A 56,306-nucleotide genomic window follows, 5' to 3' on the forward strand; every position below is an offset into this window, starting at 1 on the left:
GACGGTCAGGTCATCGGCGAAATGCCGGTCACCGGTGGCATCGGGCACGTACTTCACACAGACAACGATCCTCAAGCTCACGCCGGCTCTCCTACCTGACTGGTTCCGCTGGTAGCGCATGCTCCGCACCGCGAGAATATGGCACTCAGTTCCCGCAGTAAAGGTACTCAGTGCCAAATATGCGATCCGGTGTTAGGTTCCCCGCATGACTGAGGTGCGCAAACAAGGTGGCGGCGCCACCGGACCCGCGGCCGCGGGCTCCCGGCCCAAAACCCCCATGCGGGACGTGCTCGCCGAGGCGGCCTTCCAGCTGTTCCTGGAGCGCGGGTTCGAACAGACCACGGTGGACGACATCGTGGCGCGCGCGGGAGTCGGCCGCCGGTCGTTCTTCCGTTACTTCCCCTCCAAGGAGGACGCGGTCTTCCCGGATCACGAGCGCTGCCTGGCCGACATGACCGAGTTCCTGGCCGCCGCGGCGGACGCGGACGACCCGGTGGCCAAGGTCTGCGACGCCGCCCGGCTGGTGCTGCGCATGTACGCCGCCGATCCGGAGTTCTCCGTGCAGCGCTACCGGCTGACCCGAGAGGTGCCCGGACTGCGCACCTATGAACTGTCGGTGGTGCGCCGCTACGAACGCACCCTGGCCGGCTATCTGCACGACCGTTGCGGCGGTGATCCGGACGGCGCCCTGAGGGCCGATGTGATCGCCGCCGCGGTGGTCGCCGCCCACAACAACGCACTGCGGTCGTGGCTCCGCTCAGGTGGCCGGGGTGATGCCGAGGCCGCCGTGGACCACGCGCTCGGTCTCGTACTGGATGTGTGGGGAGTGTCCGCGGCCTCCGGGGGCGATCCCGGAGGTGGGCCGGCTGTCCGTCCGGCCGGTGCCGGCCCCGATGCGGGGGACGACGTCGTCGTGCTGGTCACCCGGCGGGGGACTCCGATATGGCGTGTGGTCCAGCAGGTCGAGGCGGCCCTCGGCTCCCGCTGAGAAAGTTTGTGGCACTCAGTATCTTTACTCGGCGGCACTCAGTGCCATACGGTGCCCTCGCGCCGGTCCTACGGCGTGGCACATTCCGGCCGAGCGCAGGGAGTCGAGACGTGTTGAAGGAAGGATCCGGTACCGCGACGGCGGTGCGCCAGGAGACCGCTCTGACGTACCAGCGGTGCCGCTGGTGCAATACGGCCGCCTTCAGGAGGCTGCTGTGCCCGGTGTGCGCTTCCAGCGACCTGGACGCCGAACAGAGCGAAGGCACAGGCGTCGTCGTCCGTACGACCGTCGTGCACCGCAACACCGCCGTGGCGCGCAACGAGTCGCTGATCCGCTTCCCCGAGGGATTCATGTTCCGCTGCCGTGTGATCGGCGTGGACCCGCATCTCGTATGGGTGGGCGCCCGTGTGCGGCCCGCGGCCGGCTGGGACATGGAGGCCGGGGAGGCCGTCTTCGAGGTCTGCGAAACGGGCGGCCGCGGGGACCGCTACTGAGTCCCGGCGCGCTGCCGCGCCGGCTCGGCCACCGTGCCCCGGTCCCCGCCCGGTCCCCGCCCGGTCCCCGCCCGGTCCCCGCGCGGCCGAACCAGCAGCCGTACCGGCCCCCGGCCGCGGGCTCCGGCAGCCGCAGACCTCGGTGGCCCGGTGTGATCGAGCCGAGGATGCGGGCACAGTACGCGGGGACATCGATGTTCCCGGTCCGCTTGATCGTTTCAGTGCTGACGAGCCCCGCGCAGCCGGAGAAGACCGCGTTGGAGAGCGAGTACGCCAGACCGAGACCGGCGTAGCGCACACCGCGGTCTTCACGGGACCTCCAGGTACGCCTCCACCGGGCCACCGGAGAGCCGCTTCCGGGAGCCGGCCCGCTTTCCGGGAGCCGGCCCCCGGCGAAAGTCCCTACGGGGCCCCGGGGAGGTCCCCGGACATCGCCGCCGCCATCCGCAGATGCGGCGTGGCCTCGGCCGCCCGGCCCTGCCGCTCCAGGGTGCGGCCCAGCATCAGCCGGGCGTAGTGCTCCACCGGGTCGTGCTCCAGGACCGCGCGCAGCTCGGCCTCTGCCCTCCTGAGCTGCGCGGAGTGGTAGTACGCCCTGGCCAGCAGCAGCCGCGGCGCCACCTGCTCCGGGGCCTCCTCGACCAGCCCGCCGAGGATCCGCGCCGCCGTGAGGTATTCCTTGGCGTCGAAGAACATCCGGGCCCGGTCCCAGCGGTCCGCGGGCGTCCCGAACTCGTAGTAGCTCTCGCTCACTTGTGCTCCTCCTTCGCGGCATCTGCGACGATGCAGGGGCCGCCTGCTCCCGTGCCCGGCAATCCCGCCAACCGACAGAAGTGGTTGAATATTCCACATCTGCGTGCTCCGGCGCGCCGCACCCGTACAGGACTAGGTTGAGCCCATGAGCAATCTTGATCGACAGGCTGCGCTCTCCGTATGCGGCGGCCGCGGCTTCGTCGTCGCCGAGCCGGTGCGTGAGCTCCTCAGCCCCCGGCGTGTCCCGCTCGGCGAGTCCACCGAAGTCCGCCGGCTGCTCCCGAACCTCGGCCGGCGCATGGTCGGCGCCTGGTGCTTCGTCGACCACTACGGTCCGGACGACATCGCGGACGAGCCCGGCATGCAGGTCCCGCCCCACCCGCACATGGGCCTGCAGACCGTCAGCTGGCTGCACGCGGGTGAGGTGCTCCACCGCGACAGCGTCGGCAGTCTCCAGACGGTCCGGCCTCGCGAACTCGGGCTCATGACCTCGGGCGGCGCGATCAGCCACTCCGAGGAGAGTCCCAAGCCGCACGCCCGCTTTCTGCACGGCGCCCAGCTGTGGGTGGCGCTGCCCGAGGCCCACCGGCACGTGCAGCCCCACTTCGAGCACCACCCGGAGCTCCCGCAGGTCACCGCCCCCGGTCTGACCGCCACCCTCATCCTGGGCGAACTCGACGGCGCCGCCTCACCCGGCACGACGTACACCCCGATCGTCGGCGCGGATCTGGCCCTGGCCCGCGGCACCACGACCAGCCTGCCCCTCGAGCCCGACTTCGAGTACGCAGTCCTCTCCATGTCCGGCGAGGCGCACGTGGACGGCGTGCCCGTACTCCCCGGATCGATGCTCTACCTGGGCTGCGGCCGCACCGAACTGCCGCTGCGCGCCGAGTCCGACGCCGGTCTGATGCTCCTCGGCGGCGAGCCGTTCGAGGAGGAGATCATCATGTGGTGGAACTTCATCGGGCGCAGCAACGAGGAGATCACGCAGGCCCGTTCGGACTGGATGACCGGCTCCCGCTTCGGCGAGGTGAAGGGCTACGACGGGGGCCCGCTGGCCGCTCCCGACCTGCCGCCGGTGCCCCTGAAACCGCGCGGAAGAGTACGTTGACCTGGGGTCAGGCCCGTCCCGCAATGATCTTCTGAGGGTCCCGAGCACCGCTGGTTGATGATGCGGTCGGCCGCGGACTTCGAGATGCCGACCAGCTGGGCGAGCTGGCGCAGCGTCAAGTTCGTGCGCCAGTACGCCGCGACCAGCAGCACCCGGTCCTCCAGCGGCAGGCTCCACGGTCGGCCCCGGCGGACCGCGTCCGCGCCTTCACGCCGCAGCATCGTCACCAACTTGCCGAGACAGCGGGGGCTCAGCCCGGTGAACGGGGCTATCCAGCGGCTGCGACGCCGTGATCACACCAGCCACGGCCAAGATCGTCCCATGGCACGTTCATCTGCCCGATCTGGAGGTGTGGTCACGACTCTGCCACCGCGAGATCACCCGAACTGCCGCCCGGGGTACGGTCTGCACGTGATCTACCTGATAGGCGGCCCGCCACGGGTGGGCAAGAGCACCCTCGCGTGGATGCTGCTGGAACGGGACGGCATCCCGGGATGCCCGACCGACGCTCTGGTTTCGATGCTGCAGCGCGCCGCGCCCCAGCACGGCGTGCGCCACGGCACGCACCCGGACAAGGCCGTACCGGCGCAGCCCTTCCTCATCGAGTTCATCCGTGCCACCGCGGAGAGCCTCGACGACTCCGATCCCCTGGACGGCTATGTGGTCGAGGGCGACATCGTCACGCCGGCGGCGGCCACCGCCGCCGCTGGTCTCGGGATGCCACTGAGCTGCGTCTTCCTTGGGAACGCGGAGCTGACCACCGAACACTTGAGGGCCGCCCCGGACTGGCTCGACGGAGCCGATGACACCACGTATCGGGAGATCGCCGTGTGGGTCAGGGAACAAAGCACTGCCCTGCGTGAAGCCTGTGCGGCCAGCGGGCACGTCTACGTCGAGTTGGGGGCCGGCTACGCCCAGGGTCTTGAGAGGGCCTACTCGACACTGATGGAGAGGTGCTGACCGCCCACCGTCAGCATCCTCGAAGGCCCGCAAAGAATTGTGGGGCAAGCCTTACAGGCCGTTGTAGATGCGGTCGATCTCGTGGTGCGCCATCTCGTCGGCCATGGCCTGCGGGCCCACGACGATGTCCGGGCCTCGGTGCAGGCGGGCGATCAGGCCGCGGATGCGGTGCTCGAGGTCGCCTCCTTCTCACGTCTCCGGGACCGTCACGCGCTCTGTCGCGGTCGCCGGCTGCTCCTGCGGCCTCGCACCCACCGGGCGAGGTGCAGCAGTGCGGCCAGGACGGCCACCGCAGTGAGGGCGAGCGCCCAGTTGCGCGGATAGTCCAGCGGCAGTACGGAGGGGTTGTTCGGCGAGCCCGGTCGCAGGAGTACGGGTAGCGCGACCATGGTCAGGGATCCGGCGACGATCAGTGCGCCGCGCACCGTCCTGCTCGCGCGGACGCCCGCCAGGAGCAGCCCGGCGCCCAGGACCAGCGGGGCGATGACTCCGTCGTGCAGCGCGACGGCACCGGCCAGCCAGATCGCCACCTCGACGTACTGCCCACCGTCGAAGAGAAGCACCACGCCATAGCCCAGGAGAACGACGCCAAGGGCGCCGACGGCCGTTCGCATCACAGCACCTCCAGCCGATGAACCCACTTGGTCTGCAGCACGCCCGGCCGGTTGGGCGCGATGACGCGTGCCGGGAAGCCGTGATCCGGCGACAGCACCTCGCCGTTGAGTCGCAGGGCGAGAAGGGTGAGCTCGTCCCGGGCATAGGTGTGGCCCATCTCCGATACCGCGTACCCGCCCTTCTGCTCCATGGAGACCACCCGCAGCCGGGCTTCGGGGGGAGCCCCCGCCCGGTCGAGCAGATCCCGGATCCGCACCCCGCTCCAGTGAGCGGACTTGCTCCAGCCCTCCACGCACGCGATCGGGAGCGTCGCGTCGTACTGCCTCATACCTCGGAGTTCGTCGAGAGTCAGTTCGTACGGACGGGGGCCGGCAACGGTCAGCCGCCAGTCCTCGACGGACACCGTGGCGACCCCGGCGGCCACGGCGGTGCGATTGACCGGTAGGCCCTGCTGTCCGTGGTCGGGGTGCCTGGGGGCCAGCAGGTCGAACCGCCCCAGCGGGGTGAAGGACTGGCCGACCGTCGCAAGGGTTACGGCGCCGACCGCGGCGGCGACTCCCGTGAGCAGAGCCCGCCGGTCAGGTCCGTCCTCGGCCGGCAGCGCAAGCGTGCCGGCCGACCTCCGGCTCCAATGTGCCTTGATCTCAGGGGCTTTGACGGCGATGTGCAGCAGCAGCGCGCCGACGAACACCCAGGCCAGTGCGTAGTGCACCGGGACGAAGGAGAACGGCCACGGATACCACTGCACGGTGTTGAGCAGCCCGGAGAACACCTCCAGGACGGCGGACGCGACGAGCAGGGCCACCGACAGCCGTTCCAGGGCATGGCGCACCGATCGCACGGGCGGCCACGCGAACAGTCGCGGGTAGACCGTCCACAGCTTCGCCAGCAGCAGCGGGATGGCGGCGATACCGCTCGCCACGTGGAGTCCCTGGGTCAGCCGGTAGCCCCACGAGGGACGGCTGGGCAGGTCTCCGGCGAGCCAGCCGGGGGGATGCTGAAGACAGTGACTGATCACGCCGGTGACGAAGCACACCGCGACAGCCGCGGCCAGCCAGCGGCCGATGGCCGTCGCGGTGCGGGCATCGTGGAGCCGCCCGGAGAACCTCGGTGGAAGGACACGCAGTTTCATGCATCCATGACACCTGCCGGGGAGTCCCCGCGGGGACGTGAGCGCCTTACGAATCCCTGACGGCACCCCCGGGCGTGGCCACGGCAGGAGCCTCCATGTCCACCTGGCGAGGCCGCTACGGCATCCTCGGCAGCGACAGCTTCACTGCCTGGGCACCGGCCCTGGGAAGGGTCACCTCGAAGCGGCAGCCGTCGGCCACATTGTGCACGCTGGCGCGGCCCGCGTGGGCCTCGACAATGCCCCGGACGATCGCCAGGCCGAGGCCCGCACCGCCCGGGGGCGTGCGTGCCTCGGTGCCGCGCCAGCCGGTGTCGAAGACCCGGGGCAGGTCCTGCTCGCGGATGCCGCCGCAGCCGTCGGTCACCGAGAACACCACCGTGTCGTCCGTCCCGGGTTCCACGGCGATCGCGACCGTCCCGTCCGCCGGCGTCCGATGCAGGGCGTTGGTGAGCAGGTTGCACAGGACGCGCGTCATCTCCTTGCCGTCGACCTCGATCGGCACCGGCGCTCCGACGAGCCGGACTCCGAGCTTCTGCGCGAGTGCGTCGACGCCGGCCAGCGCGTCGCCCACCAAGTCGTACGTCGAGATCCGGGTCGGCATCAGCGGCAGTGCTCCCGCATGGATACGGGAGAGTTCGAAAAGATCGCCGACCAGGGTGTTCAGTCGCTCCGCCTCCGTCCGGATCTGGCGGAAGTACCGGTCGGGGTCGGCGGCCACGCCGTCCTCCAGGGCTTCTGCCATGGCCCGCACGCCGGCCAGCGGAGTCCGCAGGTCGTGCGAGATCCATGCGACGAGTTCCCGCCGAGAGGTCTCCAACGCCCGCTCACGTTCGCGTGACTCGTTCAACTTCGCACTGGTGGCGGCCAGTTCTCTGCTCAGTGCCTCCAGCTCCGCGGTTCCGGCCTCGTCCGGCGGGGCGAAGGAGCCGCCGTCACCGAAAGAACGGGCCGCCATGGTCAGAGCCGCGCTTCGTGCGACCACCCATCGACCCAGTACGAGTGCCACCGCGAAGGAGACGACAGCCGCCATGGCGACGACCGTGGTGACCACGGTCAGGTCGTGTCGCGACAGGAACATCGCCCAGGCGACGGTGAGCGTCCCGGCGAGCATCGCCATCACGGAGACGGCTGCGACGACCGCCAGCGACACCGCCGTCGAGCGGTGTCGTACCGCACGGAGGACCACGGCCCCGAGCGCACCGGCCGCCGCCGCACCACTCAGGGCGTACAGGGCGATGAGCACCATGTCCTGCTCCCGCATCATGGTCAGCCCCTCTCTTCGGAGGAGTAGAAGCGGTAACCCACACCCCAGACGGTCTGGAGCAGTCCGGGGCTCGCCGGGTCCTCCTCGATCTTGGTTCGAAGCCGTCGCGCATGGACGGTCACGGTCGACAGGTCACCGAACTCCCAGCCCCATACTTCTTGCAGGAGCTTCTCCCGGGTGATGGCCCGTCCCGGATTGCGCATGAGGTACACGAGCAGATCGAACTCCCGCATTGTGAGGGCGAGGTCGTCCCCTCCTTTGACGGCTCGGCGAGCCGCCGGGTCGACCACCAGGTCCGCGGCTTTCAGGAGGGTGCCGGCTCCGGTCTCGACCGCGACGGCGGCACGGCGGCGCAGCACGGACCCCACCCTCAGAACGAGTTCGCGCGGGCTGAAGGGCTTGGTGACGTAGTCGTCAGCACCGACTTCCAGGCCGAGCACCCGGTCTTCCTCCTCGCCTCGCGCCGTGAGCATGATGATCGCGGGCGCTGGTGAGTTCTGGCGCATGGTGCGGCACACATCGATGCCGTCCATTCCAGGAAGCATCAGGTCCAGGACGACGAGATCGGGGCGGCCACTCGCGGCGCACGCCAGGGCCTCGTGTCCGTCGGCGGCAGTGTCGACGACGAAGCCGGCGTTCTTCAGGTAGCTGGTGACGACTTCGGTGACCGTCGGGTCGTCATCGACGACAAGAATCCGACGTGGTGGTTCGGGGTGCATGGCGTCAGCCTCGCACGCAGCTCCCGGCGACGTCGACGTGCCCATGATCCGTCGGCAGGGAACGGACGGTGTCCCGGCGGGATGCCCTCGCCTCGTGCCGGGACACGCTCACGCAGGCTCCTTCGAGCTGGATGACCGGCTCCCCCTTCGGCGAGGCGAAGGGCTACGACGACGGCGGCCCGCCGGCCGCTCCCGAACTGCCGCCGACGCCCCTGAAACCGCGCGGAAGAACACGTCGACCTGGGGTTATGGACACTGGCTTGTCGTGATGCGGACGCGGGCCGAGACAGTCGCTGCGGGTGCGCGACGGTGAGGACCCTGGTCGTCGGCGGCGTGTCGTGGTCACCGCATCAGTGCTCGGCCTCGTACATGTGGATGCGCTCGGCCAGCGGGAGAGGTGTCTCGTCGAATCCGGTGACGGACCCGCTCGCCATGCGCGCGCACACCCCCGCGCAGGCGAGGAGTTGTTTGTCGCCATGGTGCGCGACCACCGCCGCGTCCGTGTCCGGTGCGGCCCGGTAGTCGGTGCGGCAGACGATGCAGACCAGCCCGGCAATCATCTCCTCGGACGGTTCTGTACGGCCGGAACGGCGGTTTGAGATCGCGTCAGGCGAATACATACAGGGCATTCCCTCTTGCTCATGGCGTGACAGCGGGACCGGAGCGATTCTTGGCGCGGGTGCCAGGCGTCTTCTTGTGCTGTCGTGGTGCCCGGCGGTCGGGTCGACGAATCGTTGCACGTCGTTGCACGTCGTTGCGTGCCACGTGATGACCGGCGAGTCCTAACCTCTCCCGGGGCCGATGCGCCCGCCGTGCCGTCCCCGGAGTCGTCCGTCGCAACGAGGACGGCACCCCAGGTGCGCGGGGCATCGCCCCGCCGTATCGCCACCGTACTCTCGTCCGCGCTCCGAGTGGAACAGCCCGCCTCCAGCAGCCGGGGGAACGCTCTCTTTGCGCGCAGGGAGTCGGTGGCACGGCCAGGCGCGGTCCGAGCCGGCGGCTGAGGTGCCACCGCCGCCCAGGGCGACTCACAACACGCTGCGGGCCCACCGGCGCGGAGAGCGCGTGTACGCCGGTCCAGAGGCGGACCGCGTCGGCGGTCCCGGCGAGGCCGGTACGACACCGTCCGAACGCCTGGAAGCGAAACGGCCGAACGTCACGGGCGTCGCCCGCCCCCGGTGAACCCCGAGGGCCATCCCTCCAACGGCCCAGCCCCTGGATCGTGCCTGTGCCGAATTCGGCCTGCCCTGCGCGCAGACGGGCCTGCTGGACGCGTACCGACAGGCACTGCGCCGTCTTCACTCGGTCGCAGCACCCCTGCGAGCCGAACTGCCGGCATGACCCCGCTCCGCACAGCGTCGACCCGCGGGCCGGGCCCTTACGACGTAGGAGGCGGCCGGCGACGCTTCTCCGTCCGTCCGCCGCTACGCCCCGGCGAGTTCGCGCACCACCGCCATATCGCTGAAAGGGAGTAGTTCCTCACCGACGATCTGGTACGGCTCGCTGCCCTTCCCGGCGACCAGGACGATGTCGTCCGGTCCCGCGGCGGACAGGGCGAAGCCGATCGCCCGACGGCGGTCGGCGAACCGCTCGAACGGTGTGCCGGTCGCCGTAAGGCCGGGGGTGATCTGGTCCATGATCGTCCCCGGGTCTTCGGTGCGGGGGTTGTCCGAGGTGAGGACGCACAGGTCGGAGTGGGTCCCGGCGATTTCCCCCATCTCTGCGCGTTTGGTGGTGTCCCGGTCCCCGCCGCAGCCGAAGACGGTGATGACCCGGCCGGTCGCGAAACCCCGGATGGTGGCCAGGACCTTCTTCAGGGAGTCCGGGGAGTGGGCGTAGTCCACGATCACCGACGTGCCGCGCGGGGTCTCGAAGCGTTCGAACCGGCCGGGGATCGGAGGCATCCGGTCGAGCGCGGCGACCAGCCCCGCCAGGTCGTGCCCCAGGATGTGGCAGGCCGCCACAGCGGCCAGTGCGTTGGCCACGGAGAACCGGCCTGGGACGGGGATCGCCGCCGGGTACTTACGGCCGTCATGGTGCAGGGCGAAACGCGTGCCGGAGGCGTCCACGAAGAGTTCCGTCGCCCGGTAGTCCGCCTCGGCGTCCAGGGCGTACGTGGTCACCGCGCCGGGCATCATGGCCCGGATTCCGGCGCCCACGGGGTCGTCGGCGTTGACCACCGCGCGTCGGCACAGACCCTGGAACAGGCGCATCTTGGCGTCCCGGTAATTCTCCATCGTTCCGTGGTCGTCCAGATGGTCCTGCGTCAGGTTGGTGAAGACGCCGACGTCGATGAAGGAACGGTCGACCCGGTGTGTCAGCAGGCCCATCGACGTGGCCTCCAGCACGACGCTCCCCACCCCGCGGTCGCGCATGCACGCCAGCAGGTACTGGAGGTCCGGCGACTCCGGCGTGGTCAGTACCGACCTCGGCATCGGGATCAGTTCGTCCCCGATCCGGCTGCCGGCCGTCCCGATGACCCCCACCTCGGCGCCCTCCGCGATCCGCAGTACGGACTCCACCATGTACGACACCGACGTCTTTCCGTTGGTGCCGGTGATCGCCACCATGTCCATCTGCCGCCCCGGCTCGCCGTGGTAGCGAGAGGCAACGACCGCGGCCGCGGTCCGCGCGTCCGGTACGCGCACGGCGCACACGTCCGCGGTCGGGGCCCACATCGACACCGGAGGATCAGGCGCTCCTCCCTCGAGGAGCACGGCCGCCGCGCCGCGTGCGAGGGCCGGCCCGACGGACTCGGGGCCGCCCCCGCGGTGGCCGGGGACCGCGATGAACAGGGAACCCGGCGACACCCGGTGGGCGTCGAAGCACACTCCCGAGGTGATTCGTGCCTCCGGACTGCCTTGAAGAACCTCGTGGTTGTGTCCGGCCAGGAGCTCGCTCAGCTTCATATGATCCCTTCAAAGGTGGCGTGACCGGTCGCGCGGCCGTTGCCGAGCGGCAGCGGCGCCCAGTGCCTACGGTGTGCCGGTAACTGCGGAAAGTGAGCCACGGGGCGGGGCGGTGTGCCGGGCAGGGCGCGGCTGGTCGGGGCCGCCGGGGCCGGGCCCGGGCCCGTGCTGGTACAGGGACCCGGCGGTGACCGGGATCGGAGGGCCGGGAGAGCGGGGGCCGGTGAGAGGCCGCTGAGAATCGCTAGCCGTGGCCGTGCAGCGCCGTGCGGCCGGTCTGCGGCGCCTCGGCCTCAGCCGCACGTGAAGGGGCGACGGCTGCCGCGTTCGCGGCAGCCGGGCACAGCGTGCAGGATGCCTGCCGCAGGCACTCCCTCATCACGTATGTGCAACCCATGGGGCGAGTGTACGGCCGGGAAAGCGGCTCGAATCCCAGCCGCGGCCGGGCTGCCCGGACGGAACGTACGGAGCCGGGACCGTCGGAACTCAACCGCCGAAGGGCGGGACGCGGCGCACGGCGCCAGGTGATCGTGAGGGCTGTGACGAGGAGTGGGCGTGTGCGGCGACGGTCAGAACGCCGAGGGCGTAGCCGCCGTCGTCGACCACCGGGCACGCGCGGAGGTCCCGCGCCCGCATGACGTCGATTGCCGAGGAGAGGGACACCCCGGGGCGGGTGAAGGGGCCGCGTTCGTGGACGATGGCGCTGACGGCGGTGCGTTCGGTGTACCAGGACCGTGCTCGGTACGGGCCGAACTGCGCTCGCGTGACGAGGCCGACGCAGAGACCGTCATGTCCGTGCAGGACGAGGAAGTCGGCGTCGGCGACGTCGAGGATGTCCAAAGCTGCGTCGACGATGGTGTCGTCGGCGATCTGCGGGTCGGCGGGGCCCATGGCGTCGGCCACCGTGACCGAACCCCATCTGTCCCTCGGCGAGTGAAGCTTGTCGATGGTCATGCTCATGTCGTTGACCCGCCCCTGGGCAACGTCTGCACGTGCCCACTGTTGTTGCTCGCCGAGAACGACATCAGCCTGGGAGCCGATACACGAAGGGTCCTCGGTGGGCCCACCGTACACCGGCCGCAGGCCGACACCGTGGGCGTGGCGGTGGTTCCGGCGCTCCCGGCCGAGGGGGTGGCGGCGGCTTTCTGACTGCCGACGCTGGAGATCACCGAGCCGCGGCTGTGCGGCGGGGTCGCTCTGACCTGGCGGACGGAGGGTCGGTCCCTCCAGCCTCGATGCCACCGGCTTCCTGGACCTGTTGCGTACGCGCTCCACCGCGCCAGGGGACGACTGACCGTTTGGGCCGAACAGCGGGCAACAACAGGACGCCGTGACGGCAGACGGCGATAACGGTCTTTCAGTCCTCAGTCCTCAGTCCTCAGTCCTGTCGTCGTCATTCGTCGAGTTCGCCCGGTCCGGGTCGCGCAATGGCCGCAGGTCGCCGCCCGCCAGGGCGGAGGGGGTGAAGCGTCCAGGTCCGGCCAGAATCTTGCGATCGAAAAGTCCACATCATCCACGAAGATCTGAACTTTTCTGCAGCTTGGGGTGGAGCGCTATTTTGCTTAGGCTTGGATTCAAGTGCTATTCGGTGGAGATCCGGGTGCCGACGGGATCACGGCCTGCCGGAGAGGATGAATCCGCTCCGAGCTGCAATATTGCCCGTCTGCACACGAGCCTGGCCTCTCGCGACTTCCGAGCGCCTCCCGCCGGGCCGCTTCGCACCCACGCACGAGGAGGCAGAACATGGCACTGGCACGAGTCGGACTCGTCGTCCACGAAGGACGCCCTGAAGCTGTCGATGCGGCCCGGGTGGTCCGTGCCTGGTGCGACAGCCGTGGCGTCCGCTGCACGGACATCGACGTGTGGCGCGAAGGCGAACAGCGGCACAGCGCCCGAGAGGACCTTCATGCCGCAGGCAACCCTGACCTCATCGTCACCTTGGGAGGAGACGGCACATTCCTGCGCGGCGCCCGCCTGGCCGCAGAGAACGACGCCCTCATGCTCGGTGTCGACATCGGACGCGTGGGCTTCCTGACCGAGGTGCCCGTCCAGGACATACGACTGGCATTGGACGCCGTCCGTGAGGAACGCATCAGCATTGAAAGCCGCATGCTCCTCGCCATGCGCGCCTCGTGCCCCCTGGAACTGCCCGAAGGCATGGAAGCCCTGCTGCGCTACGACCACGGCCCGCTTCTGCCGCCACCCCCTGTACGCGCAGAATGCGAAAAGGGCGGCGGCTGGGGTATCGCCTTGAACGTGACCGCGCTCAACGACGTCGTCCTGGAGAAGCTGTCGCGAGATCATCAGGTATCGGTGGGCGTGTATCTCGCCGGGAGACTGCTGGCCTCGTACTCTGCCGACGCGCTCATGGTCGCCACACCAACCGGCTCGACCGCCTACAGTTTCGCCGCCGGTGGGCCGGTCATCTCCCCACGTGCCCGGGCCCTGGTCTTCACTCCCGTCGCTCCGCACATGGCCTTCAACCGCTCCGTCATCGCCGCCCCGGACGAGCCCATCGCACTACGCCTCCTCGAACGTTCAGGCTCCGCAGCGGTCAGCATCGACGGCCAGCTGCGCGGCGTACTCCGACCCGGAGAGTGGATCGGCGTCTATGCCGCACCGCGCCCCCTTCGTGCCGTGAGGCTCGGGCCCACCGACTTCTACGGACGTCTGCGTGAGCGAATGAGACTGACCGACGCCCCGGCCGCGGCGGCCGACGGGGAAGCCGCGCCGCTGTGGCCGCTGACGACTCCGGCACCCCCCGACCTGGCGCACTTGAGCCTGCCGCCCGTCCAGACCGCTGCCTACCCACTCCAGTGACCGATACAGCGGTGCCGGCGGCGGAAGACGGGGGCGGACATCCCGCACCGACACCTGTCGGCGTGGTCAGGGGCGGGGCACTGCGATGCTCAACACCCCACATAGGCAGGAGCGGTGGATCCCGGCCACGAGGCAGATGCCCTGGACAACGGGCATCGGTGTCGTCCCCGCAACGGTTGAGGCGGTGAAGACCGGCCGGGACGCAGGAGACACGGACCGGGCATGCGGCAGGAGCGGCCCCTGTGTGTCGCCGTGCACGCTCACCGTGTCCGGTCGGCCTGTTTTCCTCCGTCCCGGTGCCTCCGGCCCGCCCCATCGACGCCGGGGAGCACAGTGACGTGCGGTGTCCCGGTGCGGGGGTGAGTGCTCACGTCCGCCTCGACGCGGTAGACCTCTGCCAGCAACGTGGTGGTGAGGACCTCCTCGGGTGTTCCGGTGGCGATCTCACGGCCACGGTCCAGCACGCAGATACGGTCGCAGAACGCCGCGGCGAGGTTGAGGTCGTGCAGCGCGATGACGGCGGTGATGCCGAGCCTGCGGACGATCTTGAGCGCGTCGAGCTGATGGCGCAGGTCGAGGTGGTTGGTGGGCTCGTCGAGCACCATGGTCCCGGTGCACTGGGCGAGGGCACGGGCGATGAGCACGCGTTGCTTCTCACCTCCTGAGAGGCGGTCGAAGGGTGCGTGCGCCAGGGCGGCGACGTCCAGTTCCTCCAGCGAACCCATGATGATGTCGCGGTCGTCGGCGTCGTCGCCCTCGAAGGCCCGCTTGTGCGGACTGCGGCCCATGGCCACGACGTCGTGGACGGTGAGTTCGAAATCCCCGGCGGTCTCCTGCAGCACGGCGGCCAGCCGCTGCGCCAGCCGCTTGCCGGGCATCAGCCATACGTTCTCGCCGTCCAGCAGCACGCGGCCCGACGTGGGGCGCAGCGCCCGGTAGAACGTGCGCAACAGGGTCGATTTCCCGGCGCCGTTGGGGCCGACGAGACCCACGACCTCGCCGGGGGCCACCCGCAAGGTGACCTGGTGCACCAGGGGCCGGCCGTTCACGACGACCGACACGTCCTCGGCGGCGAGGGCGGCGGGCTTCGCGGTTGTCCTGTGCTTCATCGCGCTGCCTTTCGCCGCATCAGCCAGAGGAAGAAGGGGCCACCGACGAGGGCGGTGAGGATGCCGACGGGTATCTCCTCGGGGCTCATGAGCGTGCGCGCGGCCAGGTCGGTGGAGATGAGGAAGGCCGCGCCGAGCAGAGCGGCTGCGGGCAGGGCCCGGCGGTGGTCGGGGCCGACCAGGAGCCGCACCACGTGCGGCATGATCAGACCGACGAATCCGATCTGGCCGCTGACCGCGACGATCGTTCCGATCATGAGCGCGACCAGTGTGAACAGTGCGGCGCGGAAGCGGTGTACGTCGAGGCCGAGGGCCACGGCGGCCTCCTCCCCGGCCAGCAGGAGGTTGAGCGGACGGCAGACGCCGAGCAGGACCGCCGTCCCGAGCAGAACCGCGCCGACGGGGATCCATACCGTCGTCCAGGTGGTGCCGGCCAGCCCGCCGAGCATCCAGCGCAGTGCCGACTGCGTCTTGTGCGGGTCGTTGGAGGTGACGACGAGGAAACTGGCCAGCGCCGAGAGCACCTCGGCCGTGGCAACGCCGGCCAGCACCAGCCGCACCGTCGTCATCCGCCCGCCGGACCGGGCCAGGAAGTAGACGGCGACCAGGGCGGCCAGGGCGCCGAGGAACGCCGCCACGGGCAGGGAGAACATACCGAACACCGTCACGTGGAACACCAGGACCAGCACCGCGCCGACCGAGGCGCCCGACGACACCCCCAGCAGCATCGGGTCGGCCAGGGGGTTGCGCACGAGGGCCTGCAGGGCCGTCCCGGACACCGACAGGCCCGCCCCCACCGCGGCGGCCAGCAACACCCGGGGCAGCCGGACGTCGACGACGATCGTCTCGCGTACCGGGGTCCATGTCGGCTCGGCCAGCGCGGGATGCACCCGGTGGAGCAGAATGCCCCAGACCTGGTCGGCCGGGACGCTGATGGAACCGACCGCGATCCCGGCCGTCGCCGCACCGGCCAGCAGAAGACCGAGCAGTGCCAGGACCAGTGCGTAGCGAATTCCGGGGCGGCGGGCCGTGGTCGACCCGGTTCGCACGCGCGCGCCGACTGTGTCGGCCGGCCCGGCCGCTTCCTTCACATCGGTCACCGGAAGCGTTCCGGGTGGATCTGGCGGGCCAGTGACTCGACGCCGGAGGGCACCCGGACGCCCAGGACCGTGGACGACAGCGGCAGTACCGCGAAGCGCTTGTTCCTGATCGCGGGCACGTCCTTCAGTGCCGGGTTCGCCAGCAGGAACTTCTTCTTGTCCTCGACGGGCTGGTCGCCGTAGTCGTAGATGACGATGACCTCGGGGGCCCGCTGGGCCACCTGCTCGAACGATACGTCGCCGAACGCCTTGTCCACGTCGGCGAAGAGATTGACTCCGCCGGCCTGCTTGATCATCTCGTTGCCTATGCCCGTACCGCCTGCAGTGAATGCGGTCTTGTCGCCGCTGTCGTACACGAAGAGCTTGGTGGGGGTGACGCCGGACAGCTTCTCCTCGACGGCGTCCAGCGTGCCGTGCAGCTTCTTGACCTGCTGCTCCGCCCGGCCCGCGACGCCGAAGATCTTGCCGAGGGCCCGGATCTCCTCGTCCATCTTGTCCATCGTCACGGGCCCGGAGGAGCATTCCTCGATGTTGAGGTGGGTGTTGATCCCGGCCTTGGTGAACGCGGCGCGGCTGCGACCCTCCTTCTCGTCGAAGGTGCTGGCGAACCCGCCGTAGACGAAGTCCGGTTCGGCGGTCAGGAGTGCCTCGAAGGACGGGTACTCCTTGGACAGAACCTTGAGTCCGTCGTAGGCGGCCCGGTACTCCGGCAGGATCTTGTCGTCGAGGTAGCCGGTGCCCACCATCGACTTCTCCAGCCCGAGCGCGAGCATCACCTCGGTCGCGTGCTGGTTCAGCGACACCGCTCGCTGTGGCGCGCGCTGATAGGTGGTCTTCACACCGCAGTTGGACACCGTGACCGGAAAGCCCTTGGCGGCCGAATCCGTCGATGGGGCGTCTTGCGGGGCGGCGCTCCCGCAGCCCGCCACCAACAGAGCCGTGGCCGGGGCCAGCAGCAAGGACAGCCGGAGCCTGTTCTTCATTCCGTGGTTCCTCTCACCGCGGTGGGCCGGTGGCCGGCGCACGTCGCGGAGCGGGCGAGCCGTGTCGGGGACACGAACCCGCACTCGTTCGTCGCATCTCGCGAACCCTATGCAACTACGAATAATGGGCAATAGTCTCGGTCGGGACCCGAAGGGGGCTCACCGAGGCACGACGGTTGTGCTCGTGACCGACTCCCGCCGCTCCCGCTACCTGGGCCGTGGCTCGCCTGACGAAAGGCGGCGTGCCGGGTGGAAGCGCCCGCGCGGGGGTTCCGGAACCAACGGCTTCGACCACGCCCGAAGGCGGAGCAACGAGCCACGTCCCGTGCGTGCGGGCGCGATTCCGGACGGGGCGGAGGCGCGGCCGCCCCGTGCGGAGTCACGGTAGGGACGGACGGCTCAGGGTCCGTCGGCGACCGCGGTATCGAGTGCCGGAACGCTACGCGGTCTGCCGTCGGTGTCGATCGCGACGAACGTCAGCCGCCCGGTGGCCACTTCGGCGACGGGGCCTGAGGCGTTCCACCGCTCGGGGGTCACCCGGACCGCAACGGTCATGGACGTCCGCCCGGCGCGCTCCAGTTCGGCATGCACGCTCAGAAGATCACCTGCCCGGACCGGGGAGATGAACGTCAGCCGGTCGACCGAGACGGTCACGGCGGGCCCGTCGGCGTGACGCCCGGCAGCGGCCGCGGCTGCGTCGTCGATCAGCTTCATCACCATGCCGCCATGGATGGTGCCGTACAGATTGGTGTCGTGCTCGCTCATGATGTGTGCGAGGGTCACCCGGGAATCGGCCGGGGCCTTGCGGGTGGCAGGCGCGGGCAGGGTGGCGGTTCGGTCGGCCACGTCAACTCTCCTTCGCGAGTCGCGGCAAGCGGCACCGCACGCACCAGTGGCGTACGGGCAGCGGCAGGTCTTCGGACTCGCGGGCACGCCCCTGTCCATAAGGACGAGGCACCTACTGGCCGTCGCTTCCCGGACCCATCCGGGTCCAGTGCGTATGACGGCGGTCGTTCCCGCTCACCGCTGCGGGGCAGTCCCGGATTCCCACCGGGTTCCCTCTTACGACGCATCCCGCCTGGCTGACGGGCGCGAACCAGCTGCAGCGCCAGGGTATCCGCTCCCGCGACGAGCCCGACCAGCCCGACCGGCGAAGCCGGACCGGCTGCCTTCCTTCCCCGCCCTCTCCGCCCCGCACGGCTCGCCTCTTGGGGCGCAGGAGTCAACCACCGACTCACCCCGCCGTCCGGCACGGCCGGGTCCCGGCTCTCTCGTCCGCCGGACCCCTCTCACCGATCCGGCCCGATCCGGACGAAAGACCCTAGGGTCGGAGGATGCGCATCGTTTCGCTGCTCCCTGCAGCCACCGACATCGTGGCCGAGCTCGGTCTGATCGGCGACCTGGTGGGCCGCACGCACGAATGCGACTGGCCGCCCCGCGATGTGGAGGCCGTCCCCGTGGTCACCGCCGCGCAGTTCTCGGCGGACGCGCTCAGCAGCCGGGAGATCTCCGACGCGGTGGGCGGGGCGGCGCACTCGGGTTCCTCGCTCTACACCCTGGACACCGCCGCCCTCACGGAGCTCGCCCCCGACGTGGTCCTCACCCAGGACGTGTGCGACGTGTGCGCGGTGTCGTACAGCGGGGTGTCCCGGGCCGTACGGGTGCTGGACGGCGGGCCCGGGCCCAGGGTGCTGAGCCTGGAGCCCCGGACCCTGGGCGATGTGCTGGACTGCCTGGTCCGGGTGGGTGCGCTGCTGGGCGTACCCGAGCGGGCCGAACAGCGGCGATCGGAACTGCGTGAGCGACTGGCGAAGGTGGAACGGCTGACCGCCGGGCTGCCGCGGCCCCGCGTGGTGGCCGTCGAATGGCTCGATCCGCTCTGGCCTGCCGGCCACTGGGTTCCCGAGCAGATCGCCTGCGCCGGCGGGCAGCCGCTGCTGGCGTCGCCGGGCGAACACACCAAGCCCATGGAGTGGGACGCGGTACGTGCCGCACGTCCGGACGTCGTCCTCGTCATGCCGTGCGGGTTCGCCCCCGAGCGCACACTGCAAGAGAGCGATCTGCTCACGTCGCTTCCGGGCTGGGACGATCTGCCGGCCGTACGCAGGGGCGAGGCGTGGATCCTCGACGGTCCGGCCTACTTCAACCGGCCGGGTCCCAGGGTGGTCAGAGGGGCGGAGGTCCTGGCCCATGTCCTGCACTCCGTCCGGGCGGGAGAGCCCGTGACCCCGCAGGAGGCCCGACGGCTGCGCGCGTAACGGCGGCGGAACGTGCCGCGGCGCCGGGTGCTCAGTTCTGCGTGTCCGCGACGGGATAGGGAACGAAGGTGCTGCTGTTCTCGTCGATGGTCAGCGGCCGGCCCAGGGGCGGTACGGCGCGTTGCGGGCAGTCGAGGCGTTCGCAGACCCGGCAGCCCATCCCGATCGGGGTGGCCGCGGAGGTGTTGTCGAGGTCCAGCCCGTCGGAGTAGACGAGCCGGGAGGCGTGGCGGACCTCGCAGCCGAGGCGACGCGGCGCCGGGCACGCGAGCCCGGCAGGATCCCGTTGTGCCCCTTCGTCCTGATGCTGCCCTTGAAGAGGGTTCCGTCGGGGCCCTGCACGGTGAGGCCCACTTTGATCGGGGCGTTGGGGCGTGCCGGCTTCGCGTGGGCCAGGCTCGAGGCTCCACGCTGCAGACCATGACAGTCGCGTACGCATTCGGTTGTCGCTCCGGATCGGGATGGGAGCAGACGAATCGTATGCACGACTGCACTGCTCCATCAGCGAATTGGGCCTACGAGACTGGACGGTGGCTCCCGCTTCGGCGAGGCGCACGGATACGCCGGTGGCCGGCTGCCAGCTCCCGGACTGCCGTCAGCGGCGCTGAGGCCACGGGGGCGGGTGCGTCGACATGGGGTCATGGGAAGTGGTCTCGTCGGTGGGGGGCGCGGCTGCCGGGCCTCCTTCGTCTGCCGTGCGGCACACGCTGCCGGCGCCTCCGGGCGGCTCACTCCGGCCCTGTTCGCTGCCGTCGCACCGACCGTGCGCAACGGCCCCGGCGTTTACACACCGGGGCCGCCCTTCCGGGTCGGTTGCACGTGAGAGTGCACCGGCCCACTCACCATCGTATGTCCGAGGTGCGTTTCTGGCATAAGCGATCTTTTTGGGTCGCTCAGGTCCCTGACCGGGTGAGGCCGCGCCGTGTCAGCCGCGTCCTTCCTCTTCGGCCTCCATGAGCAGGATTCCCTGGTGTGTCAGTGTGACCATCGTGGGTGTGTTTCCCCGGGCCCAGTCGACGGTGACGAGTCCTTCGCCCTCCAGGTATGCGCAGGCGGCGGCCAGATCCTGCTCAGGGACCTCGAGGTCGTCGCGCAGCTTCGTCCCGGTGACACCGAGGAGGCGATTGCCTTCCGTGGTCTCGTACAGAGCCTTCATGATGGCTTCGCGGTAGGTCTTCCGCTCGTGGAGTGTTGCCATGACTGCCGCCCGCTCGTGCCGGGCACCGACGAGGAGTGTTCCTGGGCCCGGGGGCGGCGGTGCCCGGCCGCGCCCGTCCGTTGAGGGATCCGTTCAGACTTCGTCCGACTGCGTGTGGTCCTGCACGGAGGACTGGCTGGTGGCCAGCCAGGACCGTGCCGGCTCTGCCGCGTGAGTGGTGTCCACGGTCAGGTGGAGGCGGGTTCCGCCGTCGCTGCCGGCGGGGTAACTCCGCTGTTCGGTGCCGGCGAAGCAACGACGGAGAACCTCTGCCACCTGACGGGCGGCTTCTGGAGACGCGGCCACGACCCGCACCTCTACGCGCCCGGCCGAGGGCGGTTCCGGTGGCTTCATGGTGACCTCGCTCATCAGGACGACGTGTCGGTGGGCGGGCGCCGTCGCACCACACCCACCGCCCCCGGCCAGGAGAAGGTCTGTGTCACCCGTGACCCCCGTCGGGGCGCTCACGGGGTGGGGTGACGACGGGCGAGCCGGCCGGCCTTCCCGGCCGTCGGCTCTTCCGGTTCCGTCGGCCGATTCCCGGCATGGCATCGCCGTAGTGGAACGCTGCGATCCGTTCGTCGTGCTGGCCATTGAGCAGATGGATCAGCAGCATCCCTATGATGATCATGGCGATGATCACGGAAACGGTGATGGCGGTCTCCATGTCCTCACCTCCCTCGGGCGGAGCTCAAGGAGGCGATCGGATTCGGGTTCCCGTCCGCCGTCGAGGCGTGCCCACCTTCGGACTCCCACTCCTCTTCCCGGTCCAGCGTCTCCTTCGTCTCACGGGTGTTGTCCTCGCCGGCCATCAGACCGCTTGCAGTGAGGAGCCCGCCAGGGGTGGCTGCTGCGGACATCAGCCGGGCGGCGGCGGCCTCACCGGTCTCCGGCGGGATCACCAGCAGGTCCCAGCGGCCCGCGGTGTAGGAAAGCAGAAGCAGCTTGTGGGGGTCCTGCTCGTCCCTGAACCAGCCCACGTGCACCGTGCGCCCTGCCACGGGCACCTTGCGCGGGATCACGGGCCAGTGCGAGGGGTTCACCGTGATACGTGTGATCCGGCCCCAGCGCGCGTCCAGCACGTCCAGCAGGGCGGGAATCTCACGCAAGAGATCACGGGAGCGGGGCCACCATGCGCCGTCCAGGAGGCCCGGGGCCGACCTCGCGGGGGTCAGGGACAGGCGGGCCGGTGGTGAGGGCGCGCCCTCGCTGATGGTCGTACGTTCGATGGTCGCGGTCATGGCGCGGACCTGTCCCCAGGCGCATCTTGGATGTCCCGGTCTTGTTGCTCGCCGAGAACGACACCGGCGTGGTGGCCGGCGTGCGAAGTACTCCCGGTGCTGTCAGCCTACTCCGTCGACGCTGCCTGAGATGTACGCGTGACCAGGCATTTCAGATCCGGGACCGTCGGCGCGGGGCGCTTCGCGGGTCCGGTACGCGGAGTACGGTGAAAGACGAGGTCAACCATTGCGGCGGACCTGCCCTCGCAGACGGGCGAACACACCATGGCCGACTCCGACAGCCCCGATACGCCCAGGCTTCTGCCGGATGCGATCCACCGGTCCGTGAGACCGGGGACGGCGCTGCTGAGGCTGGAGACGACACATGCCCGCGAGGGGATCCTGGACGGCGCGTGGTGGCCGCGTTCCCGGAACATCGGTGCTGAGCTCCCCTCGCTGATCAGCGCGTTGACCGAGCATCTCGGACCTGTCACCCGCGTCGGTTTGGACGCCAGTGCCTGGAAGGGACTGCCGACACGGCTGACCGTCGACGACCAGGTCGTGCATGTCGACTCCTTTCCGGTCGGTGACGACACCGTCCTGATCACCCGTGGCGATCGGGACTACTTCACGCTGCTGCTGGTCCCGCCGGACACGACTCCTGACGCAGCACGCGCCGCCATGGCCGAGGCCGTCCGGGCCGACAACGTCAGCGAGGCCCAGCAGATCCTCGTCGCGATCAGCACCGACCAGACACGTCCCCCGGGTGCCATCCGCCGGCGGGCGCCCGAACCCGGGACGTGAGTGACGCTCCGGGGCCCAGGACGCCGGATACGGGTGCAATCGGCTCTGTACCGCGAACTCCTGGGTCATGCAGCTCTGGCCGTGGGCTGTCCTGCTCCGTCTGACCGGCCGCGGGCCTGCGGGCCGTCGGCTCCGTCATCGACGCTGCGGCTGTCGGATCAGTCCAGGACGGCGAGGTGATCGGCGGCACCCCCGCGCCACTCGATCAGGAAGAGAGTCGCGTCGTCGCTGGTCCTCCCGCCCCGTTCCTGCTTCAGGGCGTGGGAGAGCGAGCGCACCACCGCCCGCACCCCCTGCTCCTCGTGCTCGATGCGGTTGACCCAGTGGATGAGTTGCTCCTCGCCGAACTGCTCCTCGCCGGCTTCGTGCTCCTCGATCAGGCCGTCGGTGAAGCACAGCACCCGGTCGCCGCGTTGCAGCATCCGCTCGCTGACCTGGGGCTCCTCACCACCGAAGCCGACCGGGAAGGTGGTCGGGCCCTCAAGTTGCCGCAGAACCCGGTGGTCGCGGATCAGCAGCGGTGCGGGGTGGCCCGCGTTGACCCACTGCAGGTGGCCCGTTGCGGTGTTCAGGCGCATCATCTGCGCGGTGACAAAGTGTTCGGGCCCGAACTGCTCGGCGATGGCCCGGTCCATGAACGCGTAGATCTCGGACAGGCCGATCTCGGCACGTCTGGCGTGCCGGTAGGCACCGACGGCGACAGTCGCCATCGTGGCGGCGTCCAGGCCGTGGCCCATCGCATCGATCACAGCCACGTGCAGGATGTCGTCGTTGAGGGCGTAGTCGAAGCTGTCGCCGGCGACGTTGTAGGCGGGCTCCAGGATTCCTGCCACCGCGGCCTGCGGGACGGACATCGCCAGCGGCGGCAGCAGGGACCACTGGATCTCCGCGGCCACGCTCATGGGTTCGCGGCGCCGGGCGAGAAAGAACTGGTCGGTGTAGCTGTGCTTGGTGACCAGCATGTCGGCGATCAGGCCGGCGAGCCTGCGCAGCAGGCGCCGGTCGTCGTCATCGACGGACTCCAGGGTGAGGGCCAGCACTCCGACCTGGTCGCTGCCGTCCAGCAACGGCAGATACATCCGGACGCCGTCGGCCTGCGGTACCTCGACGGGGGTCGCATGCAGGAAGGCCGTACCGGCGTGGGAGTCACCGATCGGCTCGGGCTCGCCGACGGTCAGCCGCCTGCCCGGCAGCGGCACCAGCAGTAGCTGTCCGTAGTCCTGCAGGAGGATCGAGACGTCCCAGCCACCGACCCTGGCCACTTCTTCCGCGATCAGCGGGGCGATCAGCTGCGGCGGCATCTCGTGTGCCCGGTCCAGCAGAACCCCAAGCAGCCGCTCGCCGAACCCCTCCGACCGGTCCACCGCGCGCTCGTCGCGCTGCCGATCGCGCTCCGCCACAGCTGTGTCCCTTCACCCCGCGTGCCTGCATTCCGCCTTCGGCTGCCCCTGCCATGACCGTGATCAACGCGCACAGCGTGACCCGGCGGACCGGGCCGGGGACACGATTGCGCCGATAGCAGCATGTCGGCCTCCGTCATGTGTGGCTGCCCATGCCGGACGATCGTCCGTCCGACGCCCGGCCGGTCGCCGGCAACACGGGCGTGGGCCGTCCCGGCCGACGAGTGCCGCCGCGGGCCCATGCCCTGGCCCGGCCCGCCGCGGATGCCTCCGCTCGTCGCAGCACCGACCGGCCGCCGCCACCCACGCCCACCGGGCCGAGCACGCACTGCACCGGCCTGGCCGGCCCGGTCGAGGTGGCACAACAGCTCCACAACGTGCGGCGGTTCACCGAAGCCGCGTGACCTCGCGTCGCGATGACCGGAGGCCATGTCAACCGCGGTTCTGATGGGCGTGGTGATAGGTGACCAGCCAGGGCAGAGGCTTCGGGCCGAACGACGTCGACTTCTGCGGCATGGGCGTGCCCAGCGCCGCCAAGCGGTGGACGTCGTCCTCCTGGGGTGGGGCGAGGAGGACGAGGGTGCCGTCGGCCGGGACGTGCCGGTCGTCGTGGACGTAGGCGACCTCGTGCGTCGCACCTGAAGGAGTCCGCCAGACGCGGTCGATGAACAGATGGTGCAGGACGGCCGCGTCGAGGGAGGCCCAGGCCTCGGGACGCCCTCGAAGCGCGTCGCTCACCTCCTCGGGGCCGGCTCCCGTGACCGACCAGCGGCGGCCGTCGCCGAGCAGGACGAGTTCGCCGGGGCGCGGAGGGTGTGCCGGTGTCCGGCGGGGGATCTCGTCGACGGTCGCCACGGTGGCTGCGGCGATGGCCGCCTCCCGGGCCGGAAGGTGTGGCAGGTAGCGGTGGATGGCCCGCAGGAGCAGGGGGTGGCGCCGAGTGTCGACGACGAGAGCCAGGAGGCGGTCCCAGGGGCCGGAGCGGCCGCCGAAGTGCCGGCGGTGCTCCATCGCGGCCGCGTACCGGTGGTGGCCGTCGGCGATGAGAGCGCCGCGGCAGGCGAGGTCCGCGGTGATGATCCTCTGCTGGGCCGGGTCGTCGCAGCGCCACAGGCTGTGGCGTGTCCCGTCCGTTGCGGTGACCGTTGTGACCGGTGGTTCCCCGGTGATCCGAGTCAGCACGGCGTGGGTGTCGTCCGCGCCGCGGCAGGCGAGCAGGACGGGTTCGGGGTTGCCGCCGACGAGGCGGATGATGCCGCGCTGCCGGGCCACCTTGTCGGCGATGACCTGTTCGTGCGGGAGGACCGCCTGCTCCGGTGTGCTCAGGTCGATCGTACCGATCACGCCGCGCTGGAGCAGCGTCGGGCCGCTGCGCTGCTCCAGGACGTAGAAGGCGGGCCGGTGGTCGCGTGCCATGGCGTGCTGCGATCGGCGGATGCCCTGAAAAGGGTGCAGGATCAGGCCGGTTGGTCTGCCCGGGTGCTGCCCTGGACGGAGGAGGCCCGCGGGGTCCAGTGTCTGCGCACTCATATGTGTCCCAGGTGCTCGATACTCCCTCGCACGGTCAGCGGCACAGTTCGGTGAAGGTCTCTTCCACGCGTGCCAGGACGTGGGCGACATGGGGCAGGGCCAGCGGATCGTCGGCCGCCAGGGACTGCTCCTGCTGCTCGGCCGTGTCGCCGTAGAGCATGCTGGTGGCGGCCTTGAAACGCAGGGCGTCCTCGTCGTCCCCGAGGTGGTGGCCCGCCAGCACCATCACGCCGTAGGTGTCGAAGAGATGGCGTTGGAGGCTGCCGGAACCGGTGACGGCGCGCGAGGCCAAGTGGGCGCGGAGGGGCTCGAAGTCGGGGTAGACGTAGAAGCCACCGGTGGGCGGCCGGCAGATGGCGCCCGCGTCGACCATGATCCGGTGAACGGCACGGGCGACGATGCCGTGCAGACGGGCGCTGGCCGCGAGCCGCTGCCGGATCTCCGGGGGCTCGGAGAAGGCGTGGGCCGCCACCTCCTGCATGGGGCCGGCCAGGGTCGACCAGACTTCGCTGGCGACGGAGATGACACCGTCGCGGACCTCCCGGCCCCAGCTGTTGCCCGGAAAGCGGCACACGCCGACGCGCCAGCCACCCAGCGCGAGGGTCTTGGACAGTCCGTTGGTGACGACGGTGCGGTGCGGAACGACTTCGGCGGGGCTGAGGAACGGCGTAGCCGGATCGTGCACGATGTCGCGGTAGATCTCGTCGGAGACGATGACGAGGTCCAGTTCCTCGGCGACGGCGCAGATCTCCCGGACGAGCGCGGGAGGTGCGAGCGTACCGGTCGGATTGTCCGGCAGAGTCAGGACGACGATGCGCGGGTCGCCGCCGGCGGCACGCGCGTCCCGCACCACGTCCCGCACGGCGGCCGGGTCAGGAATGCCGCCGCAGACGGCCGGGATCGGCACTCCGTACGCCTTCTTGCCGGCGAGACGGGCCTGTGGCGCGTACGAGTTCCACGCGGGCCGGGGCAACAGCACGTCACCGGGAAGGACATGCTGGAGGGCCATCAGCAGCGGCTTGCTGCCGGGGCCGACCACGATCTGGTCCGCCTCTGTGGGCATGTTCCGGCGGCTGAAGTATCCGGCGGCGGCCCGCCGTACGTCGTCGCCGCCGGCCACCGGTCCGTAGGCGTTGCGTCCGGCGCCCCGTGCCAGGCGCTCGGCCAGCGGGGCGAAGGCGGGCAGCCGTGATTCGCCGAAGCCCAGGTGCACGACGTCGTCCCCGGCCGCGCGGCGCTCGGCGACCAGTTGGTTGAGGGCGAGGTTGGGCGAAGTCCTCCAGACGGATGCCTCAGGCACGGGCGAGCTCCTCGTCGAGCCAGGCGGGTGTCTCGATCTGTTCGTTGAGCGAGGAGGGGAACGCACCCTGGACGGCGGCGGCGATGTCGGCGGGGGTGCCTTCGGCCAGTCGCAGTTCGTCCAGCCACGCGGCGGTCTCCGAGTAGTGAGCCTGGAACGGCCGCCCCACGAGCCCGGGATCGCGGGCCTGGAGCATGCGCAGCTGGAAGAAGCGTCCGTCGGATGTCTCCGTGACGCCGTCGACGACCACCTTGCCAGGCGTGGCGGACATGACCGGGCCGCGCACCGTGCGGGCGAGGCCGGGCAGCGTCCGGTAGGCCGACCGGAAGATCTCGTGGGCTCGGGCGAGCGGCACCTTGAAGTAGTCGTACGGGCCGGTGTCCCGCTCGACGAACATGTAGTACGGGACGGCACCCGCGGCGAGTTCGGCGCGCCAGAGGTTGCTCCAGGCCGCAGGGTCGTCGTTGACGTGGGCGACCAGCGGAGCCTGGCAGTAGGCGAGTGCGCCGGTGGAGCGGATGCGGGAGACGGCGCGGCGTGCCAGGTCGGACTCCAGCTCGCGCGGGTGCGTGAAGTGCATCATCACGGCGAGGTTGCGGCCGGAGGCGACGATCTTCTCGAAGAGCCGCAGGACGTCGTCGGCGTCCTGGTCGGTGACGAAGCGCTGGGGCCAGTAGGCGACCGACTTGGTGCCGATGCGGATGGTGCGGACGGTGGGGACGTCCAGGATCGGTTCGAGGTGGGAGCGCAGGCGATCCGTGGACATGATCATCGGATCGCCGCCGGTGACGAGGACATCGTCGACCTCGGGGTGCCTGCCCAGGTAGTCGATGAGGCGGCTGGGCTCCGGAACGGCGAAGCGCAGATCGGCGTCGCCGACGAACTGGGCCCAGCGGAAGCAGTAGGTGCAGTACGAGTGGCAGGTCTGGCCCTGGCCGGGGAAGTACAGCACGGTCTCCCGGTACTTGTGCTGCAGGCCCGGTACTTCATCGCCGTCGATGGTGGGGACGTTGAGCTGCTTCTGGCCGGAGGGGTGCGGGTTGAGGCCGCCCCGGATCTGCTGGACGGCCAGGCGGAGCTCCTTCTTGGCGGCCGGATCGTCCACGAGACCCGCCAGGCGCTGTTCGTCCGCTGCCGTGAGCATTCCGCTCTGCGGGAAGACCATTTGGAATATCGGATCGTGCGGAATGTTGTCCCAGTCGACCAGATGTGAGAGCACGTATTCGTTGACCCGGAACGGCAGGACGGCGGACAGGGTTTTTATGGAACGGGCGATGTGGCCGGGGACTCCGAACCTGTCCGCTATTTCGTCGACATGGCGGGGTCCATAGGCCCGGAACCGTTCCGTATCCAGGATGGCAGGAGCTTTCAAGGGCATGCGACTTCCTCCGGTTCAAGGAAAGTGACCCGAGCAATTTCCTTGATCCTAGAATGCGGAGACCGGCCGGAACAGAGAGTTCAACGGCCGGTCGATAGGCGCTTCCAATGCCCGCATAGTCGCTGTGCGCGGCGTGTGCCGGTGAACGGGTGCCGCGCTCCGGCTCCGGGCGGAGAGCGGATGCCGGGCCCCGGTTCAGTCCCGCGGGGCCATCGCGTCGACCTCTGCCAGTGCCCGGGGAGTCATGGTGCGAAGGAACGGGACGATGATCAGAAGGGTGGCCACGGTGAAGACCGCGAAGGCCGTCCGCATGCCGAACCACTCGGCCAGCAGGCCCACCAGTCCGGCCCCCAGCGGCATCGCGCCCCAGCTGAAGAGCCTGGCGGCGGCGTTGTAGCGGCCGAGCATGCCGCTGTCGACGAGCCGCTGGCTGATGGTGCGCGAGTTCACCGTCCACAGGATGCCGCCCATACCGCCGAAGAAGGCACCTGTGGCGACCACCCAGAGGTTGGTGGACAACACAGGAGTGGCGACCATGGCCGCAGTGCCGACGAGGTCGGCGAACATCGACCAGCGCCGGCCGAGGACCCGGTTGACGGTGGTGACGGTGAGCGCGCCGAGCAGGCCGCCCGCGCCGAGCGCACTGAGGAGGATGCCGTACTCGCGCGCGTCGAGGTGCATCAGCGAGGTGGCGACCAGTGGCATGAGGGCGAGCCACGCGCCCCAGCAGGCGGAGAGCACGGTCAACGAGAGCGCCATCAGCCGCAGCAGGCGCTGCTGCCACAGGAAGCGGACGCCCTCGGCGATGCGCTGGTTGACGGAGCCGGCCGGCCGGGTGCCGTCCGCCTGAGGCCTGAATCGGCCCACGAGGAAGACCAGGATCAGCGTGCCGATCAGATAGCCGGCGCCGGTCCAGCCCAGCGCCACACTGGCGCCGGCCGCCACCAGGAGGCCGCCGACGAACGGCCCGCAGAACTCGTTGCAGGCGGTCTCCGCACCCGCCACCCAGGCGTTGGCCCGCTCCTGTCCGGCCGGGGCGACCGCCGAGGGAACGAGTGTCGCGGCGGAGGTCAGCGCGACGACCTCGGCCATCCCCAGAACGAGGCCGGCGACGTAGAGCGCGGGGATGGTCACCGAGTCCCGCAGGGCGAGCACCAGAAGGGCGGCGACGACGAGCATGCGGGCGCCGTCGGCCAGCCACAGCAGCAGCCGGCGGTCGAAGCGGTCCACCAGAACGCCGACGTGGAGGGCGATCAGCAGCCACGGAAGGGTGAGGGTGAGTCCGACACCGGCCACCTGGGCGGGGGAGTCGGTCAACCGGGTGGCCATCAGGGGCAGTACGACCTTGGTGACGCCGTCGGCCAAGTTCGTGATGGCGGTGAATCCCACCAGGACCGCAGTGTTGCGAGCGCTGCGGTCACGTGGTGTGGCCTGCTTCTGCTGCCGCTCCGGCTCCGTGGACGGCACCCGCTCGTCCAGCACACCATCCATGAGTAACCTCCTAAAGGCTTTTGGTGGTCAGTATGGCAGCGTTATGCTGGTCACACCGCAGAAACCAGCCACCACCCATCAAGGCGTTTGATAGGTGGATCGCGATCTTCGATCAGGAAGGCGGAAGCCTGTGCTCGACCCCTCCCCGGCCGTCGTGCTGATCGAGGCGTTCACCAACACGATCGATCTCGAGAGCGGTGACGACGACGTCGCGAGCGCCGGTGAGCTCGCACGCTGGCTGGCCGGCCACCGACTGGCCGACGCCTCCCTCCGGTTGAGCGCCGATGACCACCGGGCGTTCCTCACACTGCGTGCCGGGATCCGTGAAGCCCTCGATGCCGGGGATCCCGTCTCGCCGCACCGACTCGCCCTGGCCGACGCGGTGCTGGCCGAAATCCCCGTCCTGGTCACGCTGAACCGGTCCGCCTGGGGGGACCGTCCGCAGCCCCTGGTGCCGGCTCCGGGGCAGGCTCCCGCGCGAACGGCCCTCGCGCGCCTGGCCATCGCCTGGACGGAAATCGTGCTGACCGGGCAGATCCAGCGGCTCAAGCGCTGTGCCGAGCACACCTGCGGCTGGGTGTTCTGGGACGCCTCGAAGAACCACAGCCGACGCTGGTGCTCGATGCGGGTGTGCGGCAACCGTACGAAGTCGCGGCGCTATGCCGCCCGTCGCGCCGCCGACTGACCGGCCGGCCCGGCCTCGGCCTGTGCTCCCGTGTCCGGGCCCATGCTCCCGTACATACGCATGAGCCGAGAGTGGGGGGAGGAACCGGGGCCACCGGATCCTCCATGGGGTCATGGAATACCTGAATCGTGACAGCTGGCGGCTTCCGCCGTGGCTGAGGATGATGGCCTCATCAGCCTCGTCTATGGTTCCGCGCTCTCTATTTCCTTGACCATGGCTCACCTGATCTCCGTAACATGGCGTCGCTTCGTTTGATTTCCCGAATATCGATTTCCGTCGGTGCAGTTCGCGTACCGGCCGTTTCACGAAATCAATCCACGCCATAAAGGAGTCCGGATGCCGGAACCACTTGCCGTTGTCACCGGCGGAACCAGAGGGATCGGACTGGCTCTCAGCCGGCGCCTTATCCGTATGGGACACCGCGTCGTCGCCTTCTACGGATCCGACCGGGAAGCGGCCGAGAAGGCCCGGGCCGACAACGCCGGACACTTGACCCCGATGCGGGTCGACCTCTCCGACGCCCAGCAGGTTGCCGACGCCGCGGCCCGGGTCCTGGCCGAGCACGGCACCCCGGCAGTGCTCGTGAACAACGCGGGTCTCAACATCGACCGCCCGTTCCTGGAGCTCACGGACGAGGACTGGCGCCGCGTCCTCGACACCAATCTGTCCGGGCCGTTCTGGCTCACCCGGGCCCTCGCCCCGGCCATGCTGGCCGCCGGCGGCGGTTCGGTCGTCAACATCGGCGCCACGACAGGCATCCGCCCTCGCGTCGACGGCGCCAACTACTGCGCCAGCAAGGCCGGTCTGCTGCAGCTGACCAAGTGTCTCGCTCTCGAACTGGCGCCCGCCATCCGGGTCAACTGCCTCATTCCCGGCATGATCGACACGGATGAGCTGCGCACCCGCTGGCGGCTGGACGACCCGGAGCGCATGGCGCAGACCCTGGACGAGATCCCCACCCGTCGTATGGGCACCACGGAGGACATCGCCGACGCACTGGAATTCATGGTCGGCCCGGCCGCGTCCTACCTCAATGGTCAGAAACTGATCATTGACGGTGGGCAGTTCATGTGGTGACCGGCATGCCCGAGCAGATACTGCGCCACGCCCGTGCCGCCTTCGACGCCGCGCCGCCCCTCGGGGACCCGGCCTACGCCCGCTACTGCCGGGAACTGGCCGTCCACCTCAAGCAGCGGTGGCCCGAGATCCAGGCAGCCAATCGGACCGACATCGCCCGCGCGGAGATGAGGGGCATCCCGCCCACCCTCGTGGACCGCCTCCGGCTGACCGACGAGCACCTCGACCGCATGGTGGAACTCACCGGCGCCGTCGAGCGCGAGCTGGCCCAGATCCTGGCCGACGCGCCGGAGACCCCGGCCGGCGACTGGGGCGTCCTGCGACGTGTTCCCAAGCCGCTCGGCCTGGCACTCATGATCTACGAGGCCCGGCCCACGGTGACCGTGGACGGCGCATTGCTCCCGGTCGCCGTCGGCAACGCGGTCCTGCTCCGCGGAGGCAAGGAGAGCGCGGCCACGGACGCGGCCCTCGCCGGGACCGTGAAGGCCGCTCTCACCGCCGCGGGCCTGCCGAGCGGACTCGTGACCGTCCTCGACGACCCGGACCGGTCCTTGATGAAGGGGATCCTGGCCCGTCCCGACCAGGTCGACGTCCTCATCCCGCGCGGCAGCCCCTCGCTGATCGAGTACTGCCGTACGGCGAGCTCCATCCCTCTCATCGCGAGCGGCGGCGGTGTCAACCACCTGTACGTCCATCGCACGGCCGACCTGGCGCTGGCCGCCCGCGTAACCCTGAACAGCAAGGTTCCGGAGCCCGCCGGATGCACCTCGGTCGAGATGGTCCTCGTCGACCAGGAGATCGCGGCGGACTATCTTTCGGCAGTCCTTGCCGAATGCGAGCGCCAGAACGCTCCGCTGACGGTGCGCCTGGACGCTTCCGTGACGCGGCCGACGGCACGGGACGACACGCCCTGGCGCACCGAACCGCTCGAACCGCACGACCTGGGCCGGGAGTTCCTCGACCCGGTCATCGGCCTGCGGCCGGTGTCCGGCCTCGACGCCGCCGCCGATCACGTCCGCGCCTACGGTTCCCGCCACACCGAGGGCGTTCTCACCCAGGACCCCGCCGTGGCACGGCAGTTCGCCCGCCAGGTGGACGCCGCCATGATCATCGTCAACGGCTCCTTGCGGCTGCACGACGGTCCCAAGCTCGGGCTGGGCTCCGAGATCTCCATCGCCACCGGGCGGCTGCACGTCCGCGGTCCGGTCACCCTGGGTGCCCTGGTGACCAGTACCTGGGTCGTCGAGGCCAACGGCGAACTGCGCGGCTGATTCACACGCCGCGGCCACCGCCGCGGCACGCGGCTGAAGCACCCGGCTGAACCACGGGGAGCCCGCCCCGCGGCCGGCTCCCCGGCCATCCCACCTCTGTGCGCCGCCCGCCTGCTCAGGCGGTCCGCACCGACCCTGCGAGAGGCAACCATGACCACAGTGCCACACCTCGACCGCACCACGGTGGGCGACATCGTCAAGCGTGTCGTCATCGCCGAGTCCCGGCTGTCCATCGACCCCGCCGGCATCGCCGAGAGCGAGCCGCTCGTCGGTGAGAAGCTGCGCGTCAACTCCCTGGGATTCGTGGGCATGCTCGTACGGATCGAGGACGAGCTGGAGATCACGCTCCCCGACGACCTGTTCGTCGGCCGCAGCTTCCAGACCGTCGGCGACCTCATCGACGTCGTCCTCACCGGTACGGAGAGCTCCCGATGACCGTCGAGCTCCCCACCAGCTGGCGCAGCACCCTGCCGTACCTGTCCGAACCCCTGCCTCCGGACCTGACACCCGAGTCTGCGTCCGGTGGCGGCGTCGGCGTCAACCTGCCCATGGAACTCGTACGGCAGAGCGTGCTGGAGCGCGAGTACTGGCAGATCCCGTCCGAAGTCCTCGACGCTTACCGGAAGTTCCGGCCCACTCCACTGTGGCGCGCCACCGGATTCGAGCGGGCCATCGGCGCCCGCGTACCGGTGTACATGAAGTACGAGGGCGGCAACATCTCCGGCAGCCACAAGCTGAACACCGCGCTCGCCCAGGCCTACTACTACAAGAAGGCCGGCGTGAAGGAGCTGGTCACCGGCACCGGAGCAGGCCAGTGGGGCACCGCCATGGCCGCCGCCTGCGCGCTGTTCGGACTCCGCTGCCGCGTGTTCATGGTGGAGTCCAGCCTGCGACGCAAGCCCTACCGCGGGGTGCTGATGCGCATGCTCGGCGCCGAGATCCACTCCAGCCCGAGCGGTCTCACCGCTGTCTGCGACCGGCGCGCCGACGGCATCGGCAACAGCCTCGCGCTGGCGATCGGCGAGGCCGTCGAGTACGCGGCGACCCACGAAGGCGTCGCCTTCTGCATCGGCAGCGGCGAGACGTACAGCATCCTCCACCAGTCGGTCATCGGCATCGAGTCGCAGGCACAGCTCGCCGAGCTTGATGCCGGGGTCGACATGGTCGTGGGCGCGGTCGGGGCTGGCTCCAACTTCGGCGGCATCGCGCTGCCCTTCCACGCGGAGGCCAGAGCGACAGGCTCACAACCGCCCACGCTGGTCGCGGCCGAGTCGTCGACGGCACCGAAGCTCACCCGGGGCGTCTACGCGTACGACAAGACCGACGCGACCGGTTCGGGACCGCTGGAAGCGATGTACACCATCGGCAGCGACTACCCCATTCCCGACGCCCACTCGGCGGGTCTGCGCTTCCACGGAGCGGCGAAGATCATCTCCGCCATGCGCCACACCGGTGACCTGGCCGCGACCGCCGTCACCCAGCAGGAGGCCCTTGACGCGGGCCGGCTGCTCACCCGGCACGAGGCCGTCCTTCCCGCACCCGAGTCCGGCCACGCACTGGCCGCGGCTGCCAAGCTCGCCACCGCTGGCGCGGACGGCATGCGAGCGGAGCGCGGTGTCCTCGTGTGCGTCAGCGGCCACGGCTACCTCGACCTGGCGGCGTACGAGCAGCTCCTCAACGACGAGCTGGGCGACGAGGCACCGAGTGAGACGGCACTGCTGAGCGCCGTCTCGGGGCTGACCCCGGTCAGCCTCGGCGCCGGCACACCCCTGCTCGCGGGAGGCCCGCGATGACCGCGGCCCCGGAAGCGCCGGAGCGCGACGGAACGGCGGCGTCGGTCCGCGCCGACATGCTCGACTGCGTCCAGTCCAACCTGGCCGTGCTCGCCGACCGGTACCACGGGCCGGGCACCCACCTGGCGCTCGGCGCCGTCCTGCGGTTCAGCCCGCGGCCGGGACCGGGCGGCCTCCCCACGGTCGAGCCCGAGCCGCAGAGCCAGCTCGCCGCCGTCCGCGAGCTCGGCCTGGTCGAGCGCGCCCGCTGGAGCCAGGTGCCGTCCGGGGAGCTCGCGAGCCTCGCCCGGACACACGGCCTGCTGTACGTCATGGCCGACACGTACGACATGCCGTGGCTGCCGTACCACGGGCAGCGGCACATGGAACACAGCTACCTGGTGGCGGACGACGGTGGTAGAGCCCTCGTCACCGACGCCTACCACAGCCACACCCCGTGGGGGATCGCCTCCCCGGGACAGTGGGTCATGGACTGGGCCGAACTTCCGCCGTCCTCCCTGGTGGTGCGTATCGAGCCGGCCGATACCGGGGCGCCCCCCGTCCGGCCCGGCACGGACCACGGCGACATCGACGCATACGTCGCCGCCTACGCGACCCACCCCGACCGGGCCGCCGCCCTCGAGCAGCTCACCACCGAGACGTGGCTGCTGGCGCGCTCCCGGCGGCTGCACGCCGCGTTCCTCGCGCGGGAGGGCCGAGCCGCCGGCCCGGAGACCGCCACCCACCTCCAGCGGATGGAACGACTCGCCGAGCAGGCCTTCCTGGCCATGCGCCGCGTGCAGCGCGGCCGCACGGAACCGGCACGTCTCCTCGACGACCTGGCCGAGGCCCTGCGCGCCGACCGGGACGTGTTCGCGGACCCGGAGCGGGACCGGCTGCGGGCGGAGGTGACGGCCACGGTCGCCGGCGTACTGGACGTCGACCCCGCCGTAGTCCTCGCCGTGCCCTCCCTCACCGAGATACCCGGCTTCAACTCCTTCCAGGTCGTCGAGATCGTCGAAGCGCTCGAGGAACGGCTCGGCGTCGAGTTCGACCCCGAGGACCTGGTGCCGGAGAACCTCCACCGGATCGACGACCTGTGCAGCCTCGCCACCTCGGCCACCGCCCGCTGACCCCTTATGACTTCTCACAGGAGCACCGTCATGGACCCCCGTTTCACCGAACTGCTCACCCCGTTCCTCAAGTACCTGCGCGGGCAGGAGCTCACCGAGAACTCGGTCCTGCGCGAGCTCGGCCTGGACTCGATGCAGTCGATCGAACTGCTCTTCGCCATCGAGGACACCTTCGGCATATCCCTGCCCGACGAGGACCTCAACGACGCGACCTTCGCGACCGCCGGAACACTGTGGAAAGCCATCGAGGCGGCCGGCGCGGGCAGCGCGAACAGCCAGGCGGAAGTGGCGTGAGCGCCGCCGCACAGGCCGTCCACCGGGAAACCGCAGGCGACACATTCCAGGGGCAGAGCCTCGAGGAGCGGGTCCGGCACGTGGCGGCCGTCACCGCAGAGCACGCGCCCCGCCACGACCGCGACGCCGACTTCCCCGTGGAGGCGCTTGCCGCGCTGCGGGAGACGGGTCTGCTGGGCCTTACCGTCCCGGGCGACCACGGCGGGCTCGGCGGGACCGTGTCGGACCTCCTCGACGTCTGCATCGAGCTGGGCCGCGCCGACATGTCCGTCGCGATGATCCTCGGCATGCACTGCCAGCAGGTGGCCGCCGTGGCCGGACACGCGGCGCCCCGGCTCCGCGACGAGCTGCTGCCGCGGATCGCCGCCGGAAGGCTCTACCTCGCGTCCGTCACCACCGAGGCCGGGAAGGGCGGTCATCTGCTGACCGCCGAATCCGAGTTGCGCGGGGACAGCACCCACCTGGCCATCGACCGGTTCGCGCCGATCGTGACCGGCGGAACCCACGCCGACGGCTTCCTCATCACCGTACGGGCCCCCGACGCGTCCTCACCGAGTCAGGTCTCCCTCGTCTACGCGGATCGTGACCAGCTGACCGTGGAGCAGAGCGGGGTCTGGAACCCCATGGGCATGCGGGCCAGCCACAGCGTCGCCCTCCGCCTGACCGGAAGCGTCCCGGCCCACCAAGTCGTGGGCGAGCACGGCCGGTTCTCCCGCATCGCGGGCGAGGTCTTCGGCCCGCTGGCACACCTGGCCTGGTCCGCGGCATGGCTCGGCACGGCCGCCGGAGCCCTCGCCCGGGTGGTCGGGATGCTGCGCAGCCCCGCGGGCCGGCGCCGCTTCGACCTCGGCTCCGAACTGCTGCTCGGCCGGCTCTCCGCGGCCCGCCAGAAGCTCGACACGGTGCACGCGCTGCTCCGCCACACCGAGCAGGTCGTACGCCACACCACGGAGCTGTCCGTCCCAAGGGTGCAACTGCTGCTCAACGCCCTGAAGATCACGGCATCGGAGCAGTGCCACGCCGCCGTCGAGGAACTCGTCGCCGCGGTGGGACTGCGCGACGGCTACCTCAAGGACTCCGGGACCAGGCTGGAACTGGCCCTGCGCGATCTGCGCTCGGCGCCCCTCAACTACAGCAACGACCGGCTGCACCAGGCCGACGGCCGGCTCACCCTGCTCGACGCGGAGGTACGCCTTGCCTGACGGTGCCCGTCTCCGGCTCGCGGTACGCGAGCCCACCCCGCAGCCGAGTGGTCTCGGTGACCTTCCGCCCGACGCGGACGGACGCCGGATCTGGGCGGCCCTCGGCGCGGCCGGCCGCCTGGCAGGGGTCTACCGCGAAGGACACCCCTCCGCCGGGGCCGACCCGGGCGCACTCGGCCGGCTCATGGCGGACCTGGACGCCCGCTTCGGCATCGGCTCCACGCTCTCGGTGTGCGTACAGATCGCCACGGCCGTACCCCTTCTCACCCTCGGCGGACAACCGGCCGCGGACGCCCTGCGGGAAGCCCTCGCGGGCACCGCCGTCGTCGCACTGGCCGCGACCGACGAAGGCTCCGGCACGGACCTCGCCGGTCTCGGAACCGAAGTGGCCGTCGACGACAACGGCATCACGGTGACCGGCAACAAACGGTGGATCACCGGCGCCCTGTACGCGGACCACCTCCTCGTGCTGGCACGCCACCGGGAGGGCCGCCACTTCACCAACTTCACCTGGGTGCTCGTGCCCGCCCACGCCCCCGGAGTGACGGTCGAGGCGGCCGACACGGCGCTCTTCGACGGCTCCGGCACCGGCCACATCCGTCTGGACCGGGTCCGGCTGCCACGGGACCGCATCGTCGGACGGGTGGGACGCGGGATGACCTCCTTCGCCTCCCACATCGCGGTGGAGCGCCTGACCGGCACCCTGTGGGCCGTGGCGCTGTGCGCCCGCATGCTGCGCCGGACCAAATCACGCCTGGAGGAGCGCCGGTTCGGCGACGGAACGCTGTGGCAACTCGAAAGCATCCAGCAGCGCTTCGCCGCATGCCTGGTGAGCACCCACCAACTGCGCGCCCTGGTTGACCAGTTGGCCGACCGTGTCGCCCGCGACCATGACACCGCCGCCGCCGCCCTCCTCAAGGCCGCTGCCGCGACGACCGTCGACCGGGTGCTGGCCGAGTGCGCCCAACTCCAGGGCGCCGAGGGCTTCTCGGCTGCGGGCGCCCAGTGGACCAGAGCGCAGGCCGCCCTCTGGGGGATCGGCGGCGGCACCAAGGAAGTCGTGCTTTCCACCGTGGCGGGCGCGTCCGATTCCCTCCTCACGGAGCTGTCACCATGAACGTGATCGAGATCGTTCCCGACGTCTGGGCCGTGTCGCGACGGAGCGCCACGGTGGCCCGCGGGCATCCGGAGGACCACACGGCCGCCTCCGGGCTGGTCGCCTGGCGGGCCGAGGAGTTCCTGGCCGGCCGGGCCCTCCTGCGCCGGCTCCTGGCCGAGATCGTGCCCGACGCCGCCGACGGGCGGGTGGCAGCGGGGCCGAACGGCAAGCCCTACCTCCCCGACAGACCCGACGTCGGTATCAGCATCGCCCATGACGAGGGCCACTACGCCGCCTGCGTCTCGCTGGGCCGTGCCGTGGGCATCGACGTCCAGCAACCCCTGCGACACCTCGATGACGGGGTGGTCAGGCGCTGCGTCCGTACCGGCCGCGACACCCTGAACGCACTGCCGCCCGCCGAGCGCTCACGGGAGTTCGCCTGGATCTGGACCGCCCAGGAAGCCTGTGTGAAGGCCGAGGGCAGCGGCCTGGCCGGCGGACCCTGGGCCGTGGACGTGCGCCCGAAGCAGAGGACCGGCACATGGAAGGGCTTCGCCTGGCGCAGTCTGCGCGACCGGTCGGACACACCCCTGAGCTGCGCCTGGGAGGTGGCGTGATGAACGGAGCAGGGACTCGGACGCCGGAGCTGAGCTGCTACACCGCGAACCTGGTGGCCTATCTGGAACCGGAACTGCCGCAGGTGTCCCGCCGGCTCGCCGAGGCGGTCCGGCCGGCGGTCCGCACGGACGAGCCGAGCGGCCACCTGGCCTTCTCCCACCACCACCGGATCGACCTGACGGACACCTCGGAAGGGCTGGCCTACCGTGGTGCGGCCCGGTGGACCGACGCGCGTGCGGCCCTGCGGGAGGAGGCCGCCCGCAACGGCCGGGTCCTTGCCGTCGGCAACACCCGCACGGTGCCCTGGTCCCCGGCGTACGGCAGGTCCACGGCGGCGCACTGGGTGCTGCTGGAGACCGCACCGGGACGTCCTGGCGCATGGCTCGTCACCGACCGGTTCGCCGCGCTGCTGCCCGAGGGCGAGCAGGCCCCGCACAGCGGAGTGGTGGACGACGACGGACTGCGCGCGCTGCTCACCCCGCTGGGTGACCTGCCGCGCCGACAGGTCCTGCGCGACGTCCATGCCCTGGGCACCGCGTCGGCGCTGCCCGACCCGGCGCACTACCGCTGGCTGGTGCGCGACACCCTGCCGCCCGTCGCCCCGCCGCCCGGGACATGGCTGCACGACCCGCTGGAGGTACTCGAGTTCGTGGCGGACCGGCTGGTCTCGGACCCGGCGGCCCTGGCCGCGCACGCGGACGACCTGTGGGCCGCCGCCCGCCATCAGCGCCACCGCCTCGAACTGCTCGTGCGAACCGGACGGGTGGGCCACCGCACCGCCGACGCGGCGTCGTCCGGCTGGGCCGAACTGCCGCGCTCCCTGCGCTTCGCCGTCACGTCGGCCGAACGCGGCCGCCCCAGGCCCGGCGTCGTGACGAAGGCGTTCACCGACCTGATCAGCACCATGACCCGCGTACTGAGGGAGGAACAGCCCTGATGGCCGGACCCCTACGGCTCTACGACTGGTTCGACGAGTCCGCCCGCCGATACGGCGACACACAGACCGCGCTCGAGGTCGACGGCCGGCGGCTCACCTACGCCGAACTCGCCGCCACGGCGGCCGGAGTGGCCGAGGCCCTCGTGCGCCGGCACGGTGGCGTGCCGTCCAGGGTGGGGCTGCTCGCTTCCCGCAGCGTCCTGGCCTACGCCGGGTACCTGGCGATCTCCCGGCTCGGCGCGACCGTCGTGCCCCTGAACCCGGCCTTCCCGGTCGGCCGCAACAGCGACGTGGCGCGGGAGGCGGGCCTGGACCTGGTGGTCGCGGACGCCGTTCCGACCGGCCTGGAGGAACTGCCCGTACCCGTGCTGCGGCCGACCGACGCCGACCTGAGGCCCGGCCACGCGCCGCAGCTTCCGGAACCGGACGCGCGGGCCACGGATCTCGCGTACATCCTGTTCACGTCCGGGTCGACCGGCCGGCCCAAGGGCGTACCCGTCACGCACGCCAATGTCGCCGCCTACCTCGGGCACGTCATCCCCCGGTACGAACTCGGGCCGCACGCACGGGTGTCGCAGACGTTCGATCTGACCTTCGACCCGTCGGTGTACGACATGTTCGCCGCCTGGGGCTCGGGCGCGACGCTCGTCGTACCGACGCGCAACGACCTGCAGTCCCCGGTGCGCTTCGTCAACAGCAACCGGATCACCCACTGGAACTCGGTGCCGTCCGTCGCCGCCATCGCCCTGCGCCTGCGTGCCCTGAAGCCGGGCGCCATGCCCACCCTGCGGTGGAGCCTGTTCTGCGGGGAGGCCCTGAAGCTGTCCCACGCCGAGGCGTGGCGTGCCGCCGCTCCCAACAGCACCGTGGAGAACATCTACGGTCCGACCGAGATGACGGTGACCTGGACGGAGTTCCGGCTGCCGGACAGCGTCGAGGACTGGCCGCGCACCAGCAACGGCACGGTGCCGATCGGCACGCCGTACGCCGGCCAGGAGCACGTGATCCTGACCGAGGACGGACGCCCGTCCGACGAAGGGGAGTTGTGCGTACGGGGGACCCAGCGCTTCCCCGGATATCTGGACCCGGCCGACAACGCGGGCAGGTTCTGTTCCTTCGACGGCCGGCGGGCCTCCGTCCACGACGGCTCCGAGCCGCTCACCGCGGAGCACTGGTACCGCACCGGTGACCGTGTGCAGCTCCTCGACGGCGTCCTGGTGCACCTCGGCCGGCTCGACCACCAGCTGAAGATCCGCGGCTACCGGGTGGAGCTCGGCGAGATCGAGTCCTTGCTGCTGCGTCAACCGGGTGTCACGGACGCCGTGGTGGTCGCCGTGCCCGGACGGAAGGGCGAACCGCTGCTGCACGCGGTGTGCACGGGCGGTCCCGCCGACCCGGCGCAGCTGCTGGACGCCCTGCGGCGCAAGCTGCCCGCCTACATGGTGCCCGCCACGGTCGGCTTCACCGGGGCGCTGCCCCTCAACGCCAACGGCAAGGTCGACCGTGCCGCGCTCGTCGCGTCCCTGTCCCACCCGCAAGCGGCATGAGAGAGCAGACCATGACCATAGACACTCAGACCATGCCCGCGCCCCTGGCCGACCAGGGCACCTTCCGGCGGGTCATGGGGCGCTTCCCCAGCTTCGTCACGGTCATCACCACGGAATCCGCGGCCGGCCCGGCCGGATGCACCGCCACCGCCGTACTGTCGCTGTCGCTCGCCCCGGCGAGCGTCGTCGTGTCCTTGCGTACCGAGGGGCGCACGCTCCACGACATCCGCGCCGCCGGTGCCTTCGCCGTCAACGTCCTGTCCTGGCAGCAGCGGGAGTTCGCCCAGCGGTTCGCCACCGGGGACCCCGGCCGGCGGTTCGACGGGGTCGCCCACTCGTACGTCGACGGCGTTCCGGTGCTGGACGACTGCTCGGCCACCGTCGTGTGCCGGCTGCGTAACGCCGTGGAGGTCTACGACCACACGCTGCTGATCGGCACCGCGGAACGGGCGGCCTGCGGCGCGGACACCCCGATGGTGCTGATGGACGGCCACTCGCACCGGATCTCCCGGGCCGAGTTCCCCTCCTTCTGACTCGCACGACAAACCCGAGGAGACCTCACGTGACCCCGTTCACCCGGACCGCAGCCGTGCACACGCCGGACCGGCCCGAGCTGCTGCACTCCTTCCTGCTGGCCGCGGCGGCCGTCGCTCCCGACAGTCCGGCCGTCGTCGAGTTCGTGGCCAACGGCACCACCCGGACGGTCAGCCACCACCAACTCCGGCAACTGGCACATGCCTACGCCGCCGGGCTCGACTCGCTCGGCCTCGACATCGGGGACCGGGTCGTCCTCGAGTCCGACACGTCTGCCCACGCGATCGCGATGCTCCTGGCCTGTTCGATGGCGGGCCTGCCCTTCGTGCCCGTCAGCCCGGAAACCCCCGACCAGCGGCTGCGGGCCATCATCGAGACCACCGGCGCCGCGCTGCACGTCCAGGCGGAGGGCGGCCGACGGGACGGCGTTCCGGAAGGCACCGGGACGGCGAGGTTCGGGTCCGGCGAGCTGACCGTGGAGCGGCGGCCGCGGTCGGGTCCCCGGCGGCGCGCGGAGCTGTGCCCCACCGACACCGCATACATGATCTTCACCTCCGGCACGACGGGCCGCCCCAAGGGCGTGGTGATGAGCCACCGCGCGGTCACGTCGTTCTACCGGGGGATGCTGTCCCAGGGCATCGTGGGCCCCGAGGACCGCGTCGCGACCACTTCACCGCTGCAGTTCGACTTCTCGCTGCTGGACATCGGCCTGGCGCTGGGCAGCGGAGCCGCCGTGGTGCCGGTGCCCCGCGGCCTGCTCCGCTGGCCCAGCCGGTTCCTGCGTGTGCTCGCCGACACCGGCACCACCCAGGTCAACGGCGTGCCGTCGATCTGGCGCCAGTCGCTGAAACACCTGCCGGACACGGTGGCCGGCCTCACCGGGGTGCGCGGCGTGCTGTTCTGCGGCGAGGAGTTCCCGCTGCCGGAACTGCGGCAGTTGCAGGGGCAGCTGCCGCAGGCCAGGCTGATCAACTGCTACGGGGCCACGGAATCGATGGCCTGCTCCTTCACCGATGTGCCGCGACCGCTGCCGGCGGACCTGGAGAAGCTGTCCATCGGATACGCGCACGCGGGCGCCGAGATGCTGCTCGTCGGCGAATCAGGCGGCATCGTCGGTGAGCAGGGGGCGGTGGGGGAGATCCACCTGCGCACGCCGGCCCTCTTCACCGGCTACTGGGACGATCCGCAGGCGTCGGCCGCCGCCCGGGTGCCCGATCCGGCCGAGCCTCGCTCGGGCCAACTGGTGCTGAAGACCGGTGACCTCGCCTACCGGGGACCGCACGGCGAGCTCTACTTCTGCGGCCGGGCCGACTCCCAGGTGCAGATCAGGGGCAACCGGGTGGAGCTGGGAGAGGTGGAGCGCAGGCTCCTCGAACACCCGGAGGTGGCCGAGGCCGTGCTCCTCCTTCTCGAACGAGCGGAGGCCGAACCCGTCCTCGCCGCGTGCGTGGTGGCGCGGGACGGGTCCGACTCGCTGGCGGACGGGCGGCTGACGGACTTCTGCGGCCGGACACTCCAGAGGTACATGGTGCCCGATGTGATCCACTTCTTCAGCGAGCTGCCCGTCACTCCGAACGGCAAGGTCGACCGGCGGAGCCTGGCCGCCCGGCTCACGGAGGGAGCCTGAGCCGTGCCGGAGAGACAGGACGAGCCGCCGGTCCCATGGCCGGAAGCGGCACCCGGCGAGCATGTGTATCTGAGCTACGCCTATCTCAACGCCCGTGACTACGACGCGTTCGCTTCACTCCTCGAATTGGACGCCGTTGTGAGCGTGCCGGGCGAGATGCCGGCCTGCGGCCGGGCGGCTGTGGTCGCCGCGGAAAGACGCCGGCGGTTCCGCTATTCGATCCAGGACTTGTGGATCGCCCAGGGGCGCATTGTCACCACGGGGGTTCTTTACCGGCAGGAGGGCTGCGCGCGAGGGGTGGATTTCGCCGACATCTGCATGATGTCGGCGTACGGTCTGATCGCCTCCCGCAGGACGTACATCTCGGCGAGTCCCACGGAAGGCACCCTTACATCCGGCTAGGGCCTTTCGTTCGGATCAGGGCCGGGGCGGGCCAGGGCACGCGAGCCCCGGCGGGATCCGAACGAGAGGCCCCGGGGGGCAAGTGCCCCGGCCGGTCCGGAAAGCATGCCATCGGCCCCGCTGCCGCCGGACCCCCGTGCTAACTTGACGATCAAGCGAACGCTTCGCTCGGGGGCAAGGGGGAGACGACACACCGATGCCGGGTAGAGCAGGCGATCCCACGTACCGTGTCCTCGGTCCACTGGAGATAGTGGGAGGGTCCGGCCAGGAGTGCCGAATACCTCGCGGCAGACAACAAGTCGTGCTGAGCGCACTTCTCCTCGAGGCGAACCGCATCGTCAGCACAGAAAGCCTCGTCGACGCGATCTGGGGCGACGACCCGCCGACCACCGCGCGCACTCAAATCCAGACATGTATTTCGGCGCTGAGGGCCAACCTCGCCGCCATCGGCCAGAATTCACACCTTGTCACCCGGGAGCCCGGGTACGTCATCGAGGTGTCCGAAGACCAGCTGGACGCGGCGCTTTTCGCCAAGTACCGGAAAGAGGCGCATCTCCTGGCCGAAGAGGGCCGGACGGAAGAGGCCGCGGCCCTCACCCGGAGGGCGGCCGAACTGTGGCGCGGCCCCGCGCTGAGCGGAACCAGGAGCCACAAGCTCCAGTCGATGGCCGCGCAGCTCGACGAGTACCGGCTCTTCAACCTGGAGACCCACGTCGACCTGGAACTCCAGCTCGGCCGGCACGACCAGATCATCCCCGAACTCTCCGCCCGGGTGGCCGAGTATCCGTTACGGGAAGGGCTGCGAGGCCGGCTGATGCTGGCCCTGTACCGGTCCGGCCGGCAGGCCGAGGCTCTGGAGGTCTTCCGCTCCGGCCGGCTGATCCTGGTGGAGCAGCTCGGCCTCGAGCCGGGCGACGAGCTCCGGCGGCTGGAATCCGCGATCCTGGCCGGTGACCGGGACCTGCACCTGCCCACGGACACGGCCCCGGCACCGGCCCCGGAACCCGTGCAGGTGACCCGGCCGGCGCCCCCGGAGCCGCACGAGCGGGCCGTTCCGTTCCAACTGCCGCCCGACATCGCGGACTTCACCGGGCGGACGCAGCTCATCAAGGCCGCGGAGGACCTGCTCCTGGCCGAGGACGAGCGGCGGCCCACGCCCGTCGCCGTGCTTTCCGGGCCGTCCGGGGTGGGAAAGAGCACGCTGGCCGTGCACATCGGGCACCGGCTGATGGGGGAGTTCTCCGACGGGCAGCTCTACTGCGACCTGGGCGGCACACAACCGTCGCCGGCCATGACCCTTGACGTACTCGGCCGGTTCCTGCGGGCGCTGGGCATCCCGGGCTCCCAGATCCCCGACGCGGTCGACGAGCGGGCCGAGATGTACCGCAACCTGCTGGCCGGCAAACGGATGCTCATCGTCCTCGACAACGCCTCCGGTGCGAAGCAGGTGCGCCACCTGCTGCCCGGGACCGGCAACTCCTCCGTGATCGTCACCGGGCGCTCCGGCATCACCGGCCTGCCGGGCGCGCGATTCCTTCACGTGGACGTGCTGAACGTGCGCGAGTCGACCGAGATGCTGGCCGCGGTCGTCGGCAGGGAGCGGGTGGCGGCCGAGCCCGAGGCCGCGAGAGCACTGGTGCGGATGGTGGGCCGATTACCCCTGGCACTGCGCATCATCGCCGCACGCCTGGCGGCGCGCCCCAACTGGTCACTGGAGTGGATGCTCGACCGGCTGTCCGACGAGCGGCGCCGGCTGGACGAGTTGGCCCACGGCGAGCTCGTCATCCGCTCGAGTCTCGCCCTCACCTACGACGGACTGACCGAGGACGGCCGGCGTCTTCTCCGGCTCCTGAGTCTGCAGGACGGCGGGTCCGTGCCCACCTGGGCGGCGGCGGCACTGCTGGACAGCGATCTGTTCCACGCGGACGACCTGCTGGAATCGCTTGTGGACGCCCAGATGCTGGAGGTCGTCAGCACCGGGCCCCCGGGAGAACCGCACTACAGGCTGCATTCGCTGGTGCGGCTGTTCGCCCGCGAGGAACTGGAGCGGCACCGCGAGACGGAACAGGCCGGCCCCGCGCTCACCCGCCTCGTCGGCGGCTGGCTGGCACTGGCGGACGAGGCACACCGCCGCCTGTACGGGGGTGACTTCACCATCCTGCACGGCGACGCACCACGCTGGCACCTTCCCGCCACCCGGACCGACCGCCTGCTGCGTGACCCGCTGGCCTGGCTGGAGGCCGAGCGGGCCAACCTCTGCCAGGCCGTGGACCTCGCCGCGGAGACGGGCCAGGCGGAAGCGTGCTGGGATCTGGCCGTGACGCTGGTGACGATCTTCGAGTCGCGCTGCTACTTCGACGAGTGGCAGCGCACCCACCAGAGGGCGCTGGAGGCGGTGAACAGGGCGAGGCTGGTCCGCGGCCGCGCGGCCGTCATGTGCTCGGTGGGCTCCCTGTGCCTCTCCCGGTCCCAGTTCACCGCCGCCCGCCAGGCCCTGGTGCCGGCCCTGGAGGCCTTCACCGGTCTGCGGGACACCCACGGTCTGGCGCTGGCCAGGCGCAATCTGGCCCTGCTGGCCCAGCGGCAGGGGGATGCGCGGACCGCGCTCGCGCTGCACCGTCAGGCGGTCGCGGACTTCCAGGCCGTCTCCGACCACGTGGGACAGACCAACGTGCTGGCGCATCTGGCCCGCCTCGCCCTGGACGAGGGCCGCCTCGACGACGCGGAAGAACTGCTCGGCGAGGCACTGGACGTATGCCGGTCGACCGGCAGCCGCCGCACGGAAGGCCAGGTGCGGCTGGTGATGAGCGACCTCATGCAGCGCCGTGGCCGCTATCAGGAGGCCGAGGAGCTGCTGCGCGACGTGCTGGAGCTGGTGCGCTCGCGTGGGGACATCGCGGGCGAGTCGCGCATCCTGCACCGGCTGGGCACGGTCAACGCCCGGCTGGGACGGATCGCCGACGCGCAGAGCCTGCTGCACGACGTGGTGGCCATCAGAGAGCGGATCATGGACCAGGTGGGGGCGGCGGAGGCCCGTCTGGAGCTGGCCCAGTTGGAGGCGGAGCACACCGCCCAGCTGGCCGAGTTCTCGTTCACACCGGGATGCTCGCGCGGCTGACCCGCCAGGCGTCCTGCCGCCGGACCGGCTCGCCCGTTCCTCGGCCGCGTCAGTGACCGCCACCGATCGGCCACGGGGTGTCGCTGCGGACGTCCGCCGGCGCGACCGGTGTGGGCCAGGGGGTGTCGGATGCCAGGACCCGCACCCGGCCTTCGTCCGAGGGAGCGGCACCCGTCCCGAACGAGGTGAGTGCCGCGACGGCAGTGATCAGAACGGCGGCACTGCTGATGAGATTGCTGCGCACTTGGGGCTCCTCGCTGAGTTGTGGAGGGCGGCGTGCCCATCTGTCGACAGAACGTAAGGAGCGCCACTACTCATCGGCTATCAGCCCAACACCTGATGGCCTCTCACCGTGATGCGCCGGCCGGTGCTCGATCAGTAGGGGACCGATAGGCCTCCGCCACAGGATGGCCATCGGCAAAGCAGTCCCATCCTGTACCGGAGGAGACCGGACCGTGGACACTCCTCAACTCGACGCCTTTGTGGCCGTGGTTGACATCGGCAGCTTCACCCGGGCCGCCGCACGCCTGAACCTGTCCCAGCCGACGGTCACCACCCGTGTGAAGTCGCTGGAGCAGGGCCTTGGAGTCACCCTCCTCGAACGTCTGCCGAGCGGGGTGCGACCCACCGCCGCCGGCCGGCACCTGTTGCCCTACGCACGCGAGATCATCTCGCTCACCGGACGCGCCCGCCAGGCGATCAGCTCCGACGGCCAGCCGCACGGCTGCGTCGACGTCGGAACCGTGGAGAGCCTGACGAGCTACCGGCTCCTGCCCATGGTCGAGTACCTCTACCGCCGTTACCCGAAGGTCCAGGTGTCCCTGCACGCGGGGGCCGGTACCGGCGCCATCGCGGCCGTCAGGGACGGACAACTGGACTGCGCCTTCGTCGTCGGCTCACCCGAGGAGCACGAGGGCCTGGAAACCCAGGTGTTGTGCCCCGAGCCCATGGTCCTCGTCGGAAGCCCCGGGCACCTCCTGACCAGCCGCGGCCCGGTCACCGACGACGACCTGCGCAGCACGCCGATCATCCGTGCCGACACCCGCGCCGGCTACCAGCACCAGTTCGAGCAGGCCCTCGGGCTGCTCGACGGGCCTGACCGCCCGCGCGTCTTCGACCTGGACTCGATCGACGCCGCCAAGCGCAGTGTCGCTCTCGGCATCGGCATGGCCTTCATCCCGCTGGTCTCGGTCGAGCGGGAACTCGCAGAGGGGACGCTGGCGACGATCGACTGGATGCCGCCGTTCGAGACCTGGACCCAGGTCGTCCGCCGGAAGACCAGAACCCCCAACACCGCCCTGGACGCCCTCGTGGCCGCCGCGCTGGACGTGGCCGCGGAACACGTCGACGACCGCATGCTCGCGGCCGGTTAGGTCTTTCGTCGGGATCAGGCCGGATCGGTGCGCCAGGGCACGCGAGCCCGGCAAGATCCGAACGAGAGGCCCTGGTGCTCCGACCGGAGAGACCGGCCGGCTCGCGGCGTCCCGCTGCGCCCCGCCCGGGAGGTACCCCCGGCCACGGGACTTCCCGTCGCCCTACGGCACGGGCGGTGTGCCCCGGCGACGCGGTCGGAGTCGCCCCGAGTACGCCCAGGACGACGACGATCTCCTTCGTCCTCCGTCCGGGCGGTGCCCTACCGCCTTGTGACGCCCCGCACCGGACGCCAGGAACTCCCGGCAAACGGTTCCGGACACGGCACCGGCCCTGCCGCTTCCGTGACCCACGCTTCCGTGACCCACGCTTCCGTGACCCACGCTTCCGTGACCCACGCTTCCGTGACCCACGCTTCCGTGCCCCACCCCCCGCCCGCTCCCCGTACCGAAAGAAGGCCCACGTTCATGACCGTCTCTCCCGCCGACCAGCCTCTTGCCGCCGGCCTCCCGGCTTCCGTCACCGCGAGGGTCCACGCCGCGATCACCCAGCGCCTGGGCGAGCAGCGGCTGACCCCGAGCACGGAGTTGGCCGCCATCGGCGTCGACTCGCTGCTGCTGCTTCGCATCCTCGGCGACCTCGCCGTCGACCCCACTCAGGAGATCGACCCCTACCAGCTCGCGGACGTCATCACGGTCGCGGATCTCGCGGCCTTCGTCGAGGGCTGGAACTGAGGGAGCGCGACATGAGCAGCGTCCAGGACACCGGCATCACGGAACTCACGGAACGAGCCGTCGACCTGCCGGTCACGGCTTCACAGCGCAGCCTCCTGTTCATCCAGGAGGCCATGGAGCGCAAGGACCTCTACAACATCAGCTTCCGCATCACTTTCGAAGGAGAGGCGGACCCGGACGCGCTGCGCCGCGCACTGCGTCGGCTTCTCGACGTACAGCCCACCCTGCGTACCGAGTTCACCCTCGACGGCGGCGAGACCCGCGCGCGGATCACCCGGCCCGCCGGCGTACCTCTCGACGTGAGCACGAGCCGGGCCACAGGACCGGACTGGGAGCGTCTGGTCGACGAGGAGAGCAAGCACTTCGCGACCCTCCCCGTGGACCTGCGGCAGGCACCACTGTGCCGCTTCAAGCTGCTGCTGGCACCCGGCCGCAGCGCCCTGCTGTGCAACATCCACCACTCGGTCAGCGACGGCGTCTCCATGCGTGCGTTCCTCGACGAGCTGTGTGCCGGCTACCGTCTCGCCACCGGATCACCCGCCGGGACCGCAGAACCGGACCCCGCCGAGCGTGAACGGCACCTCTCCGGTGAACTCGCCGCCCAGGTAAGGGCGACGGACGCCGCGATCGAGGCGGGCGAGGTCAAGAAGCTCGCCGCCGAGCTGGCCGGCGTACCGGCGACGACGCTCTACCAGACCCCCACCCGCCCGGTGAACACCTCTTTCGCCGGCGCGGATCTGAACCTGCTGCTCGACGCGGAGGAGCGCCACCTCGTCGAACGCACCGCGCGCGAGCTCTCCACCACGCCCTTCTGTGTCCTGCTCGCCTGCTACGCCGCGCTGCTGGGCGAGTACGCCGGTCAGGAACAGGTCGTCGTGGGCAGCCCCTTCTCCACCCGCCGCACCATCGCCTCCCACGACCTGTGCGGATTCTTCGTCAACACCCTGCCTCTCGTGCTGCCCGCCCGTGACGTCCCGTTCGACACACACTGCGCGGCCGTCACCGACGTGGTGCGCGAGGCCAAGCGCTACCAGGCGATCCCCTTCGACGCGCTGGTCGCGCAGGCCTCACCCGAGCGCACCACCAACCGCAACCCGCTCTTCCAGTGCATGTTCGCGATGCAGGACGAGCTGCGCACGCGGATCGACCTCGATGAGGGACTCCACGGAAAGGTCGAGTTCGTCTCCCAGCAGGCCGCCCGTTTCGACCTCTGGCTGGGCGCCACGCCCGTGGAGGAGGGCCTGCTGATCGAGGTCGAGTACGACAAGGACCTGCTTCCCGCCTCGTACGCGGAGCGGTTCCTCGGCGAGTACCGGCAGCTGCTGCTGCGTGCCGCCCGCAGCCCCCGAACCTCTCTGACGGAGCTCGTGGCCGGTCTCGACACCCGTACCGTCCCGGAGTTCAGGCGGAGCGACGAGGCCCGTACGGACGCGGACGGCGGACTCGTCGGCCTGGTGCTCGACGCCGCTCGCCGCCACCCCGAGAAGCTCGCGGTCACCGACCCCCACGGGACCGGCCTGACGTACCGGGAACTGGTGGACCGCACGGCACGGGCGGCGGCCGGGCTCCACGGCCGCGGCGTGCGACGCGGGCATGTGGTCGCCGTGGTGCCGGACACCCTCGCGGACACCGTGGTGTCCATGCTGGCGATCCTCTGGTGCGGTGCCACCTACCTGCCGGTCGACACCACCCTCCCGGCGGACCGCCTGAGCTACATGATCAGTCACTCGGGCTGCACCCTTGTCATCGGATCACGATCCGTGGTGCCCGGCGAGCCGGAGCGGACGACGGTCACCGCACTCCAGGAGGCAGGCGGCGCGGCGCAGGCCGCCCCGTCGCTGCCGGACGGAACCGCCCCCGTCTACATCATGTTCACGTCCGGATCCACCGGACGCCCCAAGGGCGTCCTCATGGGGCAGCCCGCCCTGGTCAATCTGCTGCACTGGCAGACCGACGAGCTCCGCATGGGCCCGGACACACGGTTCCTCCAGTTCGCGCCGCTCGGCTTCGACGTCTCCTACCAGGAGATCTTCCCCACCCTCGCCGCCGGCGGCACCGTCCACGGGCTCGGCGCCGTGGACCGTCGCGACCTCGCTCAGGTCGCCACCCTGGTCGAGGACCAGCACCTGACCCACGTCTACCTGCCGGTCGCCGTACTCGGCGCCTTCGCCGACGCCGTCCACGAAGGAGGCCACTCGCTCGAAGCCGTCGGCCACATCTGCGTATCGGGCGAACAGCTCCACCTGGACAGCCGCTCCCGGCGGCTCCTCGACGCCCACGACCGGCTCACGCTGGTCAACCTCTACGGGCCCACCGAGACGCACGCCGTGACCTACCACGTCCTGCCCGGAGGCCCCCTCGAGCGGCCCTCCCACGTCCCGATCGGTGGCACGCTGCCCGGCGTCGACACGTACCTGCTCGACCGGCACGGCCGCCAGGTGCCGCCCGGTGCCGTCGGCGAGCTCTACTTCGGGGGCGTCTGCCCCGCGGACGGCTACGTCAACGACCCCGAGCGCACCGGGGCCGCGTTCCTGCCCGCCCCCAGCGGGACGGGACGCGTCTACCGGACCGGTGACCTCGCGATGCTCGCGGAGGACGGCGCGCTCGTCTTCCTCGGCCGCCGGGACTCCCAGGTCAAGCTGCGCGGTCACCGTATCGAGCTCGGCGAGTTGGAAACCGCGTCGGAGAAGCTGACGAACGTCAAGGCCGCTGCCGCCGCGATCCACGGAACGGGTGAACAGGCAGCGCTGTGCCTCTTCGTCCTGCCGGCACCGGGGGCGGTGGTGGACACGAGGGAACTGCGCGACGCCCTCCAGCAGGAGCTGCCCGCGTACATGATCCCGCGTCATGTCCTGGCCATCGACACGATGCCACTGACGGACAACGGCAAGATCGACCGCAAGAACCTGGTCGGCCGATTCGCCGCAGGCGAGTTCGCCGGGGCAGAGGCCCGCGGGACGGCCGGCACCTGGGCACCGACACCGACCGAGGCACTGATCCGGGAGATGTGGACGCAGTTGCTCGGCAACGAACCGGCCGGTGCCGACGAGTCGTTCTTCCTGCTCGGCGGCAACTCCTTCGACGTGCTGCGGCTGCTGAGGTCGGTGGAGGAGCGCACCGGCACGCGCGTCCCGGTCGTCGAGTTCTTCCGCGCCCCCACCATCCGCGCGCTGGCCGGCCATGTCGACGCACCGGGCCGCTCTGGCGGCGACAACGCCCACGGTGGTCACTGACCCCGCCCTCTCACCGACAACGGAGCCACACATGACCACTGTCATCGACCTGATCGAGGCGAACGTCCAGCGCCACCCCGACAAGACCGCCCTTCTGTGCGGCGAGGACCGCGTCACCTACCGGCAGCTGTGGAACGGGGCGACCGACGTCGCCGACCGGCTGCTGGACCACGGCTGCTCCCGCGGCGACACGGTCGCGCTGGTAGGGCCGGGGAACGCCGAGTTCATGATCGCCGCGCTCGGTGCCTGGCTCTCGGGCGCCTCGTGGGTCCCCATCGACGCCCGGCTGCCCGAGGAGCGCATCCGGTACGTTCTCGACGACGCGGACGCCAAGGTCGTCCTCGCCACCGGCGGCACCGGGGTCGAGACCGGTCTGCCCACGGAACGAATCACCCTGGGACCGCCGACCGCGGCCCCCGGCCGGGAGGAGCGCCTCCGCCCCCACCGCGCCCGTGCCGACGACCTTGCCTACCTCATCTACACCTCCGGATCCACCGGCCTCCCCAAGGGCGTGGCCGTCGGCCACCACGGCCTGGCGGTCCACCTCCTGGGAACGCTGGAGGCCTACCGCCTCACGCCCGACGACGTCCTGCTCTCCTTCGCGTCGCCCAGCTTCGATGCGGCGGTCGAGGAGATGTGGGCACCGGTGACCGGGGGCGGGACCGTGCTGCTGCGCGGTCCCGCCCTCTGGACGGGCCGACAGCTCTTCGAACGGGTCCGCGCACACCAGGTCACGTACGTCTCCTGCACCACCGCCTACTTCGAAGCGTTCTTCGGCGAGGCACTGTCCACCGACGACATCGCCGCACTCGCATCGCTGCGCGGCATCATCTTCGGAGGCGAGGCGGTGAATCCCACCGTCGTGCGCCACTGGGCCAACGGTCCGCTCGGCTCGGTACCCGTGTGCAACACCTACGGCCCCACAGAGGCGATCGTCACCGCCACCCTGTACTGGATCGAACAGGGCTGGCAGGGCGAGCGGGTGCCGATCGGGCACTGCCTGCCCGGACACGTCTCCGTCGTACTGGACGCCGAAGGCGACGAGGTCACCGACGGCGAGAGCGGAGAGCTCCATCTCGGCGGACCCTGCGTCGCCGAGGGATACCTCGGCCGGCCCGATCTGACCGAGCAGCGCTTCGTCGAACTCCCCGGCCGGGACGGCATCTACTACCGCACCGGTGACCTCGTCGCCCTCCAGGACGGTGAACTGCTCTTCCTCGGCCGGGCCGACCGCCAGGTCAAGATACGGGGCTTCCGCATCGAACTGGAGGAGATCGAGGTCGCCCTGTGCAACCTCGATCCGGTACGCAACGCCGTCGTGGACGTCGAGCAGCGGCCCGACGGCGGCGACCGCCTCGTCGCCCACGTGGTGCCGCTCGACCCCGCTGACCGCGGGACACCGGACGGCTTCCGTGCCGCTCTGCGCACAGCCCTCGGCAGGACGCTGCCGGACTACATGGTCCCCGCCGAGTTCAGGATCCACGCCGAACTGCCGCTGGGGGTCACCGGGAAGGTGGACCGTGCGAAGGTGCTGACGGAAGCCGGAAACGCTGTATGAGACCCGGACACGCCGGGTTCCCGCCGTACGTCGAGGCAGGGCCCGGCGTCTGGGTGGCCCTGGCCCGTACCCCGCTCGACGGGACCCTTGCCCACCGGCTGACGCCCGGGGACCGGGCCGACGCCCGGCGGCTGCCTCCGCGCCGGGGCGCCGAACGACTCGGCGCCCGCGGCCTGTTGCGCGCCCTGCTGGCCATCCGCTTCCCCGAAGCCGCCACCGCCGACGTCGCCTACGAACCGTCGGGCCGGCCATGGCTCCTGGGTCACCCACGCCTCGGCGTCAGTGTCAGCCACGGTGACGGTGCGTACACGGCCTGCGTCGCGCTCGACCGCGCGGTCGGTGTCGACGTACAGCCCCCGCCACCCGACGTGGAGGACCCGCTGCTGCGGTGGTGCGCCCCCGGGCGGCGGCAAGAACTCACCACGCTTTCACCACAGGACAGAGCCACCGAGTTCGCGTGGATGTGGACCGTCAAGGAGGCCTGCGGCAAGGCCCTCGGCACCGGTGTGGCAGGCCCGGCCCTCACCCTCGACATCCCGCGTGGAGCGCGACGCGGGGCGTGGGGCCCGTACCGCTGGGTGAGCCTGCGGGAGCACTCGCCGATACCCCTGAGCTGCGCCTTCAGCAGCGTCACGAGAGGAAGACCCAGGTGAACGACCAGCGTTGGCTGCAGCCCTTCGCGACCGGCCGACGAGGCGGCGAACCGCCGCTCGCCCGGCTGGTGTGCCTGCCGCACGCGGGCGGGTCCCCGTCCTTCTTCCGGGACTGGCCCCGCCACCTGGACCCGCGGATCGAAGCGACGGCCGTCTGCTATCCCGGCCGCAACGACCGCTTCGGGGACCCTGTCGTGACCGGCATGGAGGAGATGGCGCGACAACTGGCGGCCGTGCTCGCTCCCCTCCGGGACCGTCCGCTGTGGCTCTTCGGCCACAGCATGGGCGCCGCGATCGGATACGAGACCGCCCGCCTGCTGCTCCACGTCCACGGGGTGCGTCCCGCCGGGCTCTTCGTCAGCGGATTCCCGCCGCCGCACCGGCTCGAAGCCCGCGCCGTCCACCTCCAGGGTGACGACGCCATCGTCGCCGACGTCCTCGACATGGGCGCCGCCGAAAGCGCCCTCCTGGCCGAGCCGGAGTTCCGCGAGCTGCTGCTGCCCGCCTTCCGGGCCGACTACGAACTCATCGAGACCTACAGGCCGGCCGACGCCGAGCCCCTCGACGTGCCGCTCACGGTCTGTTACGGCACGGCCGACGAGGACGCCGCCACGTGGGCCGGCGAGTGGGCGCGCCACTCGTCCCGGTACGCGGGCCCGCTCGCCTTCCCCGGCGGGCACTTCTACCTCCAGGACGCCGCGCCCCAGTTGCTGGCCGACCTCTCGCACCGCATCCTGACCGCAGCCAAGGGAGAGGACTGACCCCGGATGACGACCACGAGCCCCGTCCGTCCCTGGCTGCTGACCGGCCCACCGACGCCAGGGGCGCCGCCGCCCGGCGCGCTCAGGCTCTACTGCTTCCCACACGCCGGCGGGAACCCCGCGGAGTATCTTCGCTGGGCCGCGCGGCTGCCGGGTGTCGAACTCCACGCGGTCCAGTTGCCCGGTCGCGGAATCCGCCATCAGGAGCCCGACGCCACCGACATCGACGCACTCGTCGCCGACTTCCTCGCCGACGTCGCCCTGACGGGCCGCTACGCCTTCTTCGGGCACAGCCTCGGCGCGCTCATCGCCTACGAGATCACCAGGGCCCTGCGGGACGCCGGACGGCACCTCCCCGAGGGTCTCGTCGTCTCCGCCTTCCCGGCCCCCCACCTTCCCCGGCCGGCCACGCGACTGCACACCCTCTCCGACGACCTGCTCCTACGAGCGGTGGCCCGTCGGCACGGTGGCATCCCGCCGGAGATTCTGGAGTCCCGGCACATGCGTGCCGTGGTGGCGGCGCCTCTCCGCGCGGACCTGCGCCTGGCCGAGACCTATCGCCACCGGTCCGGCGTGCCCTTGCCGGTGCCGCTGACCGTGTTCGCCGGCGACCATGACCGTATGACGGAAAGCGACCTGGCTGCTTGGCAGGATCACACCACCGAGCCGGTCACCGTCCGGACGTTCCTCGGTGGGCACTTCTATTTCCGCGACGACGACACCCACGTGCTGCCGTCCCTGAACGAGGTCCTCGGCGTGGCCCGGGGCACGCAGACGCACCGGCCGCAGAACGTGCAGGTGTCCACCGTCGGGGCTCTGACGTGTTCCGAAGAGGGCGAGGAGGAGCACGCCGGCTGCCCAGGGTGATGGGGCCGGTCGTGCCATGTGGTTCCGAGCGCCGGGGCCCGCACGGGGGAGTGTCACCCGATCGGGCGATGCTGTCGGCGACGTCGGAATCGGGACCATCGGCCGTCGGCGGGCCGTTCGACGTGGGGTGGTGAGAAGCGGTCCGGGGAGGCGGATGGAGGGGCCCGCCCCGGTGACGTGAAACGCGCCGTCGGCGGGCAGCCGGCGGCGTTCTGCCTTCCCGCGGCGCTCTTGCAGCCGCGGGGGCGGACGCGTCGCCGCGGCTCGCGGCTCGCGG

At 70.7% G+C, this 56,306-nt stretch carries 54 protein-coding genes, 3 pseudogenes and 1 riboswitch; of the genes and pseudogenes, 31 read left to right on the plus strand and 26 right to left on the minus strand.

What is annotated here, in order from left to right:
• Positions 1-81, minus strand: a pseudogene (locus ACFU5O_RS34095) (electron transfer flavoprotein subunit beta); the annotation flags it as partial.
• A 196-nt stretch (positions 82-277) separates the two neighbouring features.
• Between ACFU5O_RS34095 and ACFU5O_RS34100 the strand changes: the two are divergent.
• Together ACFU5O_RS34100 and ACFU5O_RS34105 are read left to right on the plus strand one after the other, a co-directional pair.
• The gene (locus tag ACFU5O_RS34100; protein WP_384246412.1) at positions 278-988 is read left to right on the plus strand and encodes a TetR family transcriptional regulator; all 711 of its coding nucleotides are present in this window, start codon (positions 278-280) and stop codon (positions 986-988) included.
• A 110-nt stretch (positions 989-1,098) separates the two neighbouring features.
• Positions 1,099-1,482, plus strand: a complete 384-nt coding sequence (locus ACFU5O_RS34105; RefSeq protein ID WP_384246323.1) for a zinc ribbon domain-containing protein — start codon at positions 1,099-1,101, stop codon at positions 1,480-1,482.
• Positions 1,483-1,884: 402 nt separating this feature from the next.
• Here ACFU5O_RS34105 and ACFU5O_RS34110 read toward each other — a convergent pair whose 3' ends face one another.
• The gene (locus ACFU5O_RS34110) at positions 1,885-2,235 is read right to left on the minus strand and encodes a tetratricopeptide repeat protein (RefSeq protein WP_384246325.1); all 351 of its coding nucleotides are present in this window, start codon (positions 2,233-2,235) and stop codon (positions 1,885-1,887) included.
• 145 nt (positions 2,236-2,380) lie between these two features.
• Between ACFU5O_RS34110 and ACFU5O_RS34115 the strand changes: the two genes are divergently transcribed.
• Positions 2,381-3,346, plus strand: coding sequence for a pirin family protein (locus ACFU5O_RS34115; RefSeq protein WP_384246326.1), 966 nt, complete (start codon positions 2,381-2,383; stop codon positions 3,344-3,346).
• 53 nt (positions 3,347-3,399) lie between these two features.
• Here the strand turns inward: ACFU5O_RS34115 and ACFU5O_RS34120 are convergent.
• Positions 3,400-3,652: pseudogene (locus ACFU5O_RS34120) on the minus strand (transposase family protein); the annotation flags it as partial.
• A gap of 105 nt (positions 3,653-3,757) precedes the next feature.
• On the opposite strand from ACFU5O_RS34120, the gene ACFU5O_RS34125 reads away from it, so the two are divergent.
• Positions 3,758-4,306, plus strand: coding sequence for a hypothetical protein (locus ACFU5O_RS34125; protein WP_384246327.1), 549 nt, complete (start codon positions 3,758-3,760; stop codon positions 4,304-4,306).
• Positions 4,307-4,512: 206 nt separating this feature from the next.
• On the opposite strand, the gene ACFU5O_RS34130 is transcribed toward ACFU5O_RS34125, so the two are convergent.
• The 8 genes from ACFU5O_RS34130 to ACFU5O_RS34165 form a co-directional block, all read right to left on the minus strand.
• Positions 4,513-4,920 (minus strand): hypothetical protein, encoded by a 408-nt coding sequence (locus ACFU5O_RS34130; protein ID WP_384246329.1) that lies wholly within the window; start codon positions 4,918-4,920, stop codon positions 4,513-4,515.
• Positions 4,920-6,053: a molybdopterin-dependent oxidoreductase gene (locus ACFU5O_RS34135; RefSeq protein ID WP_384246330.1), complete on the minus strand. Its 1,134-nt coding sequence runs from the start codon at positions 6,051-6,053 to the stop codon at positions 4,920-4,922. The genes ACFU5O_RS34130 and ACFU5O_RS34135 overlap by 1 nt, the downstream gene beginning before the upstream one ends.
• 115 nt (positions 6,054-6,168) lie before the next feature.
• On the minus strand, positions 6,169-7,314 hold the full coding sequence (locus ACFU5O_RS34140) for a sensor histidine kinase (RefSeq protein WP_384246414.1): 1,146 nt from the start codon (positions 7,312-7,314) through the stop codon (positions 6,169-6,171).
• A 5-nt stretch (positions 7,315-7,319) separates the two neighbouring features.
• Positions 7,320-8,036: a response regulator transcription factor gene (locus ACFU5O_RS34145; RefSeq protein ID WP_384246331.1), complete on the minus strand. Its 717-nt coding sequence runs from the start codon at positions 8,034-8,036 to the stop codon at positions 7,320-7,322.
• A gap of 350 nt (positions 8,037-8,386) precedes the next feature.
• Entirely contained in the window at positions 8,387-8,596 is a 210-nt protein-coding gene (locus ACFU5O_RS34150) for a hypothetical protein (RefSeq protein WP_384246333.1), read from the minus strand.
• An 864-nt stretch (positions 8,597-9,460) separates the two neighbouring features.
• A complete protein-coding gene (locus ACFU5O_RS34155) occupies positions 9,461-10,945 on the minus strand; it encodes a UDP-N-acetylmuramoyl-L-alanyl-D-glutamate--2,6-diaminopimelate ligase (protein WP_384246334.1) in 1,485 nt (494 codons plus the stop codon).
• Positions 10,946-11,189: 244 nt separating this feature from the next.
• The gene (locus tag ACFU5O_RS34160; protein ID WP_384246335.1) at positions 11,190-11,342 is read right to left on the minus strand and encodes a hypothetical protein; all 153 of its coding nucleotides are present in this window, start codon (positions 11,340-11,342) and stop codon (positions 11,190-11,192) included.
• A gap of 89 nt (positions 11,343-11,431) precedes the next feature.
• Positions 11,432-11,899 carry a CBS domain-containing protein gene (locus ACFU5O_RS34165; RefSeq protein ID WP_384246336.1) on the minus strand — a complete coding sequence of 156 codons (468 nt, stop codon included), beginning with the start codon at positions 11,897-11,899 and terminating at the stop codon, positions 11,432-11,434.
• 789 nt (positions 11,900-12,688) lie between these two features.
• Here ACFU5O_RS34165 and ACFU5O_RS34170 point away from each other — a divergent pair.
• Entirely contained in the window at positions 12,689-13,765 is a 1,077-nt protein-coding gene (locus ACFU5O_RS34170) for an NAD(+)/NADH kinase (protein WP_384246338.1), read from the plus strand.
• Between the two features lie 260 nt (positions 13,766-14,025).
• Here the strand turns inward: ACFU5O_RS34170 and ACFU5O_RS34175 are convergent, their stop codons facing one another.
• From ACFU5O_RS34175 to ACFU5O_RS34190, 4 genes are all read right to left on the minus strand, one after another.
• Positions 14,026-14,874 (minus strand): ABC transporter ATP-binding protein, encoded by an 849-nt coding sequence (locus ACFU5O_RS34175; protein ID WP_384246340.1) that lies wholly within the window; start codon positions 14,872-14,874, stop codon positions 14,026-14,028.
• On the minus strand, positions 14,871-15,923 hold the full coding sequence (locus tag ACFU5O_RS34180) for a FecCD family ABC transporter permease (protein WP_384246342.1): 1,053 nt from the start codon (positions 15,921-15,923) through the stop codon (positions 14,871-14,873). The genes ACFU5O_RS34175 and ACFU5O_RS34180 overlap by 4 nt, the downstream gene beginning before the upstream one ends.
• A gap of 47 nt (positions 15,924-15,970) precedes the next feature.
• Positions 15,971-16,957, minus strand: coding sequence for an ABC transporter substrate-binding protein (locus ACFU5O_RS34185; protein ID WP_384246344.1), 987 nt, complete (start codon positions 16,955-16,957; stop codon positions 15,971-15,973).
• Positions 16,958-17,356: 399 nt separating this feature from the next.
• Positions 17,357-17,803, minus strand: a complete 447-nt coding sequence (locus ACFU5O_RS34190) for an acyl-CoA thioesterase (RefSeq protein ID WP_384246346.1) — start codon at positions 17,801-17,803, stop codon at positions 17,357-17,359.
• Between the two features lie 44 nt (positions 17,804-17,847).
• Positions 17,848-18,073: riboswitch (cobalamin riboswitch) on the minus strand.
• A 218-nt stretch (positions 18,074-18,291) separates the two neighbouring features.
• Here ACFU5O_RS34190 and ACFU5O_RS34195 point away from each other — a divergent pair.
• The gene (locus tag ACFU5O_RS34195; protein WP_384246348.1) at positions 18,292-19,215 is read left to right on the plus strand and encodes a cobalamin-binding protein; all 924 of its coding nucleotides are present in this window, start codon (positions 18,292-18,294) and stop codon (positions 19,213-19,215) included.
• 31 nt (positions 19,216-19,246) lie between these two features.
• Here the strand turns inward: ACFU5O_RS34195 and ACFU5O_RS34200 are convergent.
• The 5 genes and pseudogenes from ACFU5O_RS34200 to ACFU5O_RS34220 all read right to left on the minus strand — a co-directional run.
• A pseudogene (locus ACFU5O_RS34200) lies at positions 19,247-19,462 on the minus strand (short-chain fatty acyl-CoA regulator family protein); the annotation flags it as partial.
• A 678-nt stretch (positions 19,463-20,140) separates the two neighbouring features.
• Positions 20,141-20,413 (minus strand): hypothetical protein, encoded by a 273-nt coding sequence (locus tag ACFU5O_RS34205; protein WP_384246350.1) that lies wholly within the window; start codon positions 20,411-20,413, stop codon positions 20,141-20,143.
• Positions 20,414-20,506: 93 nt separating this feature from the next.
• Positions 20,507-20,767 carry a hypothetical protein gene (locus ACFU5O_RS34210; protein ID WP_384246416.1) on the minus strand — a complete coding sequence of 87 codons (261 nt, stop codon included), beginning with the start codon at positions 20,765-20,767 and terminating at the stop codon, positions 20,507-20,509.
• Positions 20,768-20,852: 85 nt separating this feature from the next.
• Complete coding sequence (locus tag ACFU5O_RS34215; protein WP_384246352.1) at positions 20,853-21,080, minus strand: hypothetical protein; 228 nt, start codon at positions 21,078-21,080, stop codon at positions 20,853-20,855.
• Positions 21,081-21,084: 4 nt separating this feature from the next.
• Positions 21,085-21,654, minus strand: a complete 570-nt coding sequence (locus tag ACFU5O_RS34220) for a DUF5994 family protein (RefSeq protein ID WP_384246354.1) — start codon at positions 21,652-21,654, stop codon at positions 21,085-21,087.
• 264 nt (positions 21,655-21,918) lie between these two features.
• On the opposite strand from ACFU5O_RS34220, the gene ACFU5O_RS34225 reads away from it, so the two are divergent.
• Complete coding sequence (locus ACFU5O_RS34225; RefSeq protein ID WP_384246356.1) at positions 21,919-22,437, plus strand: DUF5994 family protein; 519 nt, start codon at positions 21,919-21,921, stop codon at positions 22,435-22,437.
• A 158-nt stretch (positions 22,438-22,595) separates the two neighbouring features.
• Here ACFU5O_RS34225 and ACFU5O_RS34230 read toward each other — a convergent pair whose 3' ends face one another.
• Complete coding sequence (locus ACFU5O_RS34230) at positions 22,596-23,837, minus strand: PP2C family protein-serine/threonine phosphatase (RefSeq protein WP_384246358.1); 1,242 nt, start codon at positions 23,835-23,837, stop codon at positions 22,596-22,598.
• 152 nt (positions 23,838-23,989) lie between these two features.
• Here ACFU5O_RS34230 and ACFU5O_RS34235 point away from each other — a divergent pair, with 152 nt between their 5' ends.
• Positions 23,990-24,241, plus strand: coding sequence for a hypothetical protein (locus tag ACFU5O_RS34235; protein WP_384246360.1), 252 nt, complete (start codon positions 23,990-23,992; stop codon positions 24,239-24,241).
• A gap of 28 nt (positions 24,242-24,269) precedes the next feature.
• Here the strand turns inward: ACFU5O_RS34235 and ACFU5O_RS34240 are convergent, their stop codons facing one another.
• The 4 genes from ACFU5O_RS34240 to ACFU5O_RS34255 form a co-directional block, all read right to left on the minus strand.
• The gene (locus ACFU5O_RS34240) at positions 24,270-25,253 is read right to left on the minus strand and encodes a DUF1015 family protein (RefSeq protein WP_384246361.1); all 984 of its coding nucleotides are present in this window, start codon (positions 25,251-25,253) and stop codon (positions 24,270-24,272) included.
• 148 nt (positions 25,254-25,401) lie between these two features.
• Positions 25,402-26,667 (minus strand): pyridoxal phosphate-dependent aminotransferase, encoded by a 1,266-nt coding sequence (locus ACFU5O_RS34245; protein ID WP_384246363.1) that lies wholly within the window; start codon positions 26,665-26,667, stop codon positions 25,402-25,404.
• A complete protein-coding gene (locus tag ACFU5O_RS34250) occupies positions 26,660-28,045 on the minus strand; it encodes a KamA family radical SAM protein (RefSeq protein ID WP_384246365.1) in 1,386 nt (461 codons plus the stop codon). The genes ACFU5O_RS34245 and ACFU5O_RS34250 overlap by 8 nt, the downstream gene beginning before the upstream one ends.
• Before the next feature lie 195 nt (positions 28,046-28,240).
• Entirely contained in the window at positions 28,241-29,536 is a 1,296-nt protein-coding gene (locus ACFU5O_RS34255) for an MFS transporter (protein ID WP_384246367.1), read from the minus strand.
• Between the two features lie 130 nt (positions 29,537-29,666).
• Between ACFU5O_RS34255 and ACFU5O_RS34260 the strand changes: the two genes are divergently transcribed.
• The 16 genes from ACFU5O_RS34260 (at position 29,667) to ACFU5O_RS34335 (ending at position 46,852) form a co-directional block, all read left to right on the plus strand.
• Positions 29,667-30,221: a CGNR zinc finger domain-containing protein gene (locus tag ACFU5O_RS34260; protein WP_384246369.1), complete on the plus strand. Its 555-nt coding sequence runs from the start codon at positions 29,667-29,669 to the stop codon at positions 30,219-30,221.
• 336 nt (positions 30,222-30,557) lie between these two features.
• On the plus strand, positions 30,558-31,298 hold the full coding sequence (locus tag ACFU5O_RS34265) for an SDR family NAD(P)-dependent oxidoreductase (RefSeq protein ID WP_384246371.1): 741 nt from the start codon (positions 30,558-30,560) through the stop codon (positions 31,296-31,298).
• A gap of 5 nt (positions 31,299-31,303) precedes the next feature.
• Positions 31,304-32,569 (plus strand): glutamate-5-semialdehyde dehydrogenase, encoded by a 1,266-nt coding sequence (locus ACFU5O_RS34270; RefSeq protein WP_384246373.1) that lies wholly within the window; start codon positions 31,304-31,306, stop codon positions 32,567-32,569.
• A gap of 150 nt (positions 32,570-32,719) precedes the next feature.
• Positions 32,720-33,004, plus strand: coding sequence for an acyl carrier protein (locus ACFU5O_RS34275; RefSeq protein ID WP_384246375.1), 285 nt, complete (start codon positions 32,720-32,722; stop codon positions 33,002-33,004).
• Positions 33,001-34,362 carry a TrpB-like pyridoxal phosphate-dependent enzyme gene (locus ACFU5O_RS34280; RefSeq protein ID WP_384246377.1) on the plus strand — a complete coding sequence of 454 codons (1,362 nt, stop codon included), beginning with the start codon at positions 33,001-33,003 and terminating at the stop codon, positions 34,360-34,362. Before ACFU5O_RS34275 ends, ACFU5O_RS34280 begins: the two co-directional genes overlap by 4 nt.
• The gene (locus tag ACFU5O_RS34285; RefSeq protein WP_384246379.1) at positions 34,359-35,474 is read left to right on the plus strand and encodes a phosphopantetheine-binding protein; all 1,116 of its coding nucleotides are present in this window, start codon (positions 34,359-34,361) and stop codon (positions 35,472-35,474) included. The genes ACFU5O_RS34280 and ACFU5O_RS34285 overlap by 4 nt, the downstream gene beginning before the upstream one ends.
• A 30-nt stretch (positions 35,475-35,504) precedes the next feature.
• On the plus strand, positions 35,505-35,768 hold the full coding sequence (locus tag ACFU5O_RS34290; RefSeq protein WP_384246381.1) for a phosphopantetheine-binding protein: 264 nt from the start codon (positions 35,505-35,507) through the stop codon (positions 35,766-35,768).
• Positions 35,765-36,970, plus strand: coding sequence for an acyl-CoA dehydrogenase family protein (locus ACFU5O_RS34295; protein ID WP_384246382.1), 1,206 nt, complete (start codon positions 35,765-35,767; stop codon positions 36,968-36,970). The genes ACFU5O_RS34290 and ACFU5O_RS34295 overlap by 4 nt, the downstream gene beginning before the upstream one ends.
• A complete protein-coding gene (locus tag ACFU5O_RS34300; RefSeq protein ID WP_384246384.1) occupies positions 36,963-38,087 on the plus strand; it encodes an acyl-CoA dehydrogenase family protein in 1,125 nt (374 codons plus the stop codon). The genes ACFU5O_RS34295 and ACFU5O_RS34300 overlap by 8 nt, the downstream gene beginning before the upstream one ends.
• Positions 38,084-38,686 (plus strand): 4'-phosphopantetheinyl transferase family protein, encoded by a 603-nt coding sequence (locus ACFU5O_RS34305; protein ID WP_384246385.1) that lies wholly within the window; start codon positions 38,084-38,086, stop codon positions 38,684-38,686. Before ACFU5O_RS34300 ends, ACFU5O_RS34305 begins: the two co-directional genes overlap by 4 nt.
• A complete protein-coding gene (locus tag ACFU5O_RS34310) occupies positions 38,686-39,624 on the plus strand; it encodes a hypothetical protein (RefSeq protein WP_384246387.1) in 939 nt (312 codons plus the stop codon). Before ACFU5O_RS34305 ends, ACFU5O_RS34310 begins: the two co-directional genes overlap by 1 nt.
• Positions 39,624-41,171: an amino acid adenylation domain-containing protein gene (locus ACFU5O_RS34315; protein WP_384246388.1), complete on the plus strand. Its 1,548-nt coding sequence runs from the start codon at positions 39,624-39,626 to the stop codon at positions 41,169-41,171. Before ACFU5O_RS34310 ends, ACFU5O_RS34315 begins: the two co-directional genes overlap by 1 nt.
• An 11-nt stretch (positions 41,172-41,182) precedes the next feature.
• A complete protein-coding gene (locus ACFU5O_RS34320) occupies positions 41,183-41,704 on the plus strand; it encodes a flavin reductase family protein (protein ID WP_384246389.1) in 522 nt (173 codons plus the stop codon).
• A gap of 29 nt (positions 41,705-41,733) precedes the next feature.
• Complete coding sequence (locus ACFU5O_RS34325; protein WP_384246390.1) at positions 41,734-43,332, plus strand: AMP-binding protein; 1,599 nt, start codon at positions 41,734-41,736, stop codon at positions 43,330-43,332.
• Positions 43,333-43,335: 3 nt separating this feature from the next.
• On the plus strand, positions 43,336-43,734 hold the full coding sequence (locus tag ACFU5O_RS34330) for a hypothetical protein (protein WP_384246391.1): 399 nt from the start codon (positions 43,336-43,338) through the stop codon (positions 43,732-43,734).
• Positions 43,735-44,035: 301 nt separating this feature from the next.
• Positions 44,036-46,852 carry a BTAD domain-containing putative transcriptional regulator gene (locus ACFU5O_RS34335; RefSeq protein ID WP_384246393.1) on the plus strand — a complete coding sequence of 939 codons (2,817 nt, stop codon included), beginning with the start codon at positions 44,036-44,038 and terminating at the stop codon, positions 46,850-46,852.
• Positions 46,853-46,901: 49 nt separating this feature from the next.
• On the opposite strand, the gene ACFU5O_RS34340 is transcribed toward ACFU5O_RS34335, so the two are convergent.
• Positions 46,902-47,096 (minus strand): hypothetical protein, encoded by a 195-nt coding sequence (locus ACFU5O_RS34340; protein ID WP_384246395.1) that lies wholly within the window; start codon positions 47,094-47,096, stop codon positions 46,902-46,904.
• A 211-nt stretch (positions 47,097-47,307) separates the two neighbouring features.
• Here ACFU5O_RS34340 and ACFU5O_RS34345 point away from each other — a divergent pair, with 211 nt between their 5' ends.
• From ACFU5O_RS34345 to ACFU5O_RS34375, 7 genes are all read left to right on the plus strand, one after another.
• Positions 47,308-48,225 carry a LysR family transcriptional regulator gene (locus ACFU5O_RS34345; protein WP_384246396.1) on the plus strand — a complete coding sequence of 306 codons (918 nt, stop codon included), beginning with the start codon at positions 47,308-47,310 and terminating at the stop codon, positions 48,223-48,225.
• 465 nt (positions 48,226-48,690) lie between these two features.
• Positions 48,691-48,957, plus strand: coding sequence for a phosphopantetheine-binding protein (locus tag ACFU5O_RS34350; protein ID WP_384246397.1), 267 nt, complete (start codon positions 48,691-48,693; stop codon positions 48,955-48,957).
• Positions 48,958-48,968: 11 nt separating this feature from the next.
• Entirely contained in the window at positions 48,969-52,190 is a 3,222-nt protein-coding gene (locus ACFU5O_RS34355) for an amino acid adenylation domain-containing protein (RefSeq protein WP_384246399.1), read from the plus strand.
• Positions 52,191-52,221: 31 nt separating this feature from the next.
• The gene (locus ACFU5O_RS34360; RefSeq protein ID WP_384246401.1) at positions 52,222-53,748 is read left to right on the plus strand and encodes an amino acid adenylation domain-containing protein; all 1,527 of its coding nucleotides are present in this window, start codon (positions 52,222-52,224) and stop codon (positions 53,746-53,748) included.
• Positions 53,745-54,401 (plus strand): 4'-phosphopantetheinyl transferase family protein, encoded by a 657-nt coding sequence (locus ACFU5O_RS34365; protein WP_384246402.1) that lies wholly within the window; start codon positions 53,745-53,747, stop codon positions 54,399-54,401. Before ACFU5O_RS34360 ends, ACFU5O_RS34365 begins: the two co-directional genes overlap by 4 nt.
• Positions 54,398-55,162, plus strand: a complete 765-nt coding sequence (locus tag ACFU5O_RS34370) for a thioesterase II family protein (RefSeq protein ID WP_384246404.1) — start codon at positions 54,398-54,400, stop codon at positions 55,160-55,162. The genes ACFU5O_RS34365 and ACFU5O_RS34370 overlap by 4 nt, the downstream gene beginning before the upstream one ends.
• A gap of 6 nt (positions 55,163-55,168) precedes the next feature.
• The gene (locus ACFU5O_RS34375) at positions 55,169-56,029 is read left to right on the plus strand and encodes a thioesterase II family protein (RefSeq protein ID WP_384246405.1); all 861 of its coding nucleotides are present in this window, start codon (positions 55,169-55,171) and stop codon (positions 56,027-56,029) included.
• Positions 56,030-56,306: the final 277 nt, after the last annotated feature.

The organism is Streptomyces sp. NPDC057445 (assembly GCF_042802855.1).
Classification (GTDB): domain Bacteria; phylum Actinomycetota; class Actinomycetes; order Streptomycetales; family Streptomycetaceae; genus Streptomyces.

Bases quoted from the DNA above. Each gene is read 5' to 3' on its own strand.
- ACFU5O_RS34185 (WP_384246344.1), bottom strand. From the start codon at position 16,957: ATGAAGAACAGGCTCCGGCTGTCCTTGCTGCTGGCCCCGGCCACGGCT.
- ACFU5O_RS34205 (WP_384246350.1), bottom strand. From the start codon at position 20,413: ATGGCAACACTCCACGAGCGGAAGACCTACCGCGAAGCCATCATGAAG.
- ACFU5O_RS34275 (WP_384246375.1), top strand. From the start codon at position 32,720: ATGACCACAGTGCCACACCTCGACCGCACCACGGTGGGCGACATCGTC.
- ACFU5O_RS34250 (WP_384246365.1), bottom strand. From the start codon at position 28,045: ATGCCCTTGAAAGCTCCTGCCATCCTGGATACGGAACGGTTCCGGGCC.
- ACFU5O_RS34215 (WP_384246352.1), bottom strand. From the start codon at position 21,080: ATGGAGACCGCCATCACCGTTTCCGTGATCATCGCCATGATCATCATA.
- ACFU5O_RS34305 (WP_384246385.1), top strand. From the start codon at position 38,084: ATGAACGTGATCGAGATCGTTCCCGACGTCTGGGCCGTGTCGCGACGG.
- ACFU5O_RS34140 (WP_384246414.1), bottom strand. From the start codon at position 7,314: ATGCGGGAGCAGGACATGGTGCTCATCGCCCTGTACGCCCTGAGTGGT.
- ACFU5O_RS34265 (WP_384246371.1), top strand. From the start codon at position 30,558: ATGCCGGAACCACTTGCCGTTGTCACCGGCGGAACCAGAGGGATCGGA.
- ACFU5O_RS34145 (WP_384246331.1), bottom strand. From the start codon at position 8,036: ATGCACCCCGAACCACCACGTCGGATTCTTGTCGTCGATGACGACCCG.
- ACFU5O_RS34315 (WP_384246388.1), top strand. From the start codon at position 39,624: ATGGCCGGACCCCTACGGCTCTACGACTGGTTCGACGAGTCCGCCCGC.
- ACFU5O_RS34310 (WP_384246387.1), top strand. From the start codon at position 38,686: ATGAACGGAGCAGGGACTCGGACGCCGGAGCTGAGCTGCTACACCGCG.
- ACFU5O_RS34220 (WP_384246354.1), bottom strand. From the start codon at position 21,654: ATGACCGCGACCATCGAACGTACGACCATCAGCGAGGGCGCGCCCTCA.
- ACFU5O_RS34150 (WP_384246333.1), bottom strand. From the start codon at position 8,596: ATGATTGCCGGGCTGGTCTGCATCGTCTGCCGCACCGACTACCGGGCC.
- ACFU5O_RS34355 (WP_384246399.1), top strand. From the start codon at position 48,969: ATGAGCAGCGTCCAGGACACCGGCATCACGGAACTCACGGAACGAGCC.
- ACFU5O_RS34270 (WP_384246373.1), top strand. From the start codon at position 31,304: ATGCCCGAGCAGATACTGCGCCACGCCCGTGCCGCCTTCGACGCCGCG.
- ACFU5O_RS34210 (WP_384246416.1), bottom strand. From the start codon at position 20,767: ATGAAGCCACCGGAACCGCCCTCGGCCGGGCGCGTAGAGGTGCGGGTC.
- ACFU5O_RS34165 (WP_384246336.1), bottom strand. From the start codon at position 11,899: ATGACCATCGACAAGCTTCACTCGCCGAGGGACAGATGGGGTTCGGTC.
- ACFU5O_RS34225 (WP_384246356.1), top strand. From the start codon at position 21,919: ATGGCCGACTCCGACAGCCCCGATACGCCCAGGCTTCTGCCGGATGCG.
- ACFU5O_RS34365 (WP_384246402.1), top strand. From the start codon at position 53,745: ATGAGACCCGGACACGCCGGGTTCCCGCCGTACGTCGAGGCAGGGCCC.
- ACFU5O_RS34135 (WP_384246330.1), bottom strand. From the start codon at position 6,053: ATGAAACTGCGTGTCCTTCCACCGAGGTTCTCCGGGCGGCTCCACGAT.
- ACFU5O_RS34155 (WP_384246334.1), bottom strand. From the start codon at position 10,945: ATGAAGCTGAGCGAGCTCCTGGCCGGACACAACCACGAGGTTCTTCAA.
- ACFU5O_RS34195 (WP_384246348.1), top strand. From the start codon at position 18,292: ATGCGCATCGTTTCGCTGCTCCCTGCAGCCACCGACATCGTGGCCGAG.
- ACFU5O_RS34280 (WP_384246377.1), top strand. From the start codon at position 33,001: ATGACCGTCGAGCTCCCCACCAGCTGGCGCAGCACCCTGCCGTACCTG.
- ACFU5O_RS34255 (WP_384246367.1), bottom strand. From the start codon at position 29,536: ATGGATGGTGTGCTGGACGAGCGGGTGCCGTCCACGGAGCCGGAGCGG.
- ACFU5O_RS34160 (WP_384246335.1), bottom strand. From the start codon at position 11,342: ATGGGTTGCACATACGTGATGAGGGAGTGCCTGCGGCAGGCATCCTGC.
- ACFU5O_RS34240 (WP_384246361.1), bottom strand. From the start codon at position 25,253: ATGGCACGCGACCACCGGCCCGCCTTCTACGTCCTGGAGCAGCGCAGC.
- ACFU5O_RS34290 (WP_384246381.1), top strand. From the start codon at position 35,505: ATGGACCCCCGTTTCACCGAACTGCTCACCCCGTTCCTCAAGTACCTG.
- ACFU5O_RS34320 (WP_384246389.1), top strand. From the start codon at position 41,183: ATGACCATAGACACTCAGACCATGCCCGCGCCCCTGGCCGACCAGGGC.
- ACFU5O_RS34175 (WP_384246340.1), bottom strand. From the start codon at position 14,874: ATGAAGCACAGGACAACCGCGAAGCCCGCCGCCCTCGCCGCCGAGGAC.
- ACFU5O_RS34350 (WP_384246397.1), top strand. From the start codon at position 48,691: ATGACCGTCTCTCCCGCCGACCAGCCTCTTGCCGCCGGCCTCCCGGCT.
- ACFU5O_RS34115 (WP_384246326.1), top strand. From the start codon at position 2,381: ATGAGCAATCTTGATCGACAGGCTGCGCTCTCCGTATGCGGCGGCCGC.
- ACFU5O_RS34235 (WP_384246360.1), top strand. From the start codon at position 23,990: ATGCCGGACGATCGTCCGTCCGACGCCCGGCCGGTCGCCGGCAACACG.
- ACFU5O_RS34375 (WP_384246405.1), top strand. From the start codon at position 55,169: ATGACGACCACGAGCCCCGTCCGTCCCTGGCTGCTGACCGGCCCACCG.
- ACFU5O_RS34170 (WP_384246338.1), top strand. From the start codon at position 12,689: ATGGCACTGGCACGAGTCGGACTCGTCGTCCACGAAGGACGCCCTGAA.
- ACFU5O_RS34285 (WP_384246379.1), top strand. From the start codon at position 34,359: ATGACCGCGGCCCCGGAAGCGCCGGAGCGCGACGGAACGGCGGCGTCG.
- ACFU5O_RS34100 (WP_384246412.1), top strand. From the start codon at position 278: ATGCGGGACGTGCTCGCCGAGGCGGCCTTCCAGCTGTTCCTGGAGCGC.
- ACFU5O_RS34130 (WP_384246329.1), bottom strand. From the start codon at position 4,920: ATGCGAACGGCCGTCGGCGCCCTTGGCGTCGTTCTCCTGGGCTATGGC.
- ACFU5O_RS34360 (WP_384246401.1), top strand. From the start codon at position 52,222: ATGACCACTGTCATCGACCTGATCGAGGCGAACGTCCAGCGCCACCCC.